At 61.7% G+C, this 42,410-nt stretch carries 38 protein-coding genes and 1 pseudogene; 23 read left to right on the forward strand and 16 right to left on the reverse strand.

The features are described 5' to 3' along the window. The 3 genes from ACLP2E_RS19630 to ACLP2E_RS19640 form a co-directional block, all read right to left on the reverse strand. A partial coding sequence (locus tag ACLP2E_RS19630) for a TetR/AcrR family transcriptional regulator (RefSeq protein ID WP_442464536.1) occupies positions 1-602 on the reverse strand: 602 nt, incomplete at its 3' end. A gap of 82 nt (positions 603-684) precedes the next feature. Beyond that, entirely contained in the window at positions 685-1,902 is a 1,218-nt protein-coding gene (locus ACLP2E_RS19635) for a patatin-like phospholipase family protein (protein WP_442464537.1), read from the reverse strand. A gap of 86 nt (positions 1,903-1,988) precedes the next feature. Then, entirely contained in the window at positions 1,989-2,423 is a 435-nt protein-coding gene (locus ACLP2E_RS19640) for a phasin family protein (protein WP_442464538.1), read from the reverse strand. 156 nt (positions 2,424-2,579) lie between these two features. Here ACLP2E_RS19640 and ACLP2E_RS19645 point away from each other — a divergent pair, with 156 nt between their 5' ends. Beyond that, positions 2,580-4,586 (forward strand): SDR family oxidoreductase, encoded by a 2,007-nt coding sequence (locus tag ACLP2E_RS19645; RefSeq protein ID WP_442464539.1) that lies wholly within the window; start codon positions 2,580-2,582, stop codon positions 4,584-4,586. On the opposite strand, the gene ACLP2E_RS19650 is transcribed toward ACLP2E_RS19645, so the two are convergent. Beyond that, entirely contained in the window at positions 4,555-5,487 is a 933-nt protein-coding gene (locus ACLP2E_RS19650) for an esterase/lipase family protein (RefSeq protein ID WP_442466882.1), read from the reverse strand. The two genes, ACLP2E_RS19645 and ACLP2E_RS19650, sit on opposite strands and share 32 nt — an antisense overlap. Before the next feature lie 154 nt (positions 5,488-5,641). On the opposite strand from ACLP2E_RS19650, the gene ACLP2E_RS19655 reads away from it, so the two are divergent. After that, a complete protein-coding gene (locus ACLP2E_RS19655) occupies positions 5,642-7,327 on the forward strand; it encodes an AMP-binding protein (protein WP_442466883.1) in 1,686 nt (561 codons plus the stop codon). 3 nt (positions 7,328-7,330) lie between these two features. Here ACLP2E_RS19655 and ACLP2E_RS19660 read toward each other — a convergent pair whose 3' ends face one another. Continuing rightward, a complete protein-coding gene (locus ACLP2E_RS19660; protein WP_442466884.1) occupies positions 7,331-8,947 on the reverse strand; it encodes a wax ester/triacylglycerol synthase family O-acyltransferase in 1,617 nt (538 codons plus the stop codon). A gap of 125 nt (positions 8,948-9,072) precedes the next feature. Here ACLP2E_RS19660 and ACLP2E_RS19665 point away from each other — a divergent pair, with 125 nt between their 5' ends. Both ACLP2E_RS19665 and ACLP2E_RS19670 read left to right on the forward strand, forming a co-directional pair. Then, entirely contained in the window at positions 9,073-9,822 is a 750-nt protein-coding gene (locus ACLP2E_RS19665; RefSeq protein WP_442464542.1) for an FFLEELY motif protein, read from the forward strand. Next, entirely contained in the window at positions 9,815-11,488 is a 1,674-nt protein-coding gene (locus ACLP2E_RS19670; protein WP_442464543.1) for a GMC family oxidoreductase, read from the forward strand. Before ACLP2E_RS19665 ends, ACLP2E_RS19670 begins: the two co-directional genes overlap by 8 nt. Here the strand turns inward: ACLP2E_RS19670 and ACLP2E_RS19675 are convergent. Beyond that, positions 11,425-12,630 (reverse strand): esterase/lipase family protein, encoded by a 1,206-nt coding sequence (locus tag ACLP2E_RS19675; protein ID WP_442464544.1) that lies wholly within the window; start codon positions 12,628-12,630, stop codon positions 11,425-11,427. The two genes, ACLP2E_RS19670 and ACLP2E_RS19675, sit on opposite strands and share 64 nt — an antisense overlap. Before the next feature lie 390 nt (positions 12,631-13,020). Next, the gene (gfa, locus tag ACLP2E_RS19680) at positions 13,021-13,599 is read right to left on the reverse strand and encodes an S-(hydroxymethyl)glutathione synthase (RefSeq protein ID WP_442464545.1); all 579 of its coding nucleotides are present in this window, start codon (positions 13,597-13,599) and stop codon (positions 13,021-13,023) included. 579 nt (positions 13,600-14,178) lie between these two features. On the opposite strand from gfa, the gene ACLP2E_RS19685 reads away from it, so the two are divergent. The 4 genes and pseudogenes from ACLP2E_RS19685 (at position 14,179) to ACLP2E_RS19700 (ending at position 16,572) form a co-directional block, all read left to right on the forward strand. Next, positions 14,179-14,382, forward strand: coding sequence for a hypothetical protein (locus ACLP2E_RS19685; RefSeq protein WP_442464546.1), 204 nt, complete (start codon positions 14,179-14,181; stop codon positions 14,380-14,382). Between the two features lie 338 nt (positions 14,383-14,720). Next, on the forward strand, positions 14,721-15,311 hold the full coding sequence (locus ACLP2E_RS19690) for a hypothetical protein (RefSeq protein WP_442466885.1): 591 nt from the start codon (positions 14,721-14,723) through the stop codon (positions 15,309-15,311). A gap of 215 nt (positions 15,312-15,526) precedes the next feature. Then, positions 15,527-16,234 carry a response regulator transcription factor gene (locus ACLP2E_RS19695; RefSeq protein WP_442464548.1) on the forward strand — a complete coding sequence of 236 codons (708 nt, stop codon included), beginning with the start codon at positions 15,527-15,529 and terminating at the stop codon, positions 16,232-16,234. A 32-nt stretch (positions 16,235-16,266) separates the two neighbouring features. Then, positions 16,267-16,572 (forward strand): annotated as a pseudogene (locus tag ACLP2E_RS19700) (hypothetical protein). Positions 16,573-16,689: 117 nt separating this feature from the next. On the opposite strand, the gene ACLP2E_RS19705 reads toward ACLP2E_RS19700, so the two are convergent. Together ACLP2E_RS19705 and xoxF5 are read right to left on the reverse strand one after the other, a co-directional pair. Beyond that, positions 16,690-17,241: a c-type cytochrome, methanol metabolism-related gene (locus tag ACLP2E_RS19705; protein ID WP_442464549.1), complete on the reverse strand. Its 552-nt coding sequence runs from the start codon at positions 17,239-17,241 to the stop codon at positions 16,690-16,692. A 72-nt stretch (positions 17,242-17,313) separates the two neighbouring features. Then, positions 17,314-19,116 carry a lanthanide-dependent methanol dehydrogenase XoxF5 gene (gene xoxF5 / locus ACLP2E_RS19710; RefSeq protein WP_442464550.1) on the reverse strand — a complete coding sequence of 601 codons (1,803 nt, stop codon included), beginning with the start codon at positions 19,114-19,116 and terminating at the stop codon, positions 17,314-17,316. Between the two features lie 528 nt (positions 19,117-19,644). Between xoxF5 and ACLP2E_RS19715 the strand changes: the two genes are divergently transcribed. Beyond that, a complete protein-coding gene (locus ACLP2E_RS19715) occupies positions 19,645-19,911 on the forward strand; it encodes a hypothetical protein (protein ID WP_442464551.1) in 267 nt (88 codons plus the stop codon). A gap of 87 nt (positions 19,912-19,998) precedes the next feature. Further along, complete coding sequence (locus ACLP2E_RS19720) at positions 19,999-21,123, forward strand: S-(hydroxymethyl)glutathione dehydrogenase/class III alcohol dehydrogenase (protein WP_442464552.1); 1,125 nt, start codon at positions 19,999-20,001, stop codon at positions 21,121-21,123. 30 nt (positions 21,124-21,153) lie between these two features. On the opposite strand, the gene ACLP2E_RS19725 is transcribed toward ACLP2E_RS19720, so the two are convergent. Then, entirely contained in the window at positions 21,154-22,122 is a 969-nt protein-coding gene (locus ACLP2E_RS19725; protein WP_442464553.1) for a KpsF/GutQ family sugar-phosphate isomerase, read from the reverse strand. Between the two features lie 62 nt (positions 22,123-22,184). Here ACLP2E_RS19725 and ACLP2E_RS19730 point away from each other — a divergent pair, with 62 nt between their 5' ends. The 8 genes from ACLP2E_RS19730 to ACLP2E_RS19765 all read left to right on the forward strand — a co-directional run bounded on the left by ACLP2E_RS19730 (position 22,185) and on the right by ACLP2E_RS19765 (position 30,916). Beyond that, entirely contained in the window at positions 22,185-22,565 is a 381-nt protein-coding gene (locus ACLP2E_RS19730) for an MmcQ/YjbR family DNA-binding protein (RefSeq protein ID WP_442464554.1), read from the forward strand. Between the two features lie 123 nt (positions 22,566-22,688). After that, entirely contained in the window at positions 22,689-23,456 is a 768-nt protein-coding gene (gene rimP / locus ACLP2E_RS19735; RefSeq protein WP_442464555.1) for a ribosome maturation factor RimP, read from the forward strand. An 18-nt stretch (positions 23,457-23,474) separates the two neighbouring features. Beyond that, positions 23,475-25,082: a transcription termination factor NusA gene (gene nusA, locus ACLP2E_RS19740; protein ID WP_442464556.1), complete on the forward strand. Its 1,608-nt coding sequence runs from the start codon at positions 23,475-23,477 to the stop codon at positions 25,080-25,082. Positions 25,083-25,113: 31 nt separating this feature from the next. Next, entirely contained in the window at positions 25,114-25,887 is a 774-nt protein-coding gene (locus ACLP2E_RS19745; RefSeq protein WP_442464557.1) for an RNA-binding protein, read from the forward strand. Continuing rightward, entirely contained in the window at positions 25,880-28,573 is a 2,694-nt protein-coding gene (gene infB, locus ACLP2E_RS19750; RefSeq protein WP_442466893.1) for a translation initiation factor IF-2, read from the forward strand. Before ACLP2E_RS19745 ends, infB begins: the two co-directional genes overlap by 8 nt. Positions 28,574-28,767: 194 nt before the next feature. Then, positions 28,768-29,226 carry a 30S ribosome-binding factor RbfA gene (gene rbfA / locus ACLP2E_RS19755; RefSeq protein WP_442462899.1) on the forward strand — a complete coding sequence of 153 codons (459 nt, stop codon included), beginning with the start codon at positions 28,768-28,770 and terminating at the stop codon, positions 29,224-29,226. After that, the gene (gene truB / locus ACLP2E_RS19760) at positions 29,223-30,128 is read left to right on the forward strand and encodes a tRNA pseudouridine(55) synthase TruB (RefSeq protein ID WP_442466886.1); all 906 of its coding nucleotides are present in this window, start codon (positions 29,223-29,225) and stop codon (positions 30,126-30,128) included. Before rbfA ends, truB begins: the two co-directional genes overlap by 4 nt. 605 nt (positions 30,129-30,733) lie before the next feature. Beyond that, entirely contained in the window at positions 30,734-30,916 is a 183-nt protein-coding gene (locus ACLP2E_RS19765) for a hypothetical protein (RefSeq protein ID WP_442466887.1), read from the forward strand. Between the two features lie 25 nt (positions 30,917-30,941). Here ACLP2E_RS19765 and ACLP2E_RS19770 read toward each other — a convergent pair whose 3' ends face one another. Together ACLP2E_RS19770 and ACLP2E_RS19775 are read right to left on the reverse strand one after the other, a co-directional pair. After that, on the reverse strand, positions 30,942-31,325 hold the full coding sequence (locus tag ACLP2E_RS19770) for an SPW repeat protein (RefSeq protein WP_442462902.1): 384 nt from the start codon (positions 31,323-31,325) through the stop codon (positions 30,942-30,944). A 334-nt stretch (positions 31,326-31,659) separates the two neighbouring features. After that, positions 31,660-32,085: a MarR family winged helix-turn-helix transcriptional regulator gene (locus ACLP2E_RS19775; RefSeq protein ID WP_442466888.1), complete on the reverse strand. Its 426-nt coding sequence runs from the start codon at positions 32,083-32,085 to the stop codon at positions 31,660-31,662. A 369-nt stretch (positions 32,086-32,454) separates the two neighbouring features. Here ACLP2E_RS19775 and rpsO point away from each other — a divergent pair, with 369 nt between their 5' ends. Next, on the forward strand, positions 32,455-32,724 hold the full coding sequence (gene rpsO / locus ACLP2E_RS19780) for a 30S ribosomal protein S15 (protein ID WP_442462904.1): 270 nt from the start codon (positions 32,455-32,457) through the stop codon (positions 32,722-32,724). Positions 32,725-32,970: 246 nt separating this feature from the next. Then, the gene (gene pnp, locus ACLP2E_RS19785) at positions 32,971-35,127 is read left to right on the forward strand and encodes a polyribonucleotide nucleotidyltransferase (protein WP_442466889.1); all 2,157 of its coding nucleotides are present in this window, start codon (positions 32,971-32,973) and stop codon (positions 35,125-35,127) included. Positions 35,128-35,283: 156 nt separating this feature from the next. On the opposite strand, the gene fabI is transcribed toward pnp, so the two are convergent. The 3 genes from fabI to fabA form a co-directional block, all read right to left on the reverse strand. Beyond that, positions 35,284-36,102, reverse strand: coding sequence for an enoyl-ACP reductase FabI (gene fabI / locus ACLP2E_RS19790; protein ID WP_442466890.1), 819 nt, complete (start codon positions 36,100-36,102; stop codon positions 35,284-35,286). 15 nt (positions 36,103-36,117) lie between these two features. Continuing rightward, positions 36,118-37,338 (reverse strand): beta-ketoacyl-ACP synthase I, encoded by a 1,221-nt coding sequence (gene fabB, locus ACLP2E_RS19795; protein WP_442462968.1) that lies wholly within the window; start codon positions 37,336-37,338, stop codon positions 36,118-36,120. A 91-nt stretch (positions 37,339-37,429) separates the two neighbouring features. Then, positions 37,430-37,942, reverse strand: a complete 513-nt coding sequence (gene fabA / locus ACLP2E_RS19800; RefSeq protein ID WP_442462969.1) for a 3-hydroxyacyl-[acyl-carrier-protein] dehydratase FabA — start codon at positions 37,940-37,942, stop codon at positions 37,430-37,432. A gap of 365 nt (positions 37,943-38,307) precedes the next feature. Here fabA and irrA point away from each other — a divergent pair, with 365 nt between their 5' ends. Continuing rightward, positions 38,308-38,796: an iron response transcriptional regulator IrrA gene (irrA, locus tag ACLP2E_RS19805; protein WP_442462973.1), complete on the forward strand. Its 489-nt coding sequence runs from the start codon at positions 38,308-38,310 to the stop codon at positions 38,794-38,796. A gap of 74 nt (positions 38,797-38,870) precedes the next feature. Here the strand turns inward: irrA and ACLP2E_RS19810 are convergent, their stop codons facing one another. Next, on the reverse strand, positions 38,871-39,062 hold the full coding sequence (locus ACLP2E_RS19810) for a hypothetical protein (protein WP_442462970.1): 192 nt from the start codon (positions 39,060-39,062) through the stop codon (positions 38,871-38,873). Between the two features lie 194 nt (positions 39,063-39,256). Between ACLP2E_RS19810 and recF the strand changes: the two genes are divergently transcribed. Together recF and recQ are read left to right on the forward strand one after the other, a co-directional pair. Then, a complete protein-coding gene (gene recF / locus ACLP2E_RS19815; protein WP_442466891.1) occupies positions 39,257-40,438 on the forward strand; it encodes a DNA replication/repair protein RecF in 1,182 nt (393 codons plus the stop codon). Further along, entirely contained in the window at positions 40,431-42,242 is a 1,812-nt protein-coding gene (gene recQ / locus ACLP2E_RS19820) for a DNA helicase RecQ (protein ID WP_442466892.1), read from the forward strand. The genes recF and recQ overlap by 8 nt, the downstream gene beginning before the upstream one ends. The last annotated feature ends 168 nt before the right edge of the window (positions 42,243-42,410 follow it).

Here is a 42,410-nt window from a genome sequence, read left to right on the forward strand (position 1 = left end):
TCCCTGGGCGCGAGGTAAGGCGCTGCGATCGAGATCACGTAAAAGGCGCCGTTCGCCAAGATCCTGCCGTCGATCAGCGCACGTGGATTGCGCGCATAGGCGAAGGATAGCCAATAGCTGGCGACCATGGTCATGGTCGTGGCCAACATCTCGATTTCCTTCGGAGTAGCGTTCATCTCGCCGGACGCGACCAGTTCGCGCATGATCGTCGTCGCGGTGCGAATCTTGTGATCGAGGATGCGGCGAAACTGAATTTCGAGAAAGCGATGGCGGGATAGCAGCTGATTGAGATCGCGATAGAAGAACCGGAATTTTGCGATGGCCTCGAACAACAGATGCAGGAACAGCCATATGTCTTCGGCGTGCGGCGCGCCCCCGGCGGGCGCTTTCAGAGTGGCCTCGATCTCCCGTTTGAACTGGGCAAACAGGGCTTCGATGATCTTGTCCTTCGAATGGAAATGGTAATAAAGGTTGCCTGGACTGATGTTCATGGTTTCCGCAATGGTCGCGGTTGCAACCCCCGGTTCGCCATACTCGTTGAACAAATCCAGTGCAGTCTCGAGAATGCGCTCGCGCGTGCGCCTCTTCGGCTTGGCGTCCACCCTTGTCGCCTCCCTCGCTCCCGGCTGATTTTATTACGCTTGCTCTTTTCCAAGAAGACGATCAGCTTTTTGGGAACAGGCTTTAGGCCGGTCTCTGGCCCGAGTTTAGCAAAAGGTTCAGATCGCGCAATGTCCTGTCCAGTTGCGTGGCTGCGCGTCCGAGAGTGCGCGGACGCGTCCGCCGACGCCCCGAGCGAAGATGGGCCAAGGTTTTGTGTTCATCCTCCAGCGCCGCTGTGTCGAGGGTGATGCCGTGCCGAGCCAGAATGGGCGCGAGTTGGTCGGCGCGCTGCCTCAATTGTTCGCGCGTGTGCCGGTAGGCATGCTCCGACAGGCGTTTGCGGCTGGAATAGCTGAAGACATTGGTGAAGAACATCTCGGCGTCGCCACGGCTCGGCTCGAACAGGATGACGTCGGCGTCTGGATATTCCTGGCGGTACCGATCCATGCCGACTTGCATGCGTGAATGAATGATGGCGCGAAAGGTCTGGGACAGCACGGTCGGCAAGCCGCCGTCGGCCAGCGAGGCCGGTTCGTTGCTCCGCCGGCGCGAGGCGATGCGGGCGTCGAAGGGTACAAGCGGATTGATGCAGAACAGCAGCTTCACGCCCTCTTTCAAGGCCACCGAAGCATGCAGCGTCTTCATCAGGGCGCCGTCCACGTAATGTCGGCCCTTGATGTCGACTGGCGGAAACAGCCCGGGGAGGGCCGAACTCGCCTGTACCGCGACGGAGATCGGCACATCGTCCCAGCCTGGCGCGCCAAAGGCCACCGCCTCGCTGGTGTCGAGATCGGTGGCGACGACGAACAGTTTTTTGGCGAGTTCGCGAAAATCGTCCGACCGGCCTGGCGCGCCATAAAGCGCGCGCAGGTAGTCGCCGATGCCGGAATTATCGAAAATGCCGGTCGGCAGGGCGCGCGCCAGCTGGAGGAAGGATTCAAAAAAACCCCGCGAAAAAGGCGCGTCGACATATTGAAGCAGGGCGCCGAGAAAAAGGTTCGGCGTCGAGGCGAGACGGCGGAGATATTCGTTGACGGCTGGACGCAATAGAATGTCTGGCTCGAACGGATCATCCGCCTGGTCGCTCTCGATGAACATGCGGTACATGTCGCCGGGCGTCATGCCGTTGGCGAGACCGGCGGCGATGAACGCGCCGGAGCTCACCCCGACGTAGACATCGCAGGCGCCAAGATTGACGCCGCCAAGCACCTCATCCAGCGCCGCAAGCGCGCCAAGTTCATAAATGGCGCCCAAAGGACCGCCGCCCGCGAGAGCCAAACCGACTTTACGCGGGTTCATGACGCCGCCTCCAGGATGTTCGAAAGTCCCCACCGCCCTGCTTCCGGACAAAAATCCGGAAGCGGCTGAATCGGTATCAACCGGCCTCAGGCCTTGTGGGTCGTCTTGGGCGCCGGATGAGACTTGATCTCAGCGGGATGTCCCATGGCCGCCGACAATTTCTTTGTCGCGGTGGTGAGTTCATGCACCCGGGCGCTCAAGTCATCGATGTCGCGCTTGCTGGGCACGCTCAGGCTGTTGAGGGCGCGCGCAACGCGATCCTCGAAGACCTGCTCGAGCTTGTCCCAACTCTCGGTCGCTTTGGACTTCACTTCGGTGAATTTGTCGTCGGCGACTTTCTTGGCGCGATCCTGAACGGACTCGCCTTCCTTGACGAGAGCTTCGAAGACTTTACCGCCTTCTTCCTGCGCCTTGGCGAAGGCGCCCAGTCCGGCGAGCCAGATCTGGCTAGCGGATTCGCGGATCGTGGCAACGAGCTGCATGTCGTTCGCGGACGCAAGCTCTTTGAGTTTCTTGACCATTTTTGTCTCCCCTCGTTCCCGATGAAACTCTTCAGGCTTCACCTTCCTTTTTAAATTTGCTCCGATTAATTAGTGGGCGCCACCTAGAATTCTAGGCGACAGACTCTAATCGAGGGGCGTAAGTTGAGAACTCGGGAGAGTTCTCGGGGAAGGGCCATGGCTGCGACCTATTTCGTCACCGGCGCCAGCGGATTCATCGGTAAAAGGCTGGTGCGCGCCCTGCTGGCGCGCCCGGGCGCCCGCGTTCATTACCTCATGCGCGACATTTCGCCACAGCGTGTTGCGGCGCTAAACGCATTCTGGGGGGAAGGCGCGGGGCGCGCAAGCCCAGTCAAGGGCGACCTGCTGCGGCCGGATCTCGGCCTCTCCGCCGCTGACGCAAAAAAGCTCAAAGGCCACGTCGATCACTTCTTTCATCTTGCCGCGATCTACGACCTTGCCGCCGACCCGGAAATTGAAACCAGAAGCAATGTCGAGGGCACGCGTCATGCGGTGCAACTGGCCAAAAAGCTTGGCGCCGGATGTTTTCACCACATGAGCTCAATCGCTGCGGCCGGCCTTTACGAAGGCGTTTTCCGCGAGGACATGTTCGACGAGGCGGACAAGCTCGATCATCCCTATTTCGCCAGCAAGCATGAAGCCGAGAAGATCGTCCGCACCGAATGCGCGACGCCCTGGCGGATCTATCGGCCGGGCCTCGTCGTCGGCGATTCACGCAACGGTGAAATGGACAAGATCGACGGCCCCTATTATTTCTTCAAACTGATCCAGAAAATGCGGAAAATGCTGCCTCCCTGGGCGCCGACGATCGGCTTCGAGGGTGGACGCCTCAATTTGGTGCCGGTCGATTTTGTCGTCGCCGCTTTGGTTCACCTGGCGCATCTCGATGGTATCGACGGCCGCTGCTTCCACCTGACCGATACGCATCCGCACCGGGTCGGGGATATTATGAACATTTTTGCGCGCGCCGCCCACGCGCCATTGATGACGATGCGGATCAACGTCGCCTTGTTCGATCTCCTGCCGAAGGGGATTATGCGCGGGCTTGGCGCCCTGACGCCGATCCGCCGCATTCGCAAGGCGGTTTTGAAGGATCTCGGCCTCCCCGATGATGTGCTGCGCTTCGTCCATTATCCGACCCGCTTCGACCAGCGCGAAGCCGAACGCCTGCTGAAGCCCGCGGGGATCGAGGTTCCCGAGCTCGAGACCTACGCCTGGCGCTTGTGGGATTACTGGGAGCGCCATCTCGACCCTGATCTGTTCGTCGACCGGTCCCTGAAGGGCAAGGTCGCGGGAAAGGTCATCGTCGTTACCGGCGGCTCCGCCGGCATCGGCAAGGCGACGGCCTTCAAGATCGCGGAGGCGGGCGCGCGAACGATCATCGTGGCGCGCGACAAGGCCCGGCTTGACGCGACATGCGAAGAAGCCGCGCAACGCGGCCTTGCGCTTTCGCCCTATGAAGCCGATATCGCCGATCCAGACCAATGCGAGGCTCTGGTGCAACAGCTCGTCGGCGATCACGGCGGCGTCGATATCCTGATCAATAACGCCGGCCATTCGATCCGGCGGGGAATAGAAACTTCCTACGATCGGTTTCACGATTACGAACGCCTGATGCAGCTCAATTATTTCGGCTGCCTGCGCCTGACCGTCGGGCTCCTGCCGGGCATGGCGCAGCGCAGGAGCGGCCATGTCATCAATATTTCGTCCATCGGCGTGCTGACCAATGCGCCGCGCTTTTCGGCCTATGTCGCCTCCAAAGCCGCGATGGAGGCCTGGACGCGCTGCGCGGCCTCGGAATTTCTCGACCGCGGCGTCCACTTCACCACGATCAACATGCCGCTTGTCCGCACCGAAATGGTCGCGCCGACCAAATTGTACCAGCAGGTGCCCATGCTCTCCCCGGACGAGGCCGCAGACTTCATCGTCGAAGCGATCATCCATCAGCCCATACGCATCGCAACACGCCTTGGCGTTTTCGGGCAGATCGTCCAGGCGGTCGCGCCGCGCATCGGCCAGATCGTCATGAACACCAGCTTCCGCATGTTCCCCGACTCAGCGGCCGCCAAAGGCGCGGAGAAGATCGGCGTGGAGAAGGGTGGCGAAAAGCCGACTGCGGACCAGATCGCCTTCACGCAACTGCTGAAAGGGATGTACTTCTAGGCATTTGCACAGCCGGCGCCCGCGCGGCGTCGCGGACGATGGAAGCCACCTGTTCAGACAGGACCAGGCCGAAATGGTCTTGTCCTGCGAGGACGCGCTGATCGGCTCCGGGCCAGAGCGCGCTGTCTTGTGGCGCGACGATCTCGTCGCCCGCGCTGGCGACGCTCGTCACGGGGAGCGTGACTTTCGTGGCGTTGAGATCGTTCAGCCAGCCATTGTCCGGCTCCATCTGCCGCGCGTTCCGGCCCGGTCCGAACCTTGCGACGATTGTGCCATGATGTGGCGTTCCGATCGTCACCAGCGCGACGATTTTTTCCTCGCCATGACGGCGCAGATAGGCGCGCGCGACCAGACCTCCCATGCTGTGCGCGGCAATGACGAGTTTTTGCGCGCCGGTCTGGGCGAGCACGGTCTCGATCCGGGCGTGTAATTGTTCGGCGAAAAATTCGATGTCGGCGAAGACCGGCTCAAAATTCACCGTGGCGACCTGCAGGCCGGCCGGAAGCAGACGGCCTCGCATCCAAAACCACACGCCGCGATTGCAGCAATAACCGTGCGCCAGAACCACGGGGAAAGAGTCGCCGCGGACCGGGCCGCAAATATCCTCGCCCATCCAGAATCGTTCGAAAGGCTGGATGATGACATAGAACAGCGTAAAGGCCGCCCATTCCCGCAGGCCGGCGGCGCAGGCATGGAAAAAGCCGGCCCCGCGCGCGATGGACGCAGGCTTCCAGTGCGACTGCAGATAGTCTAAGGCGAGCAGCGGCCCATCGGCCAGCAGGAAGAACAACAGAGACGCCAAAGCCCAGCTTTTTTCCCCGGATCCGACGACGAAAACGCCGGCAAGAGCCGACCCCAGCAGACGCAGGATCAGCCCGCCCTTCAAAGCGCACGCCAGCATGGAGGAGCGATCCTTTCTTCAATGGCTGGTCGATTTTGTCCTAGCTCAACGTATTGCACACTGACATTATGTCATCCATTGAGCCAGCCCAAACTCCCTGTCGTCTGCGTTTCAGCGCGGCGGGTCAAGAAGAGGCGGCGGGAGGAAACGAGCCATGGACAAGATCTGGCTCTCTAGTTATCCGGCCGGCGTTCCCGCCGAGGTCGACGTCGACGCCTATAGGTCGATCGGCGATGTATTCTTGCGGACCGTCGACAAGTATGCGGCGCGGGACGCCTTCGTCAGCATGGGCGCGGCGATCACATACGGCGAACTCGACAGTCTCACCCGGGATTTCGCCGCTTTCCTCCAGTCCAGCCTCAAATTGCCGCGCGGATCCCGTATTGCCCTGATGATGCCGAACACCCTGCAATACCCGATCGCCTTGTTTGGCGCCCTGCGGGCGGGCTATGTGGTGGTCAATTGCAATCCGCTTTACACGGCGCGAGAACTCGAATTCCAGCTTGTCGATTCGGGAGCTCGGGCGATTGTCATCGTTGAAAATTTCGCCCATGTGCTCGAGAAATGCCTGGCGCAAACCGAGATTGCACATGTCATTACGACACAGATCGGCGACATGCTTGGCGCGCCCAAGGGACAGCTGGTCAATTTCGCCATCAAGTTCATCAAACGCATGGTTCCTGCCTGGAACATTCCGGGCGTGATCGATTTCCGTAAAGCATTGCGTCTTGGCGCTCGCCAAAAATTCGTCGAACCCGACGTTGGCCCCGACGATATCGCCTTTCTGCAATATACGGGCGGAACGACCGGAACGCCTAAAGGCGCGATGCTTACCCATCGGAATATCATTGCCAACATGCAGCAGTCTTATGCCTGGATTAAACCTTTCCTCAAAGAGGGAAGCGAAACCATTGTTACCGCGTTGCCGCTCTACCATATCTTTGCCTTGACTATTAATTGCCTTGCCTTTTTCAAGGTTGGCGCAACCAATATTCTCATTGTCAACCCACGGGACATCGCCGGTTTCGTCAAGGAGCTGCAGCGACAGCCGTTCACCGTATTGACGGGAGTCAACACATTGTTCAACGCAATGCTGGAAAACCCCGACTTTGCGGCGCTCGATTTCACGCGGCTCAAGCTTTGTATTGGCGGCGGCATGGCGGTGCAGCGCGCGGTGGCGGAGCGCTGGAAGCAGGTCACTGGCGTCGCGCTGATCGAGGGCTACGGCCTTACCGAGATGTCGCCGGGCGTATGCATGAACCCTCTCGACACTGCCGATTATAACGGATCGGTGGGGTTGCCGGTGTGCAATACGGAGATCGCGATTCGCGGCGACGACGGACGCGACGTGCCCGTAGGCGAGGTCGGCGAACTCTGCGTGCGCGGCCCCCAGTTGATGAAGGGCTATTGGAAACGTCCGGAAGAAGCGGCCAATGTCATGACTGCCGATGGCTTTTTGCGCACCGGAGATATCGCGACGATCGACGAAAAAGGCTTTGTGCGCATTGTCGACCGGAAGAAGGATCTGATCATCGTCTCCGGATTCAACGTCTATCCCAGCGAAATCGAGGACGTCGTCGGGATGCACTCCGGCGTGAAGGAGGTTGGCGCGGTCGGCGTACCGCACGCCTCCTCGGGGGAAGCGGTGGTGATCGCGGTGGTTCGCAGGGATCCGGAGCTTTCGGTCGAAGATCTGCGGGCGTTTTGCCGGGAGCGTCTGACCGGATACAAAATGCCGAAACATATCGTTTTCCGCGATGAATTGCCGAAAACCAATGTCGGCAAAATACTGCGCCGCGCCTTGCGGGACGAACTGTACCAGCACAACAGCGGGAAATAGTCCCTATGGCGCCGGCGGGCGCCGCTTGCCCGCGGGCGCGCGGGACGACTGACGTCCTGCCGTCTTGCCCGCCCGACTCTTGCTCGCCGAAGTCTTGCTCGTCCCCGCGGATTTCATCGCCGGCGCCATTGGCTTTTTGGTGGGCGAATTCCGCTTGTGCTCTGGCGCTGGCGGTTCTGGCCGGGCTGGCGGCGGCTGGGGAGCATGATCTCCCCAGGGGGCCATCAGGGCGAAATAGAGCAATTGTTCGAATTCCGGCGCGAAGCGCGAAATGATCGCCTCCGGGTCCGGGACCATCGCCGCATCGGTGATCAGGCCGAACTGCACCTTGCCGCCGAAGGACAGAATCGACACGCCCATGCCGAGGTCCCCGGACTGCGGCACCCAGAACATCACCTGGTCCAGCCGGGACCCGGCCAGATAGAGCTGATGCTGTGGCCCGGGCACATTGGTCATCACCGCCGTCGCGCGACTGAGCAGCAGGTCGAACAACTGGTCCTGCACCAGTTTCGGCGCAAAGCCGAGGGCGGCGAAAAGCCCCAAGGTGACCGGCGCTTCGTAGGAATTTTTCAACGCGATCATGCGCCGGCGGACTTCATGGAGACGTGCGATCGGGTCCGCTATCCCTACCGGCAATTCGACCGCGACAATGCCGAATTGATTGCCGAGTTTGAGGTCCGCCCCAACAGGGCGAAGGTTGAGAGGCACCAGCGCACGCACTTCCACGCCCTGCGTCGCGTCGCCCTTGGATTCGAGGTAGTCGCGAAGCGCGCCCGCCACCGACGAGAGCATCATGTCATTGACCGAGCAACCGAGCGCGCGACCGACCGCCTTGATTTCCGGCAAGAACAACGGCTCCGTCCAGGCCACCCGTTTGCTGCCGCTGGGAGCGCCCTTGAAACGCGTCGGGCTGTCCTTGGGCATGAACAGAAGCCAGGCAAGTTCGGAGGCAACGCCGGCGCCGCCGCGCGCCAATCCCGCGGCCTTGGCGGGATGCGACAGGAGATCAAGGGCGAGACGCCCGAGCCCGGTCGAAACCTGCATGCCCTGATCGAATGCCTGGGCTACCGGAGCAATCGCCTTGGCCAACGGACCGAGCACGCTGTGGCCAAGTTCGTCTTCGTCCGCCCTTTCGTCTTTCCGCCAGCCGTGAAGCGGCGCGTTCGGCTCTTCGTCGGTCATCGACAACATTACCGCGACCAGGGCCATGCCGTCGGCGACTGCGTGATGGAACCGGGCGACCAGCGCAACCCCGCCCTCGTAATCCTCAACGATGTGGAATTGCCAGAGCGGATGCGACAGGTCGAGCGGCTGCGAGCAGAGTTCCGCGACAAAATCCTGGAGTTCGGCCTTGCCGCCATCCCCCGGCAGACGTGCGCGGCGGATATGCCGCGCGATATCGAAATGCGGGTCGTCGACCCACCATGGACCGGCGGCGCGATCCTCCACTTTTTGGCGGAAACGCGGATAGGCCAGCAGCCGCGCCGACAAGGTCTGCTCCAGCCGCGCCAGATGGATAGGCGGGGCGAGCTTCATCACGCCGACGATCACCATGCGATTGACCGCACGATCCATACGCAACCAGGTCGTGTCGACCGGCGACATGCGCTCGCTGCCCATTCTCGCCATCTCCAGCTTTCAATTGTCGAGAAAGCTATGCCATATTTGCTCAACCTGAAAGGATCAGGATCAACTCCGAGGCAGTTTAGGCGGAAATCCCTAATTCCGGGTGGTATCAATAGCTCATGTCGGAAAAAGATGACGTCCTTCGTCGTTTGACGACGAGTCTCGAAGCGGCCGCCCGCCTGCGGGCGAGCGCGCGGGAAACCGCGAACGCCGCCTCCGCGCGAACAGCGCTGCGGGCGTGGCAGGCGTCGCGCCTCGCCCGCACCCACGCCGACTTTCTCGTCAGCGCGGAATATGCCGATGCGGCCAAATTCTTCCTCAGCGATCTTTATGGCCCGCAGGAAATGGGAGGCCGTGACGCGATCCTGCAGCGGGTCGAGCCGATCATGTCGAAAACGCTTCCCGTTTCGGGCCTCGACGCCATAGCGGATGCGATCGAACTCGACGCCTTGTCCGAGAGCCTCGACGCCGACATGGTCGCCGCCATGGGCGAGGACGTCTCTCATATCGACGCCGCCTCTTATGGCCGCGCCTATCGCGTGACCGGCAGGCAGGGGGATCGCGCGAGGCAGATCGATCTGATCGAACACGTCGGCGTGTCCTTGGAAAAACTCGCGCAGCAGCGCTTTATCGGCGCCGCGCTGGCGGCGATGCGCAAGCCCGCGCGCCTCGCCGGATTTGGAGACCTGCAGGCTTTTCTGGAGCGCGGCTATGACGGCTTCCGGAAAATGAAACGTGTGGCCCCTTTTCTCGACACGGTGGTTTCACGCGAAAGGGCTTTGTCGCGGGCGCTGTTCGCCGGCGACGATTCGGGGCTTCAAGGCGCAGCGCCCGTCGCGCCCGTCGCCGGAGGCGCTGCACATGGATGAATTCGATTTTCTCGTGCTCGGCGGCGGCTCTGCCGGTTGCGTCGTCGCGGGCCGGCTCAGCGAAGATCCTGATGTCACTGTGGCCTTGCTCGAAGCGGGCGGCGCCGGAGATTCCTGGGTGGTGAGGACGCCTTTCGCCGGCGCGCTGATGGTGCCGACATCGTTGAACAATTGGGCGTTCGAAACAATTCCGCAGAAAGGTCTCAATGGCCGTCGCGGCTACCAGCCGCGCGGAAAAGGGCTCGGCGGCTCCTCCTCAATTAACGCCATGGTCTATATTCGCGGGATCGCCGAGGACTATGATCATTGGGCGCAGCAGGGCGCGCGGGGCTGGTCCTGGGAAGACGTGCTGCCCTATTTCATCAAGTCGGAATGCAACGAGGATTTTGCCGGGCCGTTGCATGGAGCGAACGGTCCACTCCACGTGGCGCTTTCGCGCACCGACAATCCCTTCCATCAGATTTTCATCGAGGCCGCGCGTCAGGCAGACCTGCCTTTGCGCGAGGATTTCAACGGCGAAGCCCAGGAAGGGTGCGGCGTCTATCAAGTGACGCAGAAGAACGGCGAAAGATGGAGCGCCGCGCGCGCCTACCTGCATCCGCACATGGGCCGACGCGCCAACCTGCTCGTTGAGTGCGGCGCGCGGGCGCGGCGCATCCTGTTCGAAGGCCGCCGTGCGGTCGGCGTCGAATACGAGCAGGGCGGCGCAGTCCGTGTGCTGCGCGCGCGCCGCGAGGTGATCGTCAGCGCCGGCGCCTTGCAGTCGCCACATATTCTAATGCTCTCCGGCGTCGGACCGGCCGAAGAAGCCCGTCGCCTCGGGCTGGAAGTGGTCCACGACCTGCCCGGCGTCGGGCTGAACCTGCAGGACCATCCCGATTTCGTGTTTGGTTTTACTTCGCGCAGCAAGGATCTCGTCGGTATTTCGCTCGGCGGCGGCGCGCGGCTGTTACAGGAAATCCATCGCTATCGCAGGATAAGGCGCGGCATGGTCGCCAGCAATTTCGCCGAAGCCGGCGGATTCCTGAAGACCGGGCCGGAACTTTTCGCGCCGGACATCCAGTTGCATTTCGTCGTCGCGCTGGTCGAGGACCACGCGCGGAAATTGCGCCTCGGACACGGTTATTCCTGCCATTTCTGCCTGCTTCGTCCGCGCAGTCGCGGCTCGTTGCGTCTGCGTGACGGGGACCCGACCTCCGCGCCGCTGATCGACCCCAATTTTCTTGGCGACGATCGCGATGTCGAAGACATGGTCGCCGGCTTCAAGCTAACGCGCCGCCTGCTCGATGCGCCCGCCTTCGCCGCGGTTCGCGGTCGCGATCTCCATACCGCCGGCATCCGCAGCGATGACGAAATCCGCACGATCCTGCGCCAGCGCGTGGACACGGTCTATCACCCGGTGGGAACCTGCCGCATGGGCGAGGACGCATTGGCGGTCGTCGACAGCCGTTTACGCGTGCGTGGCCTCGAGGGGCTTCGCGTGGCGGACGCGTCGGTCATGCCGACTCTGATCGGCGGCAACACCAATGCGCCGACCATCATGATCGGCGAAAAGGCCGCAGACATGATCCGCGCTGACGCAAGAGAAATTTCGGTGGCGGATTATGGCGCAAGCCAGAGTGCGATGCGCTCGTATACTTCGACCCGATCCAGCAGGTCGAAATGATTCATTCCGCAGCCGATCCATTGCCGGTGGGGTAGAAAGGCCAGGGCGAGCGCCGGATCCTTGTGGCGTCCCAGGGCGCTGTCCACCGTGACCAGCCCGTCGCCGATCAGCCGATCGTTCAGGCCGCCCGCCGCCAGACCGGTGGTGGCCGCAACGGCGTAGCAGGCGACGCCTTCGGGCAGCGGGACAGGCGTCCTTTTGTCGCCGTCGCGCGCGAAACGATCGCGTCCCTGCCAATCCTCATCAAGCAGATTGCCGAAACGCAAGTCGGTGACGCCGGCGCTGCGTATTTTGCCAAGGCGGGTAAACGCGGCGCCGAATGGAATCATGGCGATGGCTCCATCGACCCAGGCGCCGATGCGCTCAAGCGGGGCGCCGTGGTGCGGCGAGCCAAGACAAATGAGCTTGCCGACGCGCCGGCGCCAGCCATGTCCGGCCAATTCCCCATAATGGCATGCGCTGCGCGCGACGAGACCGCCCATGCTGTGGCCGATCAACACGAGTTCTTCGATGGGCCGAGGCCATTGCGCGATCAGGTTCTCGAGCATTTCGGCGACGGCGTGGCCGTTGGTCGATATATGCAGGCCAGAATTGTAGAAGAGATAAACCGGTGTGAAGCCGAGTTCGCGGGCGAGCATTTCTCCGTGGTCGCGCCCGCTTCGCCCCCAACGGAGGTCGCTCACGCAAAGCCCGTGGACAAGTACGACCAGCCGCCCCGTCGGCGCAAGTTCGGCGAGCGCTTGCTTTGAGATAGTCAGGGCGCGGCCGTTCCGGCGCATCTGAATGGTCAGTGCCAGGGGATTATCGGTTTCGACCAGATAATCGCCCGCGACCCCGTTCAACGCCGCAAGGGAGGCGTCGCGCGCCGGCGATGGGGGCATTTCGACTAGCCGCGGCGAAAATTGCGCGAGGGCGGCGTCGATCGTTGCGCCGGCCAGCCGCACGACGCCCCTGACGCAACGATAAACCAGGCCGGTGAGGCCGGGGGCGGCTTGTCCTTCCGCGGGTGCGAACGGTCGAAAGCGTAAAATGCCGACGTGGGTATGCTCAGCGACGTTGGTCACACCTATAGCGGCTTCGGTGACCAACCTGATCAGACCGCGCAAGTTCGATGGCGTGCGGTCGGCTTTTTTTGCGACCATAGTTGTTCCTCGGTCCCATTGGTCCCGATGCTGCGACGGGACGTCAACTCGACTGAAGTTAACATAAGCGGCGATGTTCGCGGCGCAAAGCTCATGCGATTTCATCGCATAGCCGAGCCGCGCGCCATAAAAGTCGTTATGAAATGAAGGAATGACCATAGCGGCGGCGGCGCGGAATTCGCCCTTTTCAGTGACGTTGGCGCAGGTGCAGGTCAGCCCGAAAGAAACCAACAACCGGCGCCGGCGCCCTCGCCGCCTGCAGCGGGACAAAGACGGAAAAAATCATCACGCATTCGGTCGCGCGCGACTGGTGACGATATACGCCCTCTAGCCGCCATGCGACCGGGTGGTGACCTATTCCAAAGTCTTTGTTCCCGCCGATACGCCGTCTCAGGCCGCAAGCCGCCCTGAGAGTTTGGCGACATGGGTCGAGATCGCATCCATCAATGGCGGCGACAGGCAGTCGTAGGGTTGCAGGCCGACTTCCCTCAGCCGATCGCGAACCGCCCCCATTTTCGCTGGCGGAAAGCCCTGCTCGATGATGGAGGACACGAAAGCGGCGAATTCCGGCGGCGCCCATCCGGCTTCGCGGAACCGTTCGGGGTGGATGAAATCGAGACCGTAGAAGGGGTGGTTCCGGTTCTCGATGCGTCCGAACATATGCACGCCGCAGCCCTTGCAGGCATAGCGCTGGATGGTGGCCGAGGTGTCCACGATGGCGAGTTTGTCCTCGTTGGCGACGACCCGCAGATTTTCTCGCGGCACCACGGCCACCATGGAAAAGACCGCGCCGTCCGGCTTCCAGCATTTGCTGCAGCCGCAGGCGTGATTATGCGCCACCTGACCCTTGATCTCCACTCGCACGGGATCCGTATCGCATTTGCAGACCAGGGTTCCGCCGGCGAAGTCGCTTCGCGCGGGCCGCGCGCCGGCGTCGATCGATGGATGAATGCGAATGTCGCTGGACATCGGTCTCTCCTTTGGTTTCTCGCTATGCCCTCGGAACAAATCGATGATGTGGCCGAGGCTGAAATGGCTTTCACTCATGGTCGCCTCCTTTTCAATGGTCGCCGCTTTGCCTGATGCTGCTCCGGCCGAACCTCTCCGATTTCGCGGCTCAGGAACGTAGTCTCTTGGCTCCAGGCTTCGTCTGTGTCGTCGCGGTCTCCTGCGCTCGTCGCCGGATGCAGGCCGTCCCGCCTTTCCGCCCTGCATGGCCTTCAACCGTCTTTCCTAGCCGGCGTGCGGGTCTCACGGTTCGCCCGACGAAACGGAAAAGCTGAAAGGAGCGCCGCCCCCAAGCTGTCGCCAACCATAACGTAGCTAAAGCTACAGCATTCAGCCTAAGATCGGCGTCGTTACAAAGTTATAAGCGTTTTTCGTGCTGCAATGCAACAACTAGCGGCTTCCATCCAAGCAAACATGGCACAATCTGCGCCGTCTTGCAGGAAGCTTTATCTTAATTATCTCTTATCGTTTTCTTAGAGAATGCGTGAAGTACGCCATAATGTTGACGATCGAGTTTTTGCAACCGGATAGTGCTCCAGCATGACTATGGCCCGCCGGCTTGCCCCTACCTGCCTCCGCTTCTCCTTCTCCGCCTTGATCCTGGCTCTCGGATGCGGTTGGGGAGAGGCGGGCGGCGCCACAGGGCGGGACGTCAAGATTGCGATCGTCGTGCGGCGGCGGCGCTTTACGATCCCGCCGCGACGCCAGACGACGAAGCTTTGCAGGGCGCCCGTCTGGCTGTGATGGATAACAACACCACTCGCTCCTTTCTTGGCCACAATATGAGTTGGATGAATTGATCCTGCGTGCCAGCCAATCTCCCGCGGACGCCGCGCGCCAGTTGGCGGGTAGCGGCGCGGGTCTGACCATCGCCGATCTTCCAGCAGAGGATCTGCTTGCCCTCGCTGACGCGCTGAAAGACCGCAATACCGATCGGCGTCGTGGTGTCGCCGGACTGAGAATGAGTCGAACCAGGAAGGGGGCGATACGCGCGGGATCAACGTCTTGGCCGCAGTAGCCATATGTCTTTTTGCCAGCGCCGGAATCGCCCAGACTGCCCCGGAGAAGGAGGCGGACTGGCCTTGCGCTCAGAGGGCCGCGACGATCAGCGTCGCCGCGATTTGGGCGGCGCCGGACATCGCTCAGACTGGCGCCTGGTATCAGGTTCCGACGCAGCGGAATTAGCGCGAAAACTGGCCTCGCGCCGAACGCCGATCGAGGATCTCGATGGCCTACTGGACGAATTCGTCGCCAAGGCCGGCGGGGAGAGGGACGTCAGGCTGACGCGTGTTTTTGCCGGCGCGCTGGAACTCATCAACGCCGAACGCGACCGCGTCATGTCCGGCATCGTTCGCTGTGCGCGCGGCCAAACTGGCGCAGCAGGTGCGCAAGGATTCCAAAGATGTGTCCGACGCGATGGAGGCGAACCCGTCGGAGGCGAAAGCGCCGAAGATGCGCAGACCAAGCTGAAATGGGACAAGAGAATTTTTGAAGAGCGCAGCCGGTCCTTGACTTATGTCTGCAAAAAACACCGTCTGTGCTTGAGCGGCGCGCCTTCGATATTGCGCGGCGAATTCAGCAAAGACTATGGATCGCTTTCATTTCATTATAGGGTCTACAACGAGTATATTTATTTTTTTACCTATATGGATGACATTATCGTGGTAGTTTAATGTATAGTTAATGTCTGATGCCGCGGCCATACGCGTTTTTTTGGCGCTAAATCAGGGAAAATTGCGGGTGAATCGGGCTGCGCAACGCAACCTTTGCGACGCCCGCGCGTTCTTCGGCTCGGCAAGTCAAGCAAAACCGACCGAACGTAACGACGACAAGACGGCGACGCTGCAAAATTCGGTCGCGGGGAGAAACGATAAGCGAGGCGCCGGCCATGAACGTGCTGATAATCGCAGATGATGTTCTTTCGGGAGCGCCACTGGCGCAGGGGCTCACAGCGGAAGGGTTTGACGTGACGCTCGTCGACGACGACGACGATCCACTGGAGACGGCGTGCGCGACGAATCCGGGCGCCATTCTGTTCGACACCGGGGCCCCCGACATCCGTGACTATGAAACGTGCCGCGCCTTGCGACGGACAGGACGCACCGAGCCGATCCTCTTTCTGAGCACGGTTCACGGAGCCATCGAGCGCGCCCACGGATTGAACGCCGGCGCCGACGATTATATCGCCAAGCCGTTCCAGTTCGCCGAATTGGTCGAGCGGTTGCGCGCGCATATGATGCACCGCTCCATCGCCGACGACGTGCGCGAACGCGTCCAGGTTGGGCGGCTGATGCTGGACATGCACGCAAGACAGGCCTATTTCAGCAACGTCCATATAAGGCTGACCCAGAGGGAAGCCGAACTGCTCGCGGTGCTGATGAAAAAGGCGAATCATCCGGTCCGCCGTGACGAAATTTACGACGAGCTATGGCGTCGCCAATCCTATTCCTCGTTGAATGTCGTCAACGTCTATGTCGGTTACCTGCGAACGAAATTCGCCGAAATCACCCGGGTCGGCGGCCCGTTCATCGTCACCGTTCGCGGCCGGGGTTTCATGCTCGACATGGCCGGTTACCGGGCGGTGGCGCGGCAGTGATTTTCGCGCGGTTCAACGGCGGCAGGTCGAAAATGCATGGCAAGCTGGCTCCCGTCCTTTTGTTGCTCGCAGGACTCGTCGCCGTCCCGGCGCGCGCCGCCGACAATGACTATCCGACTGAAGCGCGCGAGGACGATGTGTTCGGCTGCATGGCGACCAATGGCCAGACGCAGGACGCGCTGAAACGCTGTTCCTGTTCGATAGACGTCATGGCGTCCATCCTCGATGCGTCAGTCGGTCGGCCGCACGGCCAACATATTTAGCAACGTCGCTAAATACGACGATATTTCGCCGGTCTGCGCCGCGCCCAGGCCGAAGCCCAAATCTCGTCGCGGTGAGGGCCGTGGCTACAAATCGCATCGGAGCTCCAGTTGCTCATTTTCAAGCGTTTTCTGCACGCGGCAGGGCCCACTTCGCTTGAACCGAAGGCCCGCGAAAGCGAATACGCTCTAAAATTATTCCGGCCCCATGCAGGCGTCTTCGGCATCTTTCGCGCTTTTCGGCTTGGGCTCGTGCGAGGCTGGGCGGTCCCGAGATAGCGCGCCGTCGGACCGCGCCTTGAGGTAGACATAGATGTCGTCAATGTAGCACATGACATTTTTGTCTAGGCCGAGGCTTGGCATCACCTTCTCCTGCCCGGCGCTAAGATCTTGCTTGCCCTGCGCGACCGTCGCCATGAACTGGTCGTAATCGATGCTCTTGAGAGAATCGACCAACGACGGCGCATAGCTCGAGCCAAGTCCGTCCGGCCCGTGACAGCGCAGGCATTCCGCGCTGTAACGCAGGTAGCCCGAATAAGTGTACCAGTCGACCTTGTCGTCAGGGCCGATATTGTATGTGGGGTCGCCGTTGGCGTCAAAATATTTGCCGTCCTGGCTACTCGACGGCTTCTTGTTTTCGGCCTGCGTCGTCACAGCCGAAAATGAAAAGAGAAGAATTGAAAGCGCGAGCCCGGAAATTTGACGGCGAGGCCCTGTCCATAAGTTCGTGTCGCAATGCAAACGCATCGTCCGCCCCCCGACGTAAAATCGCGGCGTCGGGCGAGGCAAAAGCCTGTCCGACGCCTCGGGCAAAATCGATCATTCGGGAAGCGCGAAGACCGTGAGCGTGCCGCCGAGCGAGGTATAATTGCTCAACGCCGCATAGCCGCCGACCGCGCCCAGGCCCGCATGCGGATCGGTCAGGCCAGCCGCCAGCCCGATGCCGGCCCAGCCGCCGACGCCGGACAGGACCGCCACATATTGCCGGCCCTTGTGCTCATAGGTCATGACATTGCCGATGATGCCTGACGGAGTCTTGTATTTGTAGAGCTCCTTGCCGGACTTGGCGTCGACCGCCTTCAGATAGCCTTCGAGCGTGCCGTAGAAGACGACGTCGCCAGCGGTGGCCAAGGCGCCAGACCAGACCGAGAACTGCTCGGGGTCAGACCAGACGATCTTGCCCTTGGTGGCGTCCCAGGCGATGAAATTGCCCATGTTCGAACCGCCTGGCGCGGGGAACATCGACAGGGTCGCGCCGACATAGGGCTGCCCCGGCGTATAGCTCACCCGGAACGGCTCGTAATCCATGCAGACGTGGTTGGTCGGCACGTAGAACAGGCCGGTTTTTGGCGAGAAGGCCGAAGGCTGCTCGTCCTTGGTGCCAAGAGCGGCGGGACAAATGCCCTTGCTGTTGACGTCTTCGCCATTGGCTTCCGTCGAATATTTCGCGACGACCTCCGGCCGGCCGTATGTCGGGGAGTTCTTGTCCATGTCGACCTTGGTCGCCCAGTTGACGGCCGGATCGTATTTCTCGGCCACCAGCAATTCGCCATTGGTCCGGTCGAGCGTATAGGCGAAGCCATTACGGTCGAAATGCACCAGCAGCTTGCGCTCTTTGCCGTCGATCTTCTGATCGACCAGCGGCATTTCATTGATGCCGTCATAATCCCACTGGTCATGTGGCGTCATCTGGTAAACCCATTTCGCCATGCCATCGTCCGGGTCGCGGGCGAAAATGGTCATCGACCATTTATTGTCGCCGGGGCGCTGTTTCGGATTCCAGGTCGACGGGTTGCCGCTGCCGTAATAGATCATGTTCAGGTCGGGATCGTAGGAAATCCAACCCCAGGTGCAGCCGCCGCCCTGCTTCCATTGGTCGCCTTTCCAGGTCTTGGTGCTGGAATCCACGCCGATCGGCTTGCCGAGTTCTGTGGTTTTCTGCGCGTCCATCAGCAGTTCCGCGTCGGGCCCCTCCGAATAGGCCTTCCACGCCAGCTTCCCTGTCTTGATGTCATAGGCCGTCATGCGGCAACGAACGCCGAATTCGCCGCCCGAAATGCCGACCAGGACCTTGTCCTTCACCGGCATCGGAGCCGACGTGCCGGTCTCGCCTATTTTAGGATCGCCATTCTTGACAGACCAATCGACCTTGCCGGTCTTGGCGTCGAGCGCCACAAGCGTGGTGTCAGCCTGGTTCAGGAAAATCTTGCCGTCGGCATAGGACAGGCCGCGATTGACCGTGTCGCAGCACATCACCGGAATGACGTTGGGATCCTGTTTGGGTTCGTATTTCCACAAGATCTTGCCCTCGTTGTTCAGGTCGAGCGCAAAGACATTGTTGGGGAAGGGCGTGTGAACATACATCACGTCCCCCACGACCAGCGGCGAGCCTTCATGCCCGCGCAGAACGCCGGTCGAGAAGCTCCAGACCGGCGTCAGTTTCCCGACGTTCTTTTCATTGATCTGGGCGAGCTTCGAATAACGGGTGTTGGCGTAATCGCCCGTCGCGATGACCCAGTCGTTGGGGTTCTGGATCATTTTCCTTTCCATGTCCTCGGCCCTCGCCGCCGTGGACAGCGTGAGCGTGCTGACAGTGAACAGCAGTGTAAGAGGGATTTTCATTTGCTTCCTCCACTTGCGCGCGTCGCCGGGCGCAATGCCTGGCGCCAGTCTTTCGGCCGTCTTCGGCCATGTTTCGCAAGAACTCGCGGATGCAGATAAGCTTGTGGCTCAATGCATGCAGCGAGCGCGCCTTGAAGTGAAGTATCTGCTACTTTGGCGCACTACGTCCATAGCGCAAAGTACAGAATAAGGCTTCTTGGTTTTTATTTTTGGCTTATCAGGCAAGTCGTGGCCGATATAAGCTTGGGCATAGCCAAGTGTGCATTGCACTTATTCAAATAAGTGCCGTTAAGATAAAACTATAGCTTGTACTTGGGCGTTGGTGGTTCTTAAGTTAAGCTTAAGCTATTGTTCCGCCGTAATTTTCGCCGCAAAAAGCGGCAGGGTGCGCCCAAATTTTGAAATATTTTGCTGTCAAGTGCTGATAATTCGATCATCGTTCACAAAACCGTGAGAAATGAGGGAGTTAGGCATTGACATCGAGGCCCTCTGCCCATTCACTGAAGCAACCTGCGTAAGGATTGCCTCATGGCTTTTTTCACTGCTGTCGTGCTTGTGTGCCAGTTATCGACCACTCCCCCCGGCGTTTGCGATGAATCCAACGCCATCGACATGATTTCCACTCACGTGGAGTCCGAACTGGGCTGCGCGCATGGCTGGCAGGAACTCATCTCGCGCGGCAGCCTCAAGGAAGACCTCAACAACGGCTTCTATGTCAAAACCTTGTGCCGGCGGAATGTCCAGGCCCTGAACGCCTCGCCGAGCGAAGGCGGTGGCGCGAATTCTCAGAATTGACTTAGAATCTAACTTGCTCGTTGCGCCGTCGGGGGGTGGCGTCGTTTAATATGATGGAGGATTTCCTTTTCTTTAGGAGTCGCCGCCATGAAAACGCGCGCCGCCGTCGCCTGGAAAGCTGAGGCTCCTCTCACCATCGAAACCGTCGATCTCGAAGGGCCAAAAGCTGGCGAGGTGCTGGTGGAGATCATGGCCACAGGCGTCTGCCACACGGACGCCTATACTTTGTCGGGTCTCGATTCCGAAGGAAAGTTCCCCGCCATTCTCGGTCATGAGGGCGCCGGAATTGTCCGAGATATCGGCGCCGGGGTGACGACGGTCCAGCCGGGAGACCATGTCATTCCGCTTTACACGCCGGAATGCAGGCAGTGCAAAAGCTGCCTGTCGCAGCGCACCAATCTCTGCACGGCGATCCGCGCCACCCAGGGCCAGGGCCTGATGCCCGACGGAACCAGCCGGTTTTCCTGCGTGGAGGCGGGTTCCAACAAACCCGTGTTCCATTACATGGGGTGCTCGACCTTTTCGAATTTCACGGTCTTGCCCGAAATCGCCATAGCCAAGGTGCGCGAAGACGCCCCCTTCGACAAGATCTGCTACATCGGCTGCGGCGTCACCACCGGCGTCGGCGCGGTGGTTTTTACCGCCAAGGTCTGGCCGGGCGCCAATGTCGTGGTGTTCGGCCTCGGCGGCATCGGCCTGAACGTCATTCAGGGCGCGCGCATGGTCGGCGCCGACAAGATCATCGGCGTCGATCTCAATCCGTCGAAGGTCGCGGTCGCGAAACAATTCGGCATGACCGACTACATCAATCCCGACGAAGTCGGCCGGGACAAGGTGGTCCAGGCCATCGTCGACCTGACAGGGGGCGGCGCCGACTTTTCCTTCGAGTGCATCGGCAATATCCATACCATGCGCCAAGCGCTGGAATGCTGCCATCGAGGCTGGGGAACCTCGATCATCATCGGCGTCGCGCCCTCGGGACAGGAAATCTCGACCCGGCCGTTCCAGTTGGTCACCGGCCGCAACTGGCGCGGCACGGCATTCGGCGGCGCGCGCGGACGGACCGACGTGCCGCGGATCGTCGACTGGTACATGGAAGGCAAGATCAATATTAACGACCTGATCACCCACACCATGCCGCTCGACCAGATCAATCACGCCTTCGATCTGATGCACAAGGGCGAGTCGATCCGCTCGGTGGTCATCTATTGAAGCGTCGGCTCTTGTTGTCGGATTCCCGCCTCACGCCACTCCGGCGCGCAGAAGGTCGTGGATATGCAGCACGCCGACCGGTTTTGCGCCATCGACGATGAACAGAACGGTGATCTTCATCCGGTTCATCATTTCCAGCGCCGACGAAGCCAACGAGCCTAACTGCGCGACACGCGGCGCGCGGGTCATGATTTCCGCCGGCTTTTTTTCCTGCATGCGCTCGCCCCAATGGCGACGTAGGTCGCCGTCGGTGATGATCCCGCAAAGCCGGCCGCTCTCGTCGGTGAGGCCGACGCAGCCGAACCTTTTTCCCGTCATGGTCAGGATGATTTCGCTCATGCTGGCGCTTTCCGAGGCAAGCGGCATGTCTTCGCCCGCATGCATCAGAGCGTCGACCTTGTGCAGCCGGGCGCCGAGTTTTCCGCCGGGATGAAACAGCCGGAAATCCTGCGCCGAAAATCCCCGGTCCTCGATCAGCGCCACCGCCAGGGCGTCGCCGAGCACCAGTTGGAGAGTGGTGGAAGTGGTTGGCGCGAGGCCGTTGGGGCAGGCTTCCTCAACCTGCGGCAACAGCAACAGAACGTCGGCGGCGCGCCCGAGCGCGCTGTCGCGCTTCGAGGCGACGGCGATCAAAGGAATGGCGAAACGCTTGGCGTATTCGATCAGATCGGCCAGTTCCGCCGTCTCGCCAGACCAGGAAAACGCGAGAATCACATCGTCCTGGCTGACCATGCCGAGATCGCCATGGCTGGCTTCCGCGGGATGGATGAAAAAGGCCGGCGTGCCGGTGGAGGCTAGCGTCGCCGCGACTTTTCGGCCGATATGGCCGCTCTTGCCCATGCCGCTGACGATGACTTTTCCGCGCGCTACGCGAATCGCCGCGATAGCGGCCTCCAGCGCCACTCCCAGTTCGCCGTCCAGCGCCTCGCGCAAATGAGCGATGCCGACGGTTTCGATTTCGACGCTTCTCCTGGCGGCTTCCAGCGCGACCCGTTTCATGCCAACCCCTATATTCAGGGCGAGATCCCTATCGCATCGCTCAAGAGACGGCAAATGCTGCGATGACCTATGACGAATACAAGGCCTTTTGCGCCGCTCTGCCTGCGGCGACCTATGTCATCCAAAGCGGGTATCATGTCTGGAAGGTCGGCGGCAAGGTTTTCTGCATCGGCGGCGGCTCGCAGGAACGTCCTGCTTTTTCCTTCAAGGCGAGCGAAATCACCTTCATGCTTTTGCCGGAACGGCCTGGCTTTCATCCCGCGCCCTATCTCGCTTCGCGCGGGCTGAAGTGGATTCAGGCGACCGCTATCGAGGTCGAAGCGCAGGAATTGCGAGAACTGATCGAAAACTCACACCGTTTAGTCGCCGCGGGCCCGAGCCGGAAAAAACGGTGCGAACTGCTGGAGAAGCGAAGCGACTCCTTGCGTTCGAAAGGACGTTAGTCTATATAGCCTCCAGTCAACATCTTCGTCATGGCCATTTATAAGGCCGCGCGGGAGTGGGGCCCAGGCGGGACCCGCTCTTTTTTATTTTCCCCGCTTGCCGGGCTGCAGTGGACAGACCATTTGAACGATACGAAGCCTGAGCCGATTTCCGAAAGCCTAACCATCGACGCGCCGCTGGACGAGCCGCGGTTGGTCGGGGAGACGGGAAATGCGGCGCGTGTAAGCGCGCTGGCTGAGAGGATTCTCGTCTCGATGGGTTTCAGGCTGGTGCGGGTCAAGATTTTGTCCGGGCAGGGCATGATCGTCCAGATCATGGCTGAGCGGACGGATGGGTCGCTGACCATCGACGAATGTGAGGAAATCCACGACGCGCTGTCGCCGGCGCTCGACGTCGAGGATCTGATCAGCCAAGCTTACCGGCTGGAAATATCCTCGCCCGGCATCGACCGTCCTTTGGTTCGCGTTTCGGATTTCCGCCGCGCCATCGGCATGGAGGCGCGGATCGAATTGAGCCGGCCGCATGAAAGCGGTCGTAAAAGGTTCCGCGGCGCAATTGTCGGCGTCGAAGGCGAGGGGCTTGATGGCGTCCTGACGCTGGAACGGAAAGATGCTGGTCCGGACGACGAAAAGCTTTCGCGTATGAAATTGCGCGATCTCGACGAGGCTAAGCTGGTGTTGACCGAGGAGTTGATCCGCGAGTCCTTGCGCGCCGCCAAGGCGCACAGGGAAGCGGGCGGGGAAGAGACCGAGGATTCTTCGCCGGAAGAGACCACCCTGCCGTCGCGCGGCCCCGGACGCTTCGGCGCCGGCGCAAAAAAGCCGCCGAAGGGCAATAAATCGAAACCCGTCATGCCGGCTGGCGTGCGGGCGCAATTCAAGAAGAAATAATCGTTTAGGAGAAAATCCATGGCCGTCAGCGCCAACCGTCTTGAACTTCTGCAAATCGCCGACGCAGTCGCACGCGACAAATCGATCGACCGTTCGATCGTACTCGCCTCGATGGAAGATGCGATGCAAAAGGCGGCGCGTTCGCGCTACGGCCAGGAGACCGAAGTGCGCGCGGAGATCAATCCCCGCACCGGCGAAGTGCGCTATTCACGGCTGATGCTCGTGGTCGATATGGTGGAAAACGACGCCACCCAAATCTCGCTCGCCGACGCGCGCAAACGCAATCCGGCGGCTCAGGTCGGGGACTGGATCGCGGAGACCCTGCCGCCGGTCGAATTCGGCCGCATAGCCGCGCAATCGGCGAAACAGGTAATCGTGCAGAAAGTGCGCGAAGCCGAGCGCGACCGGCAATATGACGAATTCAAGGACCGCATCGGCGAAGTCATCAACGGCGTCGTCAAGCGCGTCGAATATGGCAATGTCATCGTCGATCTCGGCCGCTCCGAGGCGATCATCCGCCGCGATGAGATGATTCCGCGTGAGCTTTTCCGCCCCGGCGATCGTGTGCGCGCCTATGTCTACGACGTGCGCCGCGAACAGCGCGGACCGCAGATTTTCCTGTCGCGCACGCATCCGCAGTTCATGGCCAAGCTGTTCCAACAGGAAGTGCCGGAAATTTACGACGGCGTCATTGAGGTCAAGTCTGTGGCCCGAGACCCGGGCTCCCGGGCGAAAATAGCGGTGACTTCGCGCGATTCTTCGATCGATCCGGTCGGCGCCTGCGTCGGCATGAGGGGGTCGCGCGTGCAGGCCGTGGTCAACGAGCTACAGGGCGAAAAGATCGACATCATTCCCTGGTCGGCCGACGCCGCGACTTTCATCGTCAACGCCTTGCAACCGGCTGAAGTGGTCAAGGTCGTGCTCGACGAGGACAGCTCGCGCATCGAAGTGGTGGTGCCCGACGATCAATTGTCGCTGGCCATCGGCCGTCGCGGCCAGAACGTGCGTCTTGCCTCGCAGCTCACCGGCTGGGACATCGACATTCTGACCGAGGCGGAGGAATCCGAACGCCGGCAGAAGGAGTTCAACGAGCGCACCCAGGCTTTCATGCAGGCGCTCGACGTCGACGAAGTGGTCGGCCAGTTGCTCGCTTCGGAAGGTTTCCGCTCGGTCGAAGAACTGGCCTATGTCGATTCGTCGGAAGTGGCGGCGATCGAGGGTTTTGACGAGGACACCGCAGTAGAGATCCAGAATCGCGCCAGGGAATATCTGGATCGCATCGAGGCCGAGCAGGACGCGCGCCGGCGCGAACTCGGCGTCGCCGACGAATTGCGCGAGATCGAGGGCGTCACCACCGCCATGATGGTCAAGTTCGGCGAGAACGATGTGAAGACCATCGAGGATCTCGCTGGCTGCGCCACCGACGATTTGGTCGGATGGAGCGAAAAGAAGAACGGCGAGACGGTGAAGACCCCCGGCTATCTCGAAGGAATGGAGATCAGCCGCGAGGAAGCCGAAGGCATCGTCATGCGCGCCCGTGTAAAGATGGGCTGGGTGGACGAGGCCGATCTCGCGCCGCAAGTGGCGGAAGACGCGGGCGAAGAAGGCGGCGAGCCGGCGCAATGATCGCCGGTCGGGAACGGGGGAACGAAGCATTTTGGTTGTCGAAGCGCGACAGGAACTGGGCGATACGGACGCCGGCCCGCAGGCCACTCCCCATGGGGGAGTGGAGCGGACCTGCGCCGTCACGCGCCAGACGCGCCATCCCGACGAGCTGATCCGTTTCGTCCTCGGTCCCGAAAACGCCGTCGTTCCCGATCTCAAGCGCAAATTGCCAGGACGCGGCGTCTGGGTCGGCTTGTCGAAAAGCCTCGTGGCGCAGGCCGTCAAGAAACAGGCTTTTGCGCGCGCTTTGAAAGAAAAGGTCGTGGCTTCGGCCGATCTGCCGGATCTCGTCGAAAGACTGATGCGGCGCGACGCGTTGCAGGCCTTGTCGATGGCCAATAAGGTCGGACTGGTGACGACCGGCTTCGCCAAGGTCGAGGCGGCCATCAATTCCGGCGCGGTTTGCGCCCTGATTCATGCCGAAGACGGCGCCGCCGATGGCAAGCGCAAGCTGGGCCAGGTTTTGCGTCGGAAATTCGGCGAAGAATCCCGCCCCGAAATCGGCGCTTTCACGGTGGATGAACTGGATGCGGCGCTCGGGCGCGGCAATGTCGTCCATGCGGCGCTCGCTCCTGGCTCGGCGGCAAAGGTTTTTCTCGCCTCCAGCCGTCGATTTGCGGTATATCGCGGCGACGAGGAAGCGGGAGCTCCCTCGCGGGGAGCGGATTTAACGAAAAGTTTGACAACAAACATGGCTTTGGAGCAGGACTTCAACGCCGACGGCACGAACGGCCAAGGCCCTGGGACGCATGAACGATATGAATGACTCCAACAATTCCGGCGATAAAACTCTGACCGTGCCTCCGACCAAGACGCTCTCGCTGAAGCGTCCGGTCGAACAGGGCGTCGTGCGCCAGAGCTTTTCGCACGGCCGCTCGAAAGCGGTGGTGGTGGAGAAGGTCAAGCGCCGCGTCCATGGACCCGGCGAAGCCGTCCACGTCGCGCCGAAACCCGCCGCGCCCTCGCCTTCGCCCGCCGCCCCGGCGCCCGGCCCCCAGTCGGCGCAGCCGGCACATCGTCCGCCGGTGAAGCCGGTCGCGCCGCGTCCGCAGACCGGCGTGGTCCTGCGCACCCTGACCGACGACGAGCGCGACGCCCGCGCCCGCGCGCTGAGCGACGCTCGCGTCCGCGAAGAGGAAGACCGCAAGCGCCAGGAGGCCGACGCCCGCATTCGCGCCGAACGCGAGGCGCGTGAGCACGCCGAGCGCGAAGCCGCCGAGAGCCGCAAGAAGGAAGAAGAAACTCGTCTGACCCGCGAGGCGGAAGCCAAGCGCAGGTCGGAAGAAGAGGCGCGTCGCCGTCTCGCCCCCGCTGGCTCCGCCACCGCCGCTGAAAGCGATCCGAGCGTGACGCTGACGCCGACCTCAAGAAACACCGGCCGTCCGCAGCAGATCATCTTCAATACGCCCAAGCCACCGGCCCCGACGCCGACGACGACCGCAACCCCTGTCGCGGCCGAGCGGACTTCTGGCGCCGCTACCCCGGCCACGCCGTTCCGCCGCATCATCACCCCGCCGAAACTTGCGGTTCCCGCGGTCAAGCCGAGCCGCACCGGCGCGATGAAGGATCGTGGCCGCCTGACCGTGACCAGCGCAACCGCCAGCGACGGCGAGGAGCGCACGCGTTCGGTCGCCTCCTTCCGCCGCCGCACCCAGCGCCTCAAGGGCATGGTGGAGCAGAAGGAACGACTTTCGCGCGAAGTGGTGCTGCCTGAAACCATCACCATTCAGGAACTCGCCAACCGCATGTCGGAGCGAGCCGTGGACGTCATCAAGCTCCTGATGAAACAGGGGCAGATGCTCAAGATCACCGATGTGATCGATGCAGACACCGCCGAACTGATCGCCGTCGAACTCGGCCATACGGTCAAGCGCGTCGCCGAATCCGATGTCGAGGAAGGTCTGTTCGATAAGCCGGACGCCGAGGAAAACCTCCAGCCGCGTCCGCCGGTCGTGACCATCATGGGCCACGTCGACCACGGCAAGACCTCGCTGCTCGACGCCATCCGCAAGGCCAATGTTGTTTCCGGAGAAGCCGGCGGCATCACCCAGCATATCGGCGCCTATCAGGTGCAGTCGCCGCTTGGCGGCTATATCACCTTCATCGACACGCCCGGCCATGCCGCCTTTACCGCCATGCGCGCGCGCGGCGCGAAAGTGACCGACATCGTCGTGCTGGTGGTCGCCGCCGACGACGGCGTCATGCCGCAGACGGTGGAAGCGATCAACCACGCCAAGGCGGCGGGCGTGCCGATCATCGTCGCCCTCAACAAGATCGACAAGCCGGACGCCAAGCCGGAGCGCGTGCGCTCCGAACTGCTGCAATATGAAGTCCAGGTCGAAAGCCTCGGCGGCGACACGCTGGAGGTCGAAGTCTCGGCCAAGCAGCAGATCAATCTCGACAAATTGCTCGAAGCCATCACGCTTCAGGCCGAAGTGCTCGACCTTCACGCCAATCCCGACCGCCCGGCTGAAGGCACGGTCATCGAAGCGCGTCTCGATCGCGGACGCGGCCCCGTCGCCACAGTTCTGGTGCAACGCGGCACGCTGGCCGTCGGCAATATCATCGTGGCCGGCTCGCAATGGGGCCGCGTGCGCGCTCTTATCGACGACAAGGGCCAAAATTGCGTCCATGCCGGGCCGTCCTTCCCGGTGGAGATTTTGGGTTTTTCCGGCGCGCCCGAAGCCGGCGACCGCGTCGCCGTGGTCGAATCGGAAGCCCGCGCCCGTGAAATCACCGAATATCGCGAGCGCCAGAAGCGCGACCAGGCCGCGGCGCGCGGCGGTTCGGCGCGCTCGTCGCTCGCCGACATGATGAGCCAGTTGAAGACCGCCGGCCGCAAGGAATTCCCGCTGGTCATCAAGGGCGACGTCCAGGGTTCGGTCGAGGCCATCCTCGCCGCGCTGGAGAAGCTGGGCACGGAAGAGGTGATGGCGCGCGTCGTCCATGCTGGCGTCGGCGGTATTTCCGAATCCGATATTGCGCTGGCGGAAGCCTCCAAGGCGGCGGTGATCGGATTCAACGTCCGAGCCCATAAGGAAGCCCGCGAGCTTTCCGAACAGCTCGGCATCGAAATCCGCTATTACAACATCATCTACAATCTGGTGGACGACGTGAAAGCCGCGATGTCGGGGCTGCTCGCGCCGACGATGCGCGAAACCATGCTTGGAAACGCCTCGATCCTGGAAGTGTTCAATATTTCCAAGGTCGGCAAGGTCGCCGGCTGCCGTGTCACCGACGGCGTGGTCGAGCGCGGCCAGCATGTGCGCCTCATCCGCGACAATGTCGTGGTGCACGAGGGCAAGCTCTCGACCCTCAAGCGCTTCAAGGACGAGGTCAAGGAAGTGCAGGCCGGGCAGGAATGCGGCATGGCCTTCGAAAACTACCAGGATATGCGCGCGGGCGACGTCATCGAATGTTACCGCGTCGAAGAGATCAAGCGGAGTTTGTGATTTTTCGTCTGCCGCGCCCCGGCGCGGTCGACGTCCCTTGTGTCAGTTCCGTCATAGGCCGCCGCCAGACGGGCGTTTCACGCCGCCCTGGGCTTAAGCTCCCGGTCCTGCCCCGAGGGCAGGGGGACGCCTCCCGACGAGCGACGCGAATTTCGCCGATAGCAGTGCAGCGGCGGCGTTTTCAAGAGGCATAAATGTCAAGGTCGCATCAAAAGGGCGGCGAGCCGAGCCAGCGGATGTTGCGCGTCGCCGAGCTGATCCGCCACGCCATGGCTACCATGCTGTCGCGTGGCGAGATCAATGATCCCGATCTCGCGGGGCTGGTCGTCACCGTGCCATCGGTCCGGATGAGCCCCGATCTGAAACTCGCCACCGTCTATGTCATGCCGCTCGGCGGCAAGGCGCAGGACGCCATCGTCGCTATTCTCGACCGCCACAAGAAGTTCTTGCGTGGAGAGGTAGCCCATCGGATCAATTTGAAATTTGCGCCGGACATCCGCTTCAAGGTGGACGAAAGTTTCGCCAATGCGGCCAAGATCGACGCGCTTCTGCAAACGGCCAAGGTCGCTCAGGATCTTTCCGAGCCGGAGCAAGAAGCGGATCGGGAATCGGCTGACGAGGAAGCCGAGCCGGGTCTGGACGACCGGAAGTGAGCGCCCCGCGCTCCACCCGTGTCGAAGTCAATGGCTGGATCGTGCTCGACAAGCCGGTCGGCCTGACTTCGACCCAGGCCGTGTCCAAACTCAAGCGCCTGTTCAACGCCAAGAAGGCGGGACATGCCGGAACGCTCGACCCGCTCGCTTCCGGCATATTGCCAGTGGCCTTCGGCGAGGCGACCAAGACCGTGCCTTTCGTCCAGGACGGGGAAAAAGCCTATCGCTTCACCGTGCAATGGGGGGCCGAGACCGATAGCGACGACGCCGAAGGCAAGGTGACGCGGACCAGCGAGGCGCGGCCCGACCCGGCCGATGTGGCGGCGAAACTGCCGTCTTTCCTCGGTGAAATCATGCAGCAGCCGCCAGCCTTTTCAGCGATCAAGGTCAATGGCGAACGCGCCTACGATCTGGCGCGCGACGGCGAAATCGTCGATCTCGCGCCGCGCCCGGTCACGATCCACGCCTTGCGCCTCGTCTCTTGCGACCGTGAGAACGCGGTGCTCGAGGCGGAATGCGGCAAGGGCACCTATGTGCGGGCCATCGCCCGCGATCTCGGCCGCGCGCTGGGCTGCCTCGGCCATGTCATCGCCTTGCGCCGCACGCGGGTAGGGCCGTTTTTCGAGGCGGATTCGATAAGGCTCGCTGAATTGCTGGAGGAGCCGGAACAGGCCCCTGCGGAGCTTATGGGCGTCGAGGCGGGGCTTTCCGAACTGCCCTGCGTAATCCTCGACCGCACCGGCGCGGCGCGGTTGCGGCGCGGCCAGTCGGTGATCTTGCGCGGCCGCGACGCTCCCTCGGAAGGTGCGGCCTATGCCGTCTGCTCCGGCGTGGTGATTGCCTCGGGTCTGGTTGAACAGGGCGAATTCCTGCCGAACCGGGTGTTTAACTTGCCATTCTGAGCCCGATGATCACGATCCGTCATCGGCGACCTGGGCGCAACTCGTTCCCTCTCCCCGAATTCCGGCAGGTGAAAAGTGAAAATGGCGCGGTGAAACCGCCATTTGTCGGGCGAACAATGTTCTCGTTTTGTTTCACGTGAAACGAGACCTGTGCGCGGCTTGGCGCGGTTACGCCTTTCTCCTTGAAATAAAACGATTTTAGGGCGTATGCCGGCGCTCCGCGCGAGTTCTGGAAGGTTTCGCGCCGCGCCGCCGCAAATTACAACCTCGCGGTTGAGTCGACGATAACGGGGTGAAAATGAACGAAAACCAACGGAAATGGACAGGATTTCGCGCAAATTAAGCACAAAATCGCAGGTTTTTTCACATTTTGTCACCCGCGCCGACTTCGCCTTTTAATGCAACCTGAGCGCGATTTTTTAAACGACTGATGGCCTGTCACCGCCATGCTGTCGGTCCGGTTGCTTGAAACTGCATCTCGTGTTGAAGCCAACGGGCTCGCTTTATTTGCTTTGCGACCCGCCCCAAGCTGGACGGCAAGGTGACGGCGAAAGGGCGGCCAGAATGTCGGGGTTTTCATCACGCTGGCGCAACCCTCCGGCCCGATGGAAACGGAAGCCATCAAAGCCGGTTTTTACGAGACGCCCTACGCCAAATTCCCAAAACTCCAGATCGTCACCATCGAGGAGCTTTTCGCCGGAAAAAAGTTGAGCCTGCCGTGGATCGATCCCGCATCCTTCAAAAAGGCCGCGAAAGAACACATCTCAAAACAGGCCAGCCTGTTTTGAGCGACGACACTCGCTCAGCCTCGTCCTATGGCCCCGGTAAGGGCTTCTGGCCGGGGTGACGCTCGTCCCATAGTTCGGCCATCGCAATCGTCACGATGATCGCGCCAACGCCGGTAAACACTCCCACGGCGTCGCCGGCGATTTGGAATTTCAACAGCCAGGGCGCGGCGACCAGCCAGGCGCCCGCCAGCAGATTCACCCATTCCTCCCACTCGGAGAAATGCTGGGTCGCGAGGGCGGAAACGAGAGCGATGACGATCGCGCTGATCCAGGCCGTTCGCGCGGCCAAGGCGTTATCGGCATATCCGAGCGCCCAGGGAGACACGAAAAGCACCGCCGACAGAGCCAGGCTGATCCGGTCCAATCGGCCTTCGTCGTCGAGCTTGTTCGGGATTGCGAAGTGAACCAACTTACCCTCCTTTTTCGGCCACCTTGCCAGGAGCTTGGGCCAAGTTCTTGGCAAGCTTGGCGCTTTTTTCCTTATTATGCACATAAATGAGCCATAAAGACGATCAAGGCGGGAGGTTTTAACGCCGCCTTGGCGGCAGGGGCCCGGATGCGTTCTCCATGCGAACAGGCGTCTTCCTACGCGGCTTGCGGGGAAAACCTTATGACCACTTAACATCGGACGGGGCGAAGAGTTCCGGCCAGCGGGGGGCGCGCGCCAGCAACCGGAGGCGGTCTGGCGGGGAGGCCTTGTCCCTCGCGTGCTCAATTTTCGCATGAATTTTCGAGGCTTTCCGTCAGGGTTGCGAGCAGATACTTGAACTCGCGGATTTCCTCGTGGACATTTTGGCGCTGGCCGCTTGGTTGACCGCCTCGGCCTCGCCCGTCAACGCCAGGCGCAGGGCTTTGGCCTTTTCCGTCAATCGCACCAGGATACGTTTGCGGCTGGTTGGGTCGGGCGCGAATTCGATCAAGCCGTCACGCTCCATCCGTTTCAATGTATTGGAGATGGTCGGTTGTTCGAAATCCAGGCGGCGGGCGATTTCCGTCTGGGTCAGCCCTTCCTGTTCCCACAGCAGCAGCAGAATCGGAAACGGCCCCAGCGCCACGCCATGAGCGGCGAGACGCTTTTCGAGGGCGCGGGAAAACAGTCGGGCCAGACGATTGACGAGATAGCCCAGACTTTCCTGTCGTTCGAAACTTGGTTTCTGCGGCGCGTCCATGACTGTCGTTCGGGCTGATCTTTGCGGATGCTCGCCTTCCCGTTAAGTTATCGAGGCGCGTCCGGCCCCGTTTCGGCTCGGACACGCCCATCGCATCAAGGGCCAGCGTTTAAGGGATATCCCTTCCGCCGACCGCATGTTCCAATGTCAGCGCCGCCTCGATTTCGTCAAGCGAGACGGCGGTTAAAAATTTTTTCTTGCCGCGTGGCGCACCCCCCAAAATGCGAATGCGCTGGCCCTTGCTGAAAAAAAGTGTATAGAGACGCGTTGCGCCGAAAACATTCGGACGCAAGCGATGACGCGTGACCTCGCTGGACGACATCCCGGAGCGGCCCGCTTATTCGCCTAACCAGAAGAGAAGGATCACCGATGTCGATCACTGCCGAGCGCAAACAGGCGCTTATCAAGGAATACGCCCTCAAGGCGGGCGATACCGGTTCGCCGGAAGTTCAGGTCGCCATCCTGACCGAGCGCATCACCAATCTCACCGAGCATTTCAAGTCGCATGTGAAGGACAACCATTCGCGTCGCGGTCTGCTCAAGCTGGTTTCGCTGCGTCGCCAGCTTCTCGACTATGTCAAGAAGGGCGACGAGCCGCGCTACCGGTCGCTCATCGAACGTCTCGGCATCCGCCGCTAACCCGAACTCCGCGCGGCCGAGCGATCGGCCGCGTTTTTTACAATCTCGCCCGAAAACAATCGCGCGAAGAAGAACGGGACCGGCGGCAGGGGCCGTCCGTCCAGCCGGACGAAGCGTCCGGGCCATGGCAGGATTGTCAGACGCCGCAAGGCGGCGTCTTGCCGTCTTGCTCATGGTTTGCGCTTTGTTCCTTCACGAACTTGGGCCACTCCAAGAAACTTGGGCCATTCCAAGAAAGAGCAACAAATGTTTGAAATACATCGCGAGGAAATCGACTGGTGCGGGCGCAAGCTCGTGCTGGAAACCGGGCGCATCGCCCGCCAGGCCGACGGCGCGGTTTTCGCCTCTTACGGCGAAACCACCGTTCTCGCCACCGTCGTCTCGGCCAAAGCGCCGAAACCCGGCCAAGACTTTTTTCCCCTGACCGTCAACTACCAGGAAAAGGCTTTCGCCGCCGGCCGCATTCCGGGCGGCTATTTCAAGCGCGAAGGCCGCCCAAGCGAGCGCGAGACCCTGCTTTCGCGCCTGATCGACCGGCCGATCCGCCCGCTCTTCCCGGACGGCTATCGCAACGAAACCCAGGTCATCGTCACCGTTCTCAGCCACGATCTCGAAAACGACCCGGACGTTCTGGCCATGGTCGCGGCTTCCGCCGCCTTGACCCTGTCCGGCATTCCCTTCATGGGCCCGGTCGGCGGCGCCCGCGTCGCCTATATCAATGGCGAGATCAAGGTCAATCCGACCGTTGACGAAGCCAAGACCTCCGACCTCGACCTTTTCGTCGCCGGCACCGCCGACGCCGTGCTGATGGTCGAATCCGAAGCCAAGGAGCTTTCCGAAGAGATCATGCTCACCGCCGTGATGGCGGGTCACGCCGGCTTCCAGCCGGTGATCGAGGCGATCATCCGCCTCGCCGAACGCGCCGCCAAGGAGCCGCGCGACCTCGTTATCGTCGACAAGAGCGAAATCGAAAAGGCCGTCGCCGACGTCGCCGAAGCCGAATTGCGCGACGCCTACAAGATCACCGCCAAGCAGCAGCGCTACGCCGCCGTCGACGCGGTAAAGGCCAAGGTTACAGCCGCTCTGTTCCCGGCTGACGGCGAGGCCAGGTTCGACAAGCAGAAAGTCGCGGAAGTCTTCCACGACCTGCAGGCGAAAGTGGTGCGCTGGAACATTCTCGACACCCATATCCGCATCGACGGCCGCGACCTTTCGACGGTGCGTCCGATCCTGTCACAGGTCGGCGTGCTGCCCCGCACCCATGGCTCCGCGATCTTTACCCGCGGCGAAACGCAGGCTTTGGTGGTGGCGACGCTCGGCACCGGCGAGGACGAGCAGTACATCGACTCTCTGGAAGGGACCTACAAGGAAAATTTCCTGCTCCATTACAACTTCCCTCCCTATTCGGTCGGTGAGACCGGCCGCATGGGTTCGCCCGGCCGCCGCGAAATCGGCCATGGCAAGCTGGCCTGGCGCGCCATCCATCCAATGCTGCCGACGGCGGCGGAATTCCCCTACACGATCCGCATCGTGTCGGAGATCACCGAATCCAACGGCTCCTCCTCGATGGCGACCGTCTGCGGCGCCTCGCTGGCGCTGATGGACGCTGGCGTGCCGCTGAAGCGGCCGACCGCCGGCATCGCCATGGGCCTGATCCTGGAAGGCGAGCGCTTCGCGGTGCTGTCCGACATCCTGGGCGACGAGGATCACCTCGGCGACATGGACTTCAAGGTCGCCGGCACGGAACATGGCGTCACCTCGCTGCAGATGGACATCAAGATCGCCGGCATCACCGAGGAGATCATGAAGGTCGCGCTCGGCCAGGCCAAGGACGGCCGCCTGCATATCCTGCATGAAATGGCCAAGGCGCTGACCAACGCCCGCGCCGAGCTCGGCGAATTCGCGCCGCGCATCGAAACGATGAAAATCGCCACCGACAAGATCCGTGAAGTGATCGGCTCCGGCGGCAAGGTGATCCGCGAGATCGTCGAAAAGACCGGCGCCAAGATCAACATCGACGATGACGGCACGGTGAAGATCGCCTCCAGCGACGGCAATTCGATCAAGGCGGCGATCGCCTGGATCAGGTCCATCGCCTCGGACCCGGAAGTCGGCCTGATCTATGACGGCACTGTGGTCAAGACCACCGACTTCGGCGCCTTCGTCAATTTCTTCGGCGCCAAGGACGGTCTCGTCCATATCTCGCAGCTGTCGAGCCAGCGCGTCGCCAAGACCACCGATGTCGTCAAGGAAGGCGACAAGGTGAAGGTGAAGCTGCTCGGCTTCGACGATCGTGGCAAGGTTCGCCTGTCGATGCGTGTCGTCGACCAGACCACCGGCGAGGATCTCGAAGCCAAGGCCAAGGCCGAAAACAAGGCGGAAGCCGCCGAAGAACAGGCCTGATATTTCTTGCACACAAAATAAACAAGGCGGTCGCATTCGCGGCCGCCTTTTACGTTTCCGCGGGCTCGGCCCATATTCCGGAATGTGGTTGCGGGCGCCGCAGAGCTCGCCGCGCGCCGCCTCTTGGACAGCGACGAGCGGCTCAGCCGCAACGCCTCACTCGATATCGCCCTTGAGGCTGCCGGGTAGCGGCATCGAAATGATGTTGTAGCCCGAATCGACGAAATGCACTTCGCCGGTTACGCCGGAGGAAAGGTCCGACAGCAGATAGAGGGCGGAGCCGCCGACGTCTTCGATCGTTACCGTGCGGCGCAGGGGCGCATGGTTCTTCTGGAAATTGAACATGAATCGCGCATCGGCAATGCCGGCGCCGGCGAGCGTGCGGATCGGTCCGGCGGAAATGGCGTTGACGCGGATATTGTGTTCGCCGAGGTCGGCTGCGAGATAGCGCACACTGGCCTCCAGCGCCGCCTTGGCCACGCCCATCACATTGTAATTGGGCATGACGCGAGTCGAGCCGCCATAGGTCAGGGTCAGCAGCGAGCCGCCCGTCGGCATCAGCTTCATCGCCCTTTGCGCAATCTCGGTGAAGGAAAAAGCCGAAATCACCATGGTGCGCGAAAAGTTTTCGCGCGTGGTGGAATCGACGTAACGGCCCTTCAATTCGTTCCTGTCCGAGAAGCCGATGGCGTGAACGACGAAATCGAGCGCGCCCCACTGCTTCTCCAGCGCGGCGAAAACCTCGTCGACGCTGGCGACATCCTCGACGTCGCAGGGCAGGGTGAGGGTCGAGCCGAGGCTTTCCGCCAGGGGTTTTACCCGCTTGCCGAGCGCCTCGCCCTGATAGGTGAAGGCCAGCTCCGCGCCTTCTGCGGCCAGGGCCTGGGCTATGCCCCAGGCGATCGAATGGTTGTTGGCGACGCCCATGATCAGGCCTCGCTTTCCCGTCATCAAGCCTTTGGCGGAAATCATCATGAAAAAGACTTTCGGTCAGGCGTCGACATGTTTGAAGATCAGCGTCGCATTGGTGCCGCCAAATCCGAAGGAATTGGACAGGACGGCGCCCAGCGGCGTGTTGTCCCGGCGCTGGCGCAGGATGTTCATGTCGGAAAAGGCGGGATCGAGTTTGGTGATATTGGCGCTTTCGCAGATGAAACTGTTCTGCTGCATCAGCAGGCTATAGATCGCCTCCTGAACGCCCGCCGCGCCGAGCGAATGGCCGGTCAGCGACTTGGTTGCGGAAATCGGCGGGCATTTGTCGGCCCCGAACACTTTGCGAAGGGCTTCGATCTCCTTGAGATCGCCAACCGGCGTCGCGGTCGCGTGCGGGTTGATGTAATCGATCGGAATTTTGCAGGTTTCGAGCGCCATGCGCATGCAGCGCTCGGCGCCCTCGCCCGAAGGGGCCACCATGTCGTGCCCGTCCGAAGTCAGGCCATAGCCGGCGAGTTCGGCGTAGATTTTGGCGCCGCGCGCCTTGGCGTGTTCATATTCCTCCAGCACAAGCACGCCTGCGCCGCCGGCGATGACGAAACCGTCCCGGCTTTCGTCATAGGCCCGCGAGGCGGTGGCCGGCGTGTCGTTATAGGAAGAAGACATCGCGCCCATGGCGTCGAACAGCACGGACAGGGTCCAGTCCAGCTCTTCGCAACCGCCGGCGAACATCACGTCCTGTTTGCCATATTGGATCATTTCGGCGGCGTTGCCGATGCAATGCGAGGAAGTCGCGCAGGCCGACGAAATCGAGTAATTGACGCCCTTGATCTTGAACCAGGTCGCCAGCGTCGCCGAGGCAGTCGAACACATCGCCTTGGGCACGGCGAAGGGACCGACGCGCTTGGGGCCTTTTGACCGCGTGATGTCGGCGGACTCGACAATGGCACGGGTGGAAGGTCCGCCGGAGCCCATGATGATGCCGGTGCGCGGATTGACGATGTCGCTCGTCTCCAGGCCGGAATCGACAATGGCCTGATCCATGGCGACGTGATTCCAGGCCGTGCCCGTGGAGTGGAAGCGCATGGCGCGGCGATCGACCTTTTCTTCCGGGTTCAGCGTCGGCGCGCCATGCACCTGGCAGCGAAAACCCAGTTCGGCATATTTCTCGGCCCGCACGATGCCCGAGCGCGCCTCGCGCAAAGAGGCGAGAACTTCGCCCGCGTCATTGCCGATCGAGGAAACAATGCCGATGCCGGTGACGACGACGCGTCTCATGACTTCACCCCTTCTTGCCTTGCGGCGAGTTTTGTGGCCCCAACGGGCGGACGCAAGCTACGGCCAGGAAAATGCAGAATTTCTCCAGGCATCAGGCCGCGGGCTGGAACAGTCCGACGCGCATGTCCTTGACTTCATAAATCCGCTCGCCGTCCGCCTCAAGCCAGCCGTCGGCGATGCCGAGGATCAGCTTGCCCTTGAACACGCGTTTGAGCTCCACGCCATAGACGACTTGTTTGACGCTGGGCAGCACCTGGTTGGCGAATTTGACCTCGCCGACGCCGAGCGCCCGCCCTCGCCCCTGCAGGCCGAGCCAGCCGAGGAAAAATCCGGTCAATTGCCACAGGGCGTCCAGACCGAGGCAGCCCGGCATGACGGGATCGCCCTGAAAATGGCAGCCGAAGAACCACAGGTCGGGCTTGATGTCGAATTCCGCGCGCACATGGCCCTTGCCATTGACGCCGCCGTCTTCGCTGATCTTCACGATGCGATCGAACATCAGCATCGGCGGCAAAGGCAATTGCGCATTGCCGGGACCGAAAAGCTCGCCGCGGCCGCAGGCCAGAAGATCTTCATAAGCGAAACTGGAGCGTTTCTCGCCCATATGGGACATTTCCCCTGTTTGGCTCCCGGCGGAGCCTGAGTTGATTCTCATACGAAAATTTCCGCTGACGAATGGTTTTAAGCTGAAGCCGCGGCATTCGTAAGCCGCGCCTTCTAACACACCATATTCGGGGCCGAAAGCCGAACGAAAGGAAAGAATTTCGCCCGTAGCCTCAGGTCGCCCCAAGACCAATGACTCTGAGTCCGTCAACGGACGACGCCTTCGGCGATATTGCCGGCGGGCGCGCAAAAGTTTATATGAAAGGATGGCATGGTTCGCGTGGGGCCGGGTGAATAGCCAAATGTTTCGCGGGCCAAATGTTTCGCGGGTCAAGTGTTTCGCAAGCGAGGGGAGGCTTTATGAATATGAAGGAAGGCGCTTCCGTCGCTCGCGCCAAAAGGACGTCGAGCCGGAAACCCGCCAAGGCGGGCGATCTCGACGGTTGCCCGATGCACGATCTGCGGCGCAAGTTGAACGCGGTTGGCCTGCGTCCGACGCGCCAGCGTTTGCGGCTGGGGTGGCTGCTGTTCGGCTCAGGCGACCGCCACGTCACGGCGGAGCGTCTTTATGAGGAGGCTCTGGCCGTCCATGCGCCGATTTCGCTTGCCACCGTCTATAATACCCTGAACCAGTTCACTTCGGCCGGCCTGCTGCGCGAAATCGCCATCGACGGCGCGAAAACCTATTTCGACACCAACCTCGCCAATCATCAGCATTTCCTGACCGAAGAGGCTCATCTGCTGGTCGACCTGCCGCAGCAATTGATCGATTTCAGCCAATTGCCCGAGCCGCCCGAAGGTATGGAAATCGCACGGGTCGACGTGGTCGTGCGCCTGCGCCGCAAACAGGTTTGACGGGTCTCTCCGCAAGCGGAGGGACATAAACCCGGCTCTCGCCAAAAGCTCTCGGTCGGTCGCCGTCGCGGCGCTCAGCCGGCGCCGGGATCGGATTCGCGGCCGTAGGTCTTTTCAGCCGGCAACACCCCAGAGCCAGGACAGGCCTCGTAATTGGTCAATTCCGGGCGCGCATGCGGGCCCGCAGCCGGCATGATCTCGACGGGTTTCTCCGTCTCGGCTTTTTTGACGGGAGCGGAGTCATGCGATTCGCTAGTAGCGGTCATGATCGCCTCATGCATTGGCTTAAGCAAAGACCGCTCTGCCTTTTTCCTGGGCGCGGCCTTATTGTAAGCAGATGACAATAAAGCATAATTTTAACTTTTCCGCATCGTGGTCGTTTGTAGCAACCGGGCGCGCGCTTTCGGGGCCGCGACCTGGGCGCCTAGCGGCGAACGCCGGCGCAAGCTAGAAGCGGGGCATGACGTTTCCCCCCGCCAGCGATCCTTCTTTTTGCGTCCGCAGAATCGGGCGCGTCGTGTTGGCCGATTTCCGCTCCTATCCGGCGCTCGATCTGCGTGTTTCCTCCGGCATGGTCGCACTGGCCGGGGATAATGGCGCGGGAAAAACCAACCTGCTCGAAGCTCTCTCGCTGTTCACGCCGGGGCGGGGGCTTCGCCGCGCCGATCTGTCCGAGATGGCGCGCGAGGGCGGCAGCGGCGGTTTCGCCGTCTCGCTGGAAATCGCCGGCGAGGAAGGCGGGATGCTGCAACTGGGCGCCGGAATCGAAATTGTCGACGGCGCCAGCCAACGTAAATTCCGCCTCGACCGCGAGCCGATCGGCTCGGCGCGGGCTTTCGCCGATCATGTCCGCATCGTCTGGCTGACGCCGGCGATGGACGGGCTTTTCACCGGCCCGGCGGGCGAAAGGCGGCGTTTTCTCGATCGACTGGTGCTGGCGGTCGATAGTGAACATGGCGCGCGGGTCAATGCGCTGGAGCGCGCCCTGCGCAATCGCAACCGTCTGCTCGAAGAGCGGCGCGGCGAGAAAATCTGGCTCGACGCCGCCGAGCGCGAGATCGCCGAACTCGCCGTTTCCGTCGCCGCCGCGCGTCGCGAAACGGTGGAGCGATTGGCGGCGCTCATCCGCGCTACTCGCAATGACGATTCGCCCTTTCCCTGGGCGGAAATCGCGCTGGAAGGCGAGATCGACCTTCTCATCGCCGAGCGCCCGGCGCTGGAGGCGGAAGACGTGTTTCGCGCAATCCTGCGCGACAATCGCGCCCGCGACGCCGCCGCCGGACGGACGCTGATCGGCCCGCAGGCCAGCGATCTCGCCGTGCTTCACGGTCCCAAGCAATGCGAGGCGCGGCGCGCCTCGACCGGCGAGCAGAAGGCCCTGCTGGTTGGGCTGGTTCTCGCCCACGCCCGACTGGTGGCGGCGATGAGCGGCATAGCGCCCATCGTCCTGCTCGATGAAATCGCCGCCCATTTCGATCCGGCGAGACGGCGCGCCTTGTTCGACGCGCTGAGTGAACTCGGCGGCCAGGTCTGGATGACCGGGGCGGACATCGCTTTGTTCGACGATTTACGCAGCCGCGCCGATATTTTCGCCGTCGCCAGCGGCAGGATTACGCTGGTCGATGGGGCGCGCGATGAATGAAGTCCTGCAAGCCCGGCGCCTGCTGAAATCGGTGTTCGGTTTCGACGATTTCCGTCCCGGTCAGGAGGAAATCGTCGCGGCGGTGTTTTCCGGCGATCCGGTGCTCGCGGTGATGCCGACCGGCAGTGGCAAGAGCCTGTGCTATCAATTGCCGGCCTTGCTCGGCGAGGGGCTGACCCTCGTCGTCTCGCCACTGATCGCCCTTATGCGCGATCAGGTCGGCCAGATGCAGGCCTTGGGCCTCGCCGCCGCCACCCTTAACTCCCAGACCAGCGAGGATGACGCCAAGAAAACCTGGGCGCAAATCCGCGCCAGCGAGCTGAAACTGCTGTTCCTGTCGCCGGAACGCCTCGCCATGTACGGATTGGTCGAAGCCCTTTCGCGTAGCGGGGTAAGGCGCGTGGCGGTCGACGAGGCCCATTGCATCTGCGAATGGGGCCATGATTTCCGCCCGGAATATCGCATGATCCGCAAGTCTGTCGAAAAGCTGGGGGCCGTTCAGGTCATCGCCTTCACCGCCACCGCCGACATCGCCATGCGCGAAGAAATCGCCGAGCGACTGTTCGACCGCAAGCCGCAAATCTTCGTCCACTCTTTCGACCGGCCGAACATTTCGCTGTCCTTCGCGGCCAAAGACCAGCCGCGCAAACAGGTGACGCAGTTTCTTGCGCCGCGGCGCGGCCAGAGCGGCATTGTCTATTGCGCCTCGCGCGCCGGAACCGAAAGGCTCGCCGAATCTTTCGCCGCACAGGGGTTTGACACGGTCGCCTATCACGCCGGCCTCGATTCTGCGCGGCGCAACGCCAATCAGGACAGGTTTTTGCGGGAAGACGGCGTGGTGGCTTTCGCCACGGTGGCTTTCGGCATGGGAGTGAACAAGCCGGACGTGCGCTTCGTCGCCCATGCCGACATGCCCTCATCCATCGAGGCCTATTACCAGGAGATCGGCCGCGCCGGGCGCGACGGCCTGCCGGCAGACGCCTTCACCCTTTACGGGCTGGAGGACATGGCCCTGCGCCGCCGCCAGATCGACGAAAAGGCCCTTCCCGACGACCGCCGGCGCTTCGAGCACCAGAGATTCGCAGCGCTGGCGGCGCTCTGCGAGGCTGCGTCCTGCCGCCGACAAATGCTTCTGGCTTATTTCAACGAGGAGGCGAAGCCCTGCGGGCGCTGCGACGTCTGCCTCGGTCTCGTCGCCTTGCGCGACGGAACGGTCGAAGCGCAAAAGGCGCTTTCGGCGGTCTATCGCACCGGCCAGCGTTTCGGCGCCGGCTATCTATGCGATCTCTTGACCGGCGCGGAAAACGAGACCCTGCGCCGCAACGGCCATGACGCCCTGAAAACCTTCGGCGTCGGCGCCGACCAGAGCAAGCAGCAATGGACCTCGATTTTTCGGCAGCTTTTCGCCGCCGGCGCGCTTGGCGCCGCCAGCGCCGAACATGGCGGCTTCGCATTGACCGAAAAGGGCGAGGCGATCCTGCTGGGGCGCGAGAGCTTTGTTTTGCGCGCTGACCCGCCACGCGAAAAAACGGCGAAAAAGCAACCTCGCGCAGCCGGGCGCGAGGAGAAGGTCGACGCGACGGAAGGCAAGATTTTCGAGGCCTTGCGTAAATTGCGGCGCGAACTCGCCAAGGATCAAGGTCTGGCCGCCTATATGGTTTTCGCCGACCGGACCTTGTTGGAAATGGCGGAACGCCGCCCCGCGACGATGGAGGATTTGCGCGCCATCCACGGCGTCGGCGAGCGCAAGATCGCCCTCTATGGGGAGGAGTTTCTGGAAGCCATCGCTCAGTCGGCGTCGTGAACCAGGGCCCGCGTGGTTAGAGCGTTTTCAAGCGAAGGGGATACCGGTTCGCATGAAGAAAACGCGTAAAAACAAAAAACTAGAGCCCCGATCCGATTCAATCGGATCGGAAAAGGCTCTAGGCGTGTGGACACTTGTCGCATCGTCCGGGATTTGGGCGAAATGAGG

Source organism: Rhodoblastus sp. (assembly GCF_052145335.1).
In the GTDB taxonomy this organism is placed as follows: Bacteria; Pseudomonadota; Alphaproteobacteria; order Rhizobiales; family Beijerinckiaceae; genus Rhodoblastus.

Excerpts from the sequence above, each read along its gene's own strand:
- ACLP2E_RS19670 (WP_442464543.1), top strand. The coding sequence starts at position 9,815 with ATGGATGAATTCGATTTTCTCGTGCTCGGCGGCGGCTCTGCCGGTTGC.
- rbfA (WP_442462899.1), top strand. The coding sequence starts at position 28,768 with ATGTCAAGGTCGCATCAAAAGGGCGGCGAGCCGAGCCAGCGGATGTTG.
- ACLP2E_RS19715 (WP_442464551.1), top strand. The coding sequence starts at position 19,645 with ATGGCTTTTTTCACTGCTGTCGTGCTTGTGTGCCAGTTATCGACCACT.
- ACLP2E_RS19720 (WP_442464552.1), top strand. The coding sequence starts at position 19,999 with ATGAAAACGCGCGCCGCCGTCGCCTGGAAAGCTGAGGCTCCTCTCACC.
- ACLP2E_RS19675 (WP_442464544.1), bottom strand. The coding sequence starts at position 12,630 with ATGGTCGCAAAAAAAGCCGACCGCACGCCATCGAACTTGCGCGGTCTG.
- ACLP2E_RS19640 (WP_442464538.1), bottom strand. The coding sequence starts at position 2,423 with ATGGTCAAGAAACTCAAAGAGCTTGCGTCCGCGAACGACATGCAGCTC.
- recF (WP_442466891.1), top strand. The coding sequence starts at position 39,257 with ATGACGTTTCCCCCCGCCAGCGATCCTTCTTTTTGCGTCCGCAGAATC.
- fabA (WP_442462969.1), bottom strand. The coding sequence starts at position 37,942 with ATGGGCGAGAAACGCTCCAGTTTCGCTTATGAAGATCTTCTGGCCTGC.
- ACLP2E_RS19725 (WP_442464553.1), bottom strand. The coding sequence starts at position 22,122 with ATGAAACGGGTCGCGCTGGAAGCCGCCAGGAGAAGCGTCGAAATCGAA.
- ACLP2E_RS19660 (WP_442466884.1), bottom strand. The coding sequence starts at position 8,947 with ATGGGCAGCGAGCGCATGTCGCCGGTCGACACGACCTGGTTGCGTATG.
- rpsO (WP_442462904.1), top strand. The coding sequence starts at position 32,455 with ATGTCGATCACTGCCGAGCGCAAACAGGCGCTTATCAAGGAATACGCC.
- ACLP2E_RS19685 (WP_442464546.1), top strand. The coding sequence starts at position 14,179 with ATGACTATGGCCCGCCGGCTTGCCCCTACCTGCCTCCGCTTCTCCTTC.
- irrA (WP_442462973.1), top strand. The coding sequence starts at position 38,308 with ATGAAGGAAGGCGCTTCCGTCGCTCGCGCCAAAAGGACGTCGAGCCGG.
- pnp (WP_442466889.1), top strand. The coding sequence starts at position 32,971 with ATGTTTGAAATACATCGCGAGGAAATCGACTGGTGCGGGCGCAAGCTC.
- gfa (WP_442464545.1), bottom strand. The coding sequence starts at position 13,599 with ATGTCCAGCGACATTCGCATTCATCCATCGATCGACGCCGGCGCGCGG.
- infB (WP_442466893.1), top strand. The coding sequence starts at position 25,880 with ATGAATGACTCCAACAATTCCGGCGATAAAACTCTGACCGTGCCTCCG.
- ACLP2E_RS19810 (WP_442462970.1), bottom strand. The coding sequence starts at position 39,062 with ATGACCGCTACTAGCGAATCGCATGACTCCGCTCCCGTCAAAAAAGCC.
- fabI (WP_442466890.1), bottom strand. The coding sequence starts at position 36,102 with ATGATGATTTCCGCCAAAGGCTTGATGACGGGAAAGCGAGGCCTGATC.
- ACLP2E_RS19775 (WP_442466888.1), bottom strand. The coding sequence starts at position 32,085 with ATGGACGCGCCGCAGAAACCAAGTTTCGAACGACAGGAAAGTCTGGGC.
- ACLP2E_RS19655 (WP_442466883.1), top strand. The coding sequence starts at position 5,642 with ATGGACAAGATCTGGCTCTCTAGTTATCCGGCCGGCGTTCCCGCCGAG.
- ACLP2E_RS19635 (WP_442464537.1), bottom strand. The coding sequence starts at position 1,902 with ATGAACCCGCGTAAAGTCGGTTTGGCTCTCGCGGGCGGCGGTCCTTTG.
- xoxF5 (WP_442464550.1), bottom strand. The coding sequence starts at position 19,116 with ATGAAAATCCCTCTTACACTGCTGTTCACTGTCAGCACGCTCACGCTG.
- fabB (WP_442462968.1), bottom strand. The coding sequence starts at position 37,338 with ATGAGACGCGTCGTCGTCACCGGCATCGGCATTGTTTCCTCGATCGGC.
- ACLP2E_RS19765 (WP_442466887.1), top strand. The coding sequence starts at position 30,734 with ATGGAAACGGAAGCCATCAAAGCCGGTTTTTACGAGACGCCCTACGCC.
- ACLP2E_RS19705 (WP_442464549.1), bottom strand. The coding sequence starts at position 17,241 with ATGCGTTTGCATTGCGACACGAACTTATGGACAGGGCCTCGCCGTCAA.
- ACLP2E_RS19665 (WP_442464542.1), top strand. The coding sequence starts at position 9,073 with ATGTCGGAAAAAGATGACGTCCTTCGTCGTTTGACGACGAGTCTCGAA.
- nusA (WP_442464556.1), top strand. The coding sequence starts at position 23,475 with ATGGCCGTCAGCGCCAACCGTCTTGAACTTCTGCAAATCGCCGACGCA.
- ACLP2E_RS19645 (WP_442464539.1), top strand. The coding sequence starts at position 2,580 with ATGGCTGCGACCTATTTCGTCACCGGCGCCAGCGGATTCATCGGTAAA.
- recQ (WP_442466892.1), top strand. The coding sequence starts at position 40,431 with ATGAATGAAGTCCTGCAAGCCCGGCGCCTGCTGAAATCGGTGTTCGGT.
- ACLP2E_RS19650 (WP_442466882.1), bottom strand. The coding sequence starts at position 5,487 with ATGCTGGCGTGCGCTTTGAAGGGCGGGCTGATCCTGCGTCTGCTGGGG.
- ACLP2E_RS19730 (WP_442464554.1), top strand. The coding sequence starts at position 22,185 with ATGACCTATGACGAATACAAGGCCTTTTGCGCCGCTCTGCCTGCGGCG.
- ACLP2E_RS19695 (WP_442464548.1), top strand. The coding sequence starts at position 15,527 with ATGAACGTGCTGATAATCGCAGATGATGTTCTTTCGGGAGCGCCACTG.